Source organism: Nocardia sp. CDC159 (genome assembly GCF_023740735.1).
GTDB lineage: Bacteria > Actinomycetota > Actinomycetes > Mycobacteriales > Mycobacteriaceae > Nocardia > Nocardia pulmonis.
Genome location: NZ_JAMRXH010000004.1, coordinates 55,445 through 111,308 on the forward strand (window position 1 = coordinate 55,445; position 55,864 = coordinate 111,308).

Genomic DNA, 55,864 nt, shown 5'->3' on the forward strand with positions numbered 1-55,864 from the left:
TGGCGAGCACCCGCAGCAGCAGCGCGCAGGCCAGGAAGCCGAGAATGACACTCAGCGTGACCGCGAAGTCGGGCACGTCTTCTCCTCTGCAATCGGCGAACACCACACTGTGCGACGCGACCTGCGCTCGAACGGCGATATTGACGGTTTCTTGACGGCATCCGGGGCGACCTTGGCGGCCTGGCAACGGCAGCCCGGCGAGGCCCGTAAGCGGGCCGTCAATCCGGACGGGCGAGCCGATAAGAAGGCGTAAAGAGCCCGCTTTTCGACAAATTTTGACGCTGTACTCACTGCGGCGCATCAGGGTGCGCCGCCATCGAGGAGAGGTTTCGGCACACATGTCTGTCGTGGTGTTCACGCTGCTGACCGTGGGGATCTTCGCCCTGCTCGGCCTGATCCAGCGGGGAGTGGAACGGCTGTGACACAAAATTTCATCGGTCTCGTCCTGGCCATCGGCGTCGCCCTCTATCTGGTGGCCGCGCTGCTGTTCCCGGAAAGGTTCTAGGTGAACACGACAGTGTCGATTTGGCCATCGATCGTCTTCGTGGCGTCCCTGGTCATTGCGCTCGCCCTCGTCCACATCCCGCTCGGCGACTACATGTACCGGGTGTACTCGAGTACGAAGCACACCCGTGTCGAACGCCTCGTCTACCGCGCCATCGGCGTGCAGCCGGGCGTCGAGCAGAACTGGGCGGTGTACGCCCGCAGCGTGCTGGCCTTCTCGGCGATCAGCGTGCTGTTCCTGTTCTTCCTGCAGTTGGCGCAGGGCGCGCTGCCGCTGCACCCGACCGATCCGGGCACCGAGATGACCGCCGGTCTGGCCTGGAATACGGCGATCAGTTTCGTCACCAACACCAACTGGCAGAACTACGCCGGTGAGTCCACGCTCGGACATGTCGTGCAGATGTGCGGGCTGGCGGTGCAGAACTTCGTCTCGGCCGCCGTCGGCATGGGGGTGGCGATCGCGCTGGTCCGCGGCTTCGCCCGCAATCACACGAGCGATCTCGGCAATTTCTGGGTGGATCTGGTGAGGGGAACCATCCGAATCCTGCTGCCGATCTCGTTCGTCTTCGCGATCGTGTTCGTGGCCGCGGGCATGGTGCAGAACTTCCATGTCTTCGACCAGGTCGCCCAGACCGTCGGCAACACCGGTACGCAGACCCTGCCGGGCGGGCCGGTCGCCAGCCAGGAGGTCATCAAGGAACTCGGCACCAACGGCGGCGGCTTCTTCAACGTGAACGCGGCGCATCCGTTCGAGAACCCGACCACGTGGACGAACTGGCTCGAGATCTTCCTGATCCTGGTGATCCCGTTCGCGCTGCCGCGCACCTTCGGCCGCATGGTCGGCAGCCCGAAGCAGGGTGTGGCGATCGTGAGCGTCATGGCCACGTTGGCGATCATCAGCACGGCGTTGACGAACTTCTTCCAGCTGTGGCACCACGGCACCGTGCCGACCGCGGTCGGTGCGGCGATGGCCGATGTCGAAACCCGTTTCGGCGTATCGAATTCGGCGACCTATGCCGCGGCCACCACGCTCACCTCGACCGGTGCGGTCGACTCGGCGCACGACTCCTACACCAGCCTCGGCGGGCTGTGGCCGCTGTTCAATATGCAACTGGGTGAGGTCGCGCCCGGCGGTGTGGGCGCGGGCCTCTACGGCATGCTAATCCTGGCCGTGATCACCGTCTTCGTGGCCGGGCTGATGGTCGGCCGTACCCCGGAATATCTGGGTAAGAAGATCACGCCGCGCGAAATCAAGCTGGCCGCTTCCTATTTCCTCGTCAGCCCCCTGATCGTGCTGGTGGGCACGGCGGTCGCGATGGCGATGCCGGGTCAGCGTGCGAGCATGGCCAATACCGGCCCGCACGGGCTGACCGAGGTGCTGTACGCCTTCGCCTCCGCGGCCAACAACAACGGTTCGGCCTTCGCCGGTCTGTCCGGCAATACCGACTGGTACAACACCGCGCTCGGGCTGGCCATGGTCTTCGGCCGATTCGTTCCCATCATTCTCGTTCTCGCACTGGCCGGTTCGCTGGCCCGGCAGGGGCACACCCCGGAGTCGATCGGCACGCTGCCGACCCATCGGCCGCAGTTCGTCGGCATGGTCGTCGGCGTGACGCTCATCCTGGTCGCCCTGACCTTCCTGCCCGCGCTGGCGCTCGGGCCGCTCGCCGAAGGAATCCACTCATGAGCACCCCCACCCTCGAATCCGCAGCTGCGACATACGAATCCGCGCCCGCGCCGAAGGGACGGGTGTCGGGCGGCCTGTTCGATCCGAAGATGCTGCTCAGGTCGCTGCCGGAGGCCTTCCGGAAGCTGGACCCGCGCACGCTGTGGCGCAATCCGGTGATGCTGATCGTGGAGCTGGGCGCGGTCTGGTCCACGATTCTGGCGGTCGCGAAGCCGACCTTCTTCGCCTGGACCATCGTGGTCTGGCTGTGGCTGACGGTACTTTTCGCGAATCTGGCCGAGGCCGTCGCGGAGGGCCGCGGCAAGGCGCAGGCCGATACGTTGCGTAAGGCCAAGTCCGACACCGTCGCTCGTCGGCTCGTCGAATGGCATCCGGGCCAGGAGCGGGTCACCGAGGAGCAGGTCGCGGCGCCGCAACTGCAGCGCGGTGACTACGTCGTGGTCGAGGCCGGGCAGGTGATTCCCGGTGACGGCGATGTGGTGGAAGGCATTGCGTCGGTGGACGAGTCGGCCATCACCGGGGAATCCGCGCCGGTGATCCGCGAGTCGGGCGGCGACCGTTCGGCGGTGACCGGCGGCACCACGGTGCTGTCCGATCGGATCGTCGTCAAGATCACCCAGGAGCCCGGTGGCTCGTTCATCGACAAGATGATCGCGCTGGTGGAGGGCGCCTCGCGGCAGAAGACGCCGAACGAGATCGCGCTGAACATCCTGCTGGCGGCACTGACGATCATCTTCGTCTTCGCGGTGGCGACGCTGCAGCCGCTGGCCATCTTCGCCAAGTCCAACAATCCCGGCGTGCCCGACAGTCAGGCGCTGGACGGTAACGGCGTCACCGGCATCGTCATGGTGTCGCTGCTGGTCTGCCTGATCCCGACCACGATCGGCGCGCTGCTGTCGGCGATCGGCATCGCGGGCATGGATCGGCTGGTGCAGCGCAATGTGCTGGCGATGTCCGGGCGCGCGGTCGAGGCCGCGGGCGATGTGAACACCCTGCTGCTGGACAAGACCGGCACCATCACCCTGGGCAATCGCCAGGCCGCGGAATTCGTCCCTATGCCCGGCGTCACCGCGGACGAGATGGCCGATGCCGCACAGCTTTCCAGCCTTGCCGACGAGACGCCCGAGGGCCGCTCGATCGTGGTGTACGCCAAGCGGGCCCACAACAAGCGCGAGCGCACCCCGGGCGAGTTGACCGGTGCGACATGGGTGGAATTCACCGCCCAGACCCGCATGTCGGGTGTGGACCTGCACGACGGGCATCAGCTGCGCAAGGGTGCGGCCAGTGCGGTGACCGAGTGGATCCGCTCGCACGGCGGCGCGGTGCCCGACGAGGTCGGCGTGATCGTCGACGGCGTCTCGGCCTCCGGCGGCACTCCGCTGGTGGTCGGCGAGATCGCGGCGGGAAAGGCCCGGCTGCTCGGCGTGATCCATCTCAAGGACGTCGTGAAGCAGGGCATGCGTGAGCGATTCGACGAGATGCGGCGCATGGGTATTCGCACGGTCATGATCACCGGCGACAATCCGTTGACGGCCAAGGCGATTGCCGATGAGGCCGGGGTGGACGACTTCCTCGCCGAGGCCACGCCCGAGGACAAGCTGGCGCTGATCCGGAAGGAGCAGGACGGTGGCCGCCTGGTCGCCATGACCGGTGACGGCACCAACGACGCGCCCGCGCTGGCCCAGGCCGATGTCGGCGTCGCCATGAACACCGGTACCTCGGCGGCCAAGGAGGCCGGGAACATGGTCGATCTGGATTCGGATCCGACCAAGCTGATCGAGATCGTGGAGATCGGCAAGCAGTTGCTGATCACCCGCGGCGCGCTGACCACCTTCTCCATCGCCAACGACATCGCCAAGTACTTCGCGATCATTCCCGCGCTGTTCGTGGTGCTGTTCCCCGGCCTGGACGTGCTCAACATCATGCGGCTGCACAGCCCGCAGTCGGCGATCCTGTCGGCGGTGATCTTCAACGCCCTGGTCATCGTGGCGCTGATCCCGCTGGCGCTGCGCGGGGTGAACTATCGCCCGTCCAGTGCGTCGAAACTGCTGTCGCGCAATCTGGCCATCTACGGTGTCGGCGGCATCATCGCGCCGTTCATCGGCATCAAGATCGTCGACCTTGTCGTCCAATTCCTCCCTGGGATGTAGTGATCATGCGTATGTCAACCTGGATCCGGCAACACATCGCGGCGCTGCGCGCGCTGCTGGTGCTGACCGTGATCACCGGAATCGCCTATCCCGTGGCGGTTTTCGCGGTCGCCCAGCTGCCCGGTCTGCACGACAAGGCCGAGGGCTCGCTGCTCGGGCAGGACGGCAGAATCGTCGGCTCGAGCTTGATCGGGCAGGCCTTCACCGATGGCAACGGCAAGGCGCTGGTGCAGTACTTCCAGAGCCGCCCGTCGTCCTCCGGCAAAGGCGACGGCTACGACCCGACCTCGACCAGCTTCACCAACCTGGGCCCGGAGAGCATCGTCGACACCCTCGACGCCGACCCCGCCGACGTGAAGCGCAGCCTGCTGTCCCAGGTGTGTGCGCGCAGCAAGGACATCGGTGAGCGGGAAGGTGTTTCGGGCGCCCGCCCGTTCTGCACCCCCGGTGGCGTCGGAGCCGTCCTGTCGGTCCTCGGCCCCCGCGACGCGCGCGGCCGGGTGACCAAGCCCACCAAGGTGGTCAGCATCAACGAGGCCTGCCCCGCCAAGCCCTTCCTGGACGCCTACGCGGGCGTGAAGGTCGACTGCGCGACCCCCGGCGAGGACTACTCGACCGGCCAGATCGTCCCCCTCATCGGCGACGCCCCGTCCACCACCCCCGTCCCCCCCGACGCCGTGGTCACCTCGGCCTCCGGCCTGGACCCCCACATCTCCCCGGCCTACGCGGCCCTGCAAGTACCCCGAATAGCCAAGGCCCGCAACATCTCCGAGGCCCAGGTCCAATCCCTGGTTACCACCCACACCGACGGCCGCGACCTCGGTTTCCTCGGCGAGCCCCGCGTCAATGTACTGGAGCTGAATCTGGATCTGGACCGGCAGTATCCGTATCGGGGCTGAGGTTCGCGTCCGATCCGGCGTAGTTCGTCGTTCGCGTGATTTCCGCGGCTATCCTCATGACACAGACCGACAGTCGGAGGGCCGGGTGGACAGCGTCGCGTCGCTGTGGGACGAGTTGGACGAGCAACTTCTGCCACTGCTACGCGGCTACCGGCGGAATCTATCCGGATTGCGAGTCGATACGAAATCGGACCGCACTCTCCTGTCGGAGGCCGACGTCGCCGCCCAGACCGTGATCGTCGAGGCGGTGCGGCGGCGCTTTCCGGACGCGGGATTCGTCGCGGAGGAGGATCATTCGGGCCTGGTGACGTCGGGGGATCCCCTATGGATCATCGACCCGATCGACGGTACGAGCGAGTTCGTGAGAGCCGACGGCCGCGAGTTCTGCTCCGTGGTTTGCCGAGTGGACGCGGGAATTCCCACGGCCACATACATTCTCGCGCCGGAACTGGGTATCGGCCGGTCGGCTCTGTCGATCCGCTGGGCCGACGAGGTCACGGTGAACGGGCGGGCCGCGGTACCACTGCCGCGGGTGCCGGTACCGCGACGAGCCTCGGTCACGCGCAGCAAAGGGTCGACGCCCCGGCGGTTCGAGTTCGCGCTCACCGCCGCCGGCGCCGAGGTGAAACTCCGCACCACATCCCAGACCCTGGATATGGTTCGGACCTGCATCGACCTGTCGGACTGCACCGACATCGTTGGAAGCTTCGATCTGTTCTATCGCCCGAATCAGAAGGTGTGGGACGGTGCGGCCGGTATCGGATTGAGCCTGGCGACCGGACGGTCCGCCGTGGATGGATTCGGAACCGACGCGGTGCCCTTCGACGAAGCCCTGTGGAAACAGCGGGAGCCGCTCTTTTCCGAAACCATTATCGGCAGCCCCGAGTGCGTCCGCTGGTTCGTGGATGTGCTTGCCCGCTCTCGGAGTGGTTGATGTCGCATCGAGTCATGGTGGATGTGACAACCTTCACCAGCGCGGAAGAATTCATGTTGTCACAGAATCACGCGACGCCGACGCGGCCCCGGGACCCGTTCGCGCAGCAGTGCTATGCCGAACTGGTGCAGTCCCTGATCTACTTCGACGAAGTACTGGTTCCGCACCCGACGAATCCGATGCCGACCCCGGCCGATTTCGGCGATTACCCGCGAATCCTCTGCCATCTGTTCGATCTCGGAATTGCCGCACCCCTTCGGATTCCGCCGGATACTGCTCCCGCGCTCTTGGCGGCGGAGCGCGATGCGGTGGAGACGTTGAAGCTGACCGGAGTCGACACCGTTTCTCGATACATCGAGAAGACCGTGCAGGCGGATCGTGAGATGGGTCGGCGAGTCGGCGGGCAACGACTGCTGCCCAAGATCGCCGCGTGGACCGACTACCAGATGGAGAACATCCGCACCGAACGTCATCACGGTGCACGCATTGCCCTGGGGAGTGGGGCGGACGGGGTCGAGGGTGACGAATTCGGGCGTTGGGCGCGGGCGTCTTCCTATGTAATGGAGGGGCAACTGCGCAGACTCCTCCCGGACAGCGATCGGCAGCTGTGGTTGGTTGCCAATCTCGTACGCTCGCTTCGTTATTCGGCGCGGGCGAAGGTCGGCAAGGTCGGATACACCCCACATCCGGTCCGGCGTGACTTCGCCGTCATGTTCGATCTCTTCGACGACGGTGCCCACGACAGCACCATCGATGCGGTCATTTCGGCGATTCGGGGGATTCCGGGCGAGATCGGCAAGGTTGCCCGATCGTCGCGGGGTCGTCGTCTGGAACTGCTGGAATACGAACTTCCCCTGCTGGGCGGTCGGTTGTGGTCACCTCGCGATCGGGGAAGGTTCGACGATGAGCGCTGGTTGGAGCTCGCCTGCGGACGAATGGACGAATATCGCAGCCGCGCCGCGGATTTCCGTCGGGTACTGGCCCGATGTGAGACCGAGGAGGATGTGCGGCGGCTCGAGTTCGATATCCAGGGCGTGCGCGATCAGCTACTCAGGCGGCTGGGTCTGGACTCCGCACCCGCCAACGAGACGGAAAACTCCCTCGTGAACACCGCAGCCTCGGTGACCCAGTGGGCGGCGGGCGGCGTTCCTGTCACCACTTTGATGCGCCTCGTCTTCGGTACCTTGCGGCGGCATTCGGACACCCTGGAGTACTCGCACCAGAAGTTTCTGTACCGCGAGTTCGCCCGCGGGATCTGACCGGCTCAGGCGGCCGGGCGACGAGTCGCGGCGTGGTGGTGGTCGATCAGGCTCAGTAGGCCGTCGACCGCGGCGAGGGAGGACCACTCGTTTCGGTGGATCAGCTCCGGGTACCGGTCGGAGCGGGCGACGAAGGCGGACTCGGCCGCCGACCAGCGGACGTGGACCGATCCCAGGATCGTCTCGGTGGTCATCGCTGGATTCACCAACCTCTCGCAGTAGTTCGGAGCTTTCATTGAACATCCCGAAAGAGGGTAGGAGCGGGGCGTTTACGGTTTTCTTCTGATGTCGGTGGGGGGAAATTACCGATTTCCTACGCTCTGTCGTAGGGGACGCGGGCGGGGGGTGCTGTACGATCGTACTGTACGAATGTATGGAGGTCGTATGGGTACGAAGTGGTCGGTGGCGGCTGGTGTGCTGATGGTGTTGGTGGGGGTGGTGTTGTTCGTCGTGTTTCGGGGGGTCGAGACGCCGGTTGCGGGGTTGCGGCAGGTGGGGGTCGTGCTCTTCGTGATCGGAGTGGTGGAGTTGGTGGCGCTGGGGTATGCGAGGGTGCGGGGGTTCGGGCGGTGCTGATGGCGGGGGAGCATGTGCTGGAGGCGGTGCTCACGGTGCTGGCCGAGCGGGGGGTCGAGGCGTTGAGTGTGCGGAGCGTGGCGGCGGCGGCGCGGGTGTCCCCGGCGCAGGTGCAGTATTACTACCGGACCAAGACCGATCTGATCCGGTCCGGATTCGCTTATGCCGGTGCGCGGTTTCTCGCCGATGTTCGAGAAGCGGCGCCGAATACTCTGCGCGACATCGTTTTTCAGTGGCTGCCGCTCGACGAGCGTCGGGATCGGCGGGCGCGGGTGTGGCTGGCCTATGCGGGGCTGGCGGCCGTGGATCCGGTACTGGCCCGCGAATCCGCGTCCTTGGACGCGGATCTGCGGGCCTGGTACGTCGACGCCGGGCTGACCGAGAGCGAGGCCGTGCAACTGCTCGCCCTCGTGGACGGTCTGACACTGCACTGCCTGGTGCTACCGATGGCGGAGCGAAAGGCGTTGGTGGACGAGGGCATCGAGCCGTACGCGGGGCTGCTCGGCCGGTCGGCCGGGGTGGGGCCGCGGTGAGCTCGCGGTTCAGGCGTTCTCGTCGAGTACCTCGCGCAGCTTCTTCGCGAAGGCCTCGGGCTGACCGGGGTAGCCGAACTCACCGTCGAGGAAGCCGCCGTGATGACTCGGGAAGACCGCCGCCCGCTGATTCAGCAGTGCGGCCGTGGCGATGGCGGTGCGGGCGGTGACGGTGTCGCCGGTCTCCTCGCCCACGGCGAGCACGATCCGGGTGGGCGCCGCGGTCAGCGCGGCCACGTCCGGGCGGTAGGCGGTCACGGCCGCGGACCGGTCGGACAGCAGCGGATCGTCGCGGGAGCCATCGTCCTCGGTCGGCAGGCCGAACTGCGCGGGGTCGGGCGCGGGCTGGTCGAGGTAGGCGTCGGTGAACTCGCCCTGCCATGCGGTCATCGCCAGGAATCCGGCCATGCCCGCGCCGAAACCCTTGGCCTGGTAGGCGTCTCGGTAACCGGCGCGGGCCCGCTCGGCGGCGTCGGCGTCGGGGAGCACGGTCAGCAGCGGCGGCTCGTGGGCAACGAGGGTGGCGACATCGCCGGGATGGGCCGCCACCAGCGCCAGCGCGGTGACCGCGCCGCCGCTGCTGGCGAACATGTCCACCGGACCCGCGTCGAGCGCGGTGATCACGGCGTGCACATCCTCGGCCTGCACCTCGGGAACGCTGTCCACGCGCCCGTCCTTGCGAATGCTGCGCCCGAGCCCGCGCGGGTCGTAGGTGATCACGGTGCGATCGGGGAAGTGCGCGGCCAGCGCGCGGAAGCCGCTGGCGTCCATGGGCTGGCCGATCATGAACAGCGGCGGACGGCCATCGGCGGTGGGCAGCGGGCCGTGCACGTCGTAAACCAGGTCGACATCGGGCGTTTCCAGGGTGTGCGTGGTCTTCATGTTCATGTCGACGGCGCCCGCGCCGGAAATTCATCGGCCCGCGCGCCCGAGATCCGTCCGGCATCCCCGCCGGGATGCCGGACGGTGACGACTCAGGACGTGGCCGTCTGCCGCTTGGGCAGCTTCCATCCCGGTCGCGGGAAATGGCAGGTGTAGCCGTCCGGATACCGCATCAGGTAGTCCTGATGCTCGGGCTCGGCCTCCCAGAACTCGCTGGCCGGGGTCACCTCGGTGACCACCTTGCCGGGCCACAGGCCCGAGGCGTCGACATCGGCGATGGTGTCCAGCGCGACGCGCTTCTGCTCGTCGTCGAGGTAGAAGATCGCCGACCGGTAGCTGGTACCGATGTCATTGCCCTGTCGGTCCCTGGTGGTCGGATCGTGGATCTGGAAGAAGAATTCCAGCAGCGCCCGATAGTCCGTCCGCTCGGGGTCGTAGACGATTTCCACCGCCTCCGCGTGACCGGGATGGTTGCGATAGGTGGGATGATCGTTGCGGCCGCCGGTGTAGCCCACCCGCGTGGACAGCACGCCCGGCTGCCTGCGGATGAGATCCTGCATGCCCCAGAAGCATCCGCCCGCCAGAATCGCCGTACGCGTAGTGCTCACGACGTCACCTCGCTGGCGCTCGGTGCCGTCGTGCGCGCGGCGCGCTGTGCTGATGGTTCGGTCGCAAACTCCCTCACGCGTCCTCCTTCGTGAACAAAGTGCGGTACTGCCCATATCCCTCCGCCTCGAGGTCGTCGAGGTGGATGAAGCGCAGCGCCGCCGAATTGATGCAGTATCGCAGGCCGCCCGCCTCGCGGGGGCCGTCGGTGAACACATGGCCGAGATGGCTGTCGCCGTGGCTCGAGCGCACCTCGGTGCGGATCATCAGATGGCTGAGGTCCCGCTTCTCGACCACGTTGCCGGGGTCAAGGGGCCGGGTGAAGCTCGGCCAGCCGCTGCCGCTGTCGAACTTGTCGACCGAGGCGAACAATGGCTCACCGGACACCACATCCACGTAGATACCCGGCTCGTGGTTGTCCCAGTACTCGCCGGTGAACGGCCGCTCGGTCCCGTTCTTCTGGGTGACGTGATACTGCTCCGGCGACAGCGCGGCGACGGCCGCGGGATTGCGGTTGTATTCGCGTGCCATATGACCTCCTCATATCGACACCCGGTACAACCCGCGTCGCGCTCTGGAAAGTTCCGCCGCGCGCGGGCGTCATACTTCGGTCATATCTCGGCCAATACGCCGCGTGAACGAGGGCGCGTCGTGCCCGCGGTTGACCGTGGATGGGCCGCACGGGCGATGTGGCGGGCGGGCCGGGCCGCTAGCGTGGGGTAATGGCCTGGCCCGCAACGTCTCCCGTTTCTTCCGGCGGCCGGATCGCCGAGGTCGACATACTGCGCGGATTCGCGCTGTTCGGGATTCTGATCACCAACGCGGTGGTGCTGACCGGAATTCTCACCTCGGACGCGCCCATGGGGACGGAGCGGTTCTGGGTACACCACGACCCGGCCGACCGGATGACCGACGCGGTGATCGAGGCGCTGTTTCTCGGGCGGTTCTATCTGCTGTTCGCATTTCTGTTCGGGTACTCGTTCACCCTGCAGTTGGAGGCCGCGCGACGGGCGGGGGCGTCGGGGCCGTGGCGGCTGCTGCGGCGCTGCGGGGCGCTGTTCCTCGTCGGAGTCGTCCATGTGCTGTTCCTGTGGGTCGGCGACATCCTCACGCTCTACGCGTTCCTGGGCCTGATCCTGTTGCTGCTGCGCAAGATTCGGCCGCGGACCGCGATCGTGGCCGGGACCTTCCTCTACGTGGTGTATTGGCTGCCGAGCTTCCTGCCCGGCGACGATGATCTGCCGCTGGGAGAGTGGCTGCACGTGGCGCAATTGACCTCCGGATTCGCGGGAAGTGCCGCCGACACATTCCGCGCCCAGCTGGAGGTGGGGCCGCGGTTCGCCCTGCTGATCTGGTTCGGTCAGGGCGTCACCAGCCTCGGCATGTTCCTGCTCGGCCTGGCGGCGGGCAAGGCGCAGCTGTTCCGCGATCGCGAGCGACTGCGGCGCTGGACGCCCCGGGCCATGTGGATCGGCTTCGGAATCGGCCTGCCGGTCTCCGCGATCACCTTCGCCGACGTGGCCGCTCTCGTCCACCTGCCGAGCTGGTGGTCCGGCGTGCAGGAGCTGATCAACCCGCTGATGACCTTCGCCTACGTGGCCGTCGTACTCCACCTGAGCACCACCCGCTGGGCCTCGGCGACCGGCCTGCTCGCCCCCGCCGGTCGGATGGCGGCGAGCAACTACATCGGACAGTCCGTGGTCCTGCTGCTGCTCTACAGCGGCTACGGTCTGTCCGCCCGCATCCCGGCCCTGGCCGTCGTCGCGCTGGGCGTGCTGACCTTCGCCCTGCAGGTGGTGATCAGCCGCTGGTGGCTCACCGGCCACGCCTACGGCCCGGTCGAATGGGTACTGCGCGCGGCGACCTACGGGGTGATACCGCGCTGGCGGCGCAAGCCGGTCTCGTCGGCGCCGTGAACCGCGTCCCGCAGCGGCGCTTTCGCGAGGGTGTGCACCACGGATGCGCCCGACAGTGTGATCCGCAGGACGCCGGGGATCGCGGTGGCGACATCCCAGCTGCCCGCGGTGTTGGTCCGGATCAGGCCCGCCACGGCGAGCATCCGGAGCGTGCGGCCGAGCTCGCTGCCCGGCATCGCGGCGGCGAGTTCGCGAGCGGTGCGCGGTCGTGCGGCAAGGGCTTCGAGTACCTCGACCGCGTACCGATGGTCGACCAGCTCACGTAACCAGGCGTTGGCCTTCATGTCTCCATTGCAGCCCCCGGCCGAGGGGAAGTGTGGCTCGTTAACGGTTCCCTGACCTGGATGACCTCGAATTTTTCGGGATGTTGGCGGGGGCGAGAAATGTTGCGGCAACGGGATTATCGAAAATGATCTTTAAGGCCGGGCTTCAAAGTTCTTTAGACTCACGGTGTTACGGCCCCTCGAGTGCTTGCTCTTGTTAGCGTTATGCGAACGTTATGCGACCTCTTCTAGGGGAATTGATGAGTTCGAGTTCGGCTAGATTTCGTTCTATTTCCGCTACCGTCGGAGTTTCCGCATTCGCGGCGCTGGCCATTGCCGGTGCACCGGCCGCCACGGCGGCTCCCGAGGGCAAGTCTCCGGTCGACGAGGTGATCAGCCTCACCAACAAGGAACGGCAGAAGGCGGGTTTGAAGCCGCTGAAGGCCGACAAGCATCTCGCCGAGGCGGCCCAGGCGCACGCCAAGGACATGGCGGCCAAGGGCTTCTTCGGGCACAAATCGTCCAAGGGGGACGTGGAGGATCGGCTCAGCGAGGCCGGGTACAAGGCGAAGACCTCGGAAGAAAATATCGCGAAGGGCCAGAAAAGCCCCGCCGAGGTCGTCCAGGCCTGGATGAAGGATCCGCAGCGTCGCGCGAACATCCTCAACGCGGGGCTCAAGGAAATCGGTGTCGGCTACGCCAAGAGTAAGGACGGAAAGACCTACTGGACACAGGATTTCGGCACGTCGAGCGGTAAGAGCGAGGATAAGGACGACAAGGGCAAGGACGATAAGAAGGACGACAAGAAGAAGGAAGACAAGGAAAAGAAGGACGACAAAAAGGACAAGGGTAAGGACGACAAGGGGGAGAAGGACAAGGGCAAGGACAAGCCCTCGGGTGGCGACAAGCCCGGCGGCGATGAGGACAAGGCCGGTGGGGGCGGGGACGACAAGCCCGGCGGCGGTGACGAATCCAGCGGCGGCGACGAGGACAAGCCCGGCGGCGGTGACGAGGCTGGTGGCGGTGACGAAGCCGGTGGGGGTGACGAGGCTGGTGGCGGTGACGAAGCCGGTGGGGGTGACGAGGCTGGTGGCGGTGACGAAGCCGGTGGGGGTGACGAGGCTGGTGGCGGTGACGAAGCCGGTGGGGGTGACGAAGCCGGGGGCGGCGAGGATGCCGGGGACGGCGGCGGGGATTCGGAAAATCCGTGGGGTGACCTGTTCGGCGGTGACGAGGACGCCGGGGACGGCGGCGGTGGGGATTCGGAAAGCCCGCTGGGTGACCTGTTCGGCGGCGACGAGGACGCCGGGGACGGCGGCGGTGGGGATTCGGGAAACCCGCTGGGTGACCTGTTCGGCGGCGACGAGGGTGCCGACGCCGGCGACCTTTTCGGTGACGGTGGCGACGGTGGCGATCTGTTCGGCGGGGGCGGCGGCGACGGTCTCGGCGACCTGTTCGGTGGCGACGGTGGCGACCTCTTCGGCGGCGGTGACGGCCTGGGTGACCTGTTCGGCGGTGACGGCGGCGGCGACCTGTTCGGTGGCGGCGGCGACCTGTTCGGCGGTGGCGGCGACCTGTTCGGCGGTGGCGGCGACCTGTTCGGTGGCGGCGGCGACCTGTTCGGCGGTGGCGGATTCGGCGACCTCGCCGGTATCGGCGGCGGTTTCGGCGGCTGGTGACCCACCAGACGCCGCGATTCTCGAAGTGACATAAGGCAATTCGCCTCTCAACTCGCAACAAAGGAAGACATCTCATGGGTAAGCACAGCGCGAAAAGCACCTCGGTCGGCTCGGTCCGACTGGCCATGCTCTCGATGACCGCATTGGTGACCACCGCGGCGTTCACCGAGCTCTCCGCCGCCCCGGCCGGTGCGACCACGACCCAGGCCAAGCTGGAAAGCGCCCCGGTGCAGACGCAGCTCCCGGTCCAGGCGTCGGCCCCGGCCCGCCATCAGGCGGCCCCGGTCGCCGCGGCCAAGGCGAAGCCGGTCAAGCACGTCAAGGCGGCGAAGAAGGCCAAGGGCAAGAAGGGTAAGAAGAGCGAGGGCGGCGGCGATCTCGGTCAGCTGGTGCAGGGTCTGGCCGGGCTGGCCAAGACCGGCAGCTCCGCCGCCGGAGGACTGGGGAAGGTCCTCGGCAGCGGGAGCGGCGGCGCGGGCGGCCTCGGCAAGGCCCTGACCGGCAGCGCGGGCCTGGGTAGCAGCGAGGGTCTGGGTAGCGCGGGCGCGGGTCTGGGCAGTGCGGCCCCGCTGTTGATGTTGGGCCTGGGCTCCATCTGACAGTGACGCATCCGACCGATACCGAACTCCTCGTCGCGCATCCGGGCCCGGCGGCCACCCTGACCCTGGACTGGGATCTGGTGGCCTGCAACGAAGAATGGGCCGCGGTGTTCACCGGTCTGCGGACCGGCGACAATCTGCTCGAATGGCTGTTCACCAGCCCGGATGCGCGACGCCTGCCGGAATGGCGGACCACGGCCCGGCACATGCTGCTCTGGTATGTGGACGGTCAGCTGCGCAACGGCGGCGAGGGGCACGCCCTGGCCGCGCTGCGCCCGCTGGCGACCACGAGCCGGGCCATCCGCTCACTGCTGGCCGATACCGACGAAGCCGAGGTGGAGGTCGTCTTCGCCGAGGGCGCGCCGGTCGAGGTCCCCGACCCCGAGACCGGCGACGTCCGCACCTATCGATTCGGCCCGGAGTCGCTGACCCGGTTCGATCCCGCGACGGCCCGGGAGGCGACCATCGGCTACACCATGCGAGGCACGATGTGCGGGCAGTGAGCTCAACGCAGCGCGCTGCCCGCTTGCCACTCGTCCCACGGAATCGTCCAGTCGCCGTTGTTCCACGATTGCTGCGGCGGGCCCGTGGTGTTGCGGATCTCCACCACATCCCCGGGCAGAGACCAGTTGTAGAACCATTTGGCGTTCTCGCCGTTGAGGTTGAGGCAGCCGTGCGAGAGGTTCTGGCTGCCCTGCGCCCAGACGGTCGAATCCAGCTGGTGCAGGTAGATGCCGTCGCCGCTGATGCGGGTCGCCCAGTTGATGGTCTCCTTGTAGCCCAGGCGGGAGTTGACCGGCAGACCGTAGGTGGAGGAGTCCATGATGACCGGATTGCCCTTGTCCATCACGGTGTAGATGCCCGCGGGCGTGTTGAAGTAGATGGTCTTGTTGCCGACCTGCTCGCTGCCGCCGCGACCCATCGAGGTGGGCATGGTGCGGATGAGTTTGCCGTTCTCGAACACCTGCACGTGCTTGGTGTTGTCGTCGGCGATGGACACGTGCGAGGGGCCGATGACGAAGGAGGTCTTGGCATCCTCCTGCCCGTACAGGCCCTGACCGAATTGCACGCCGTAGAGTTTGGCCTGCACCGAGACCTTCGTGCCTGGGGCCCAATACTTTTCGGGCCGCCAGTGGGCGTTGCGCTTGTCCATCCAGTACCAGGAGCCCGTCACCGGCGGGTCGGTGGTGACGGTCAGCTGCTTCTCGGCCGCGGCCTTGTCCGGGATGTCCTCGTCGAAGTGCGCGACGATCACCGTGCCCACCCCGTAGGTGCCGCCCTCGGCCAGCGGTTGACCGAGTGTGGTGTTCAGATACACCTTGGTCTGGTTGCTGGGCGTGATGGTGGCGAACGAGGACTTCAACGGACCGGTCGGCCCGCTGATCGAAATCCCTTGGGCCGTCACGGTATAGGTGTGGTTGTAGCCCAGCGGGCCCGTCGGCTTCCACGCCGTGCGATCCGGCGTCAGGATGCCTTCCACGGGTTTGCCCTGCTCATTGGCCATGGTGACATCGGTCAGGATGCCGTCGGAGGCGCTCACCTCGATCTTGCCCAGCGGGTCGACATTCTTGCTGCCGTCCCCCGGCGTCACCGTGATGATCGGCGCGGCCGGGCCTGCGGTTCCCGGCGCCGGTTTCGGCGTGGTTCCCGACGAAGATGAGCACGCGGCCAACAGCATCGTCACCAGGGCGAATCCCGTGGCGATACCGAATCGGCAGCGGCGACCTGACATGGTGTCTCCTGCACTCGCCGTGCGCGCGGACGGGCAGACCCCCGCGGCGCACCAATCGCCTGACTGTCTTGACGGGTAGTTTACGGGGCGGGCGCGGCACGCGGCACCCCGAGGTGTTGCCCCAGGTTTACGCGACGGTCGCTGGGGTACTCCAGCTACCGGTGTGTGTCTGTAGCGAGGTGGTATCGGTATGACCGCGAACCTGATGATCGTGGAGGACGACGACCGGGTCAGAAGCGCCCTGCGGCTGGCCATGGAGGATGAAGGATACGACGTCGCGGAGGCCGAGGAGGCCGAATACGCGCTCGAGCATCTGCGTGACAACGGCGCGCCGGATGTGATGATCGTGGATCTGATGTTGGGCGATATGGACGGCTTCTCCTGTATTCGGGAGATCCGCCGGGATCACGACGTCCCGATCATCGTGGTGAGCGCGCGCGACGACACCCACGACGTGGTGGCCGCGCTCGAGGCCGGTGCCGACGACTTCGTGACCAAACCCTTCGAGATCAAGGAGATCACCGCGCGCATGCGCGCGCTGCGGCGGCGCGCCCAGCAGTTCACCGAGCCGCCCGCACCCCAGGAGGTGGTGCTCGACGCCGATCCCGAAGCGCCGCTGCTGCTTTCGCCGGATGCCGGGATCGTGCGCCGGGGCGAGGAGGAACTGCATCTGACCCTGACCGAATTCCGGCTGCTGTGCGAACTGGCCGAAACCCCCGGCCGGGTGCTCTCGCGCAGCGTGCTGCTCGAACGGGTCTGGGACCGTGGTTTTTTCGGTGACGAGCGGATCGTCGACGTGCACGTGCGGCGGTTGCGCACCAAGATCGAGCGGGATCCGTCGGATCCGGTGATCGTGGTGACGGTGCGCGGCCTGGGCTATCGACTGGATGTACAGCGTTAGCGCGGGACGCCGATCGCTGCCGCGGCGCCAGAGTCTGCGCGCCCGAACGGTTTTCGCCTTCGCCGCCACGGCCGGGCTGGTCTCGGCGTTGCTCGCGGCGACCGTGGCGCTGTTCGACCGCGGGTTCTGGGAGACCCTGATCGCCTGCGCGATCGCGGGCACCGGAATCGGCGCGGTCTTCGGGCTGTGGCTGTCGCGGCGGCTGCTGGAACCGCTGCGCCAGGTGACCGGCACCGCGGCCCGCATCGCCTCCGGACAGCTGAGCACCCGGCTGCCCGATACCGACGATCCGGATCTGGCGCCGACGGTGGACGCCTTCAACGCCATGGTCGATTCGCTGCAACGGCGCATCGATCGGGAACGACGGCTGGTGGGCGATGTGAGCCATGAATTGCGCACGCCGCTCACCACATTGACCACCAGCGTCGGCGTGATGACCCGGCACAAGGACGAGCTGCCGGAGCGTTCGCGCCGCGCGCTGGATCTGGTGCGCGCCGAACTGGACCATCTGCGGCGGCTGCTCGACGACCTGCTGGCTCTCGCGCGCGCGGAGGCGCGCATGCACGGCGCCGACGCCGAACCGCTGTCGGTGCGCGATCTGCTCACCCACACGCTCGCGGAACTGCGCTGCCCGCCCGATCTGTTGCGATCCGATGTCGACGCGATCGTGCTGGGGCGCAAGCTGGAATTGGAACGGGCCGTGGTGAATCTGCTCGACAACGGCGACCGGCACGGCGGCGGTGTGATCGCCGTGGGCGTGCGGCGGGTCGGCGGCGAGGTGGTGATCACCGTCGACGACGCGGGTCCCGGTGTGGCGCCGCAGGATCGCGAGCGCATCTTCGACCGGTTCGTCACCGTGCGGCGCGGACGCGGTTCCGCGACGGGTACGGGCATCGGTCTGGCGCTCGTCGCGGAAACCGTTGCCGCGCACGGCGGTCGCGTCGAATGTGAGGACCGTCACGGCGGCGGCGCGCGATTCAGCGTGTGGTTGCCGATAAGTGAGGAAACTCACTGAAAATGCCGGTGTAACACGACTGTAATGAAGCCGACAGGTTGGCCTCAAACTTTCTTGGCAAATCTGAATACATGCTGACCCGAACACGGAGTATGCCGATCGAGTCATCGGTTCCCGCCGTGATTCGCGCACCACGCCTCGGCGACGGGGCATCCATGTGGCGAATCGCGGTCGACTCGCAGGTGCTCGATGTGAATTCGAGCTATGCGTATCTGCTGTGGTGTCGCGATTTTCGCGCCACCTCGGTTGTCGTCGAAATCGGTGGAGAGGTCGCGGGTTTCACAACCGGATACCTGCGCCCGCAGGCCCCGGACGTGCTGTTCGTCTGGCAGGTCGCGGTGGACCACGCCTACCGTGGCCGCGGTCTCGGCGTTGCGATGCTGGATCACTTGGTTGACAATGTTGCGGCGCAAGGGATTTCGACACTGGAGACCACGGTGTCGCCGGACAACGAGGCATCGCTGGCGATGTTCGCGGCCCTGGCCCGGCGCTGGGGCGCGCGGATGACGCGCGAGCCGTTGTTCGAACCACAGGATTTCCCGGACGGGCATGAATCAGAGGACCTGTACCGGATCGGGCCATTGCAACCGGCGGCCCAAACCTCAGGAAAGGATCATCGATGACGACCGCTGAGATGACCGTTTTCGAAAACTTGGAATCGAATGTGCGCGGCTATTGCCGATCCTGGCCGACGCTGTTCGACACCGCGCAGGGCGCCTGGCTGCGCGACGGCGGCGGCCGTGATTATCTGGACTTTTTCGCGGGTGCGGGTGCACTGAACTACGGCCACAACAATCCGGTGCTGAAGCAGGCGTTGCTGGATTACATTGCCCGCGACGGCATCACCCACGGGCTGGATATGTCGACCGTGGCCAAGCAGCAGTTGCTGGAGACCATCAACTCGGTGCTGCTGGATCCGCGCGGCCTCGATTACAAGGTGCAGTTCCCCGGGCCGACCGGTGCGAACGCCGTCGAGGCGGCGCTGAAGCTGGCCCGCAAGGTGACCGGCCGCACCACGATCCTGAACTTCACCAACGCCTTCCACGGCATGACGCTGGGCGCGCTGTCGGTCACCGGCAACGCCGCCAAGCGCGCCGGGGCGGGTGTGCCGCTGGTGCATGTGAATCCGATGCCCTACGACGGCTACCTCGACGGCGCCGACGAACTGGCCTGGATGGAGAAGGCGCTCGATGACAACTCCTCCGGTGTGGACAAGCCCGCCGCGGTGATCGTGGAGACCGTGCAGGGCGAGGGCGGGGTCAACGTCTCGCGTCCGGAGTGGCTGCGGCGGCTGTCCGAACTGTGCTCGGCCCGGGGCATTCTGCTCATCGTCGACGATGTGCAGATGGGCTGCGGGCGCACCGGCCCGTTCTTCTCCTTCGAGGTAGCCGGGATCACCCCCGACATCGTCACGCTGTCGAAGTCGATCGGTGGGTACGGCCTGCCGCTGGCGCTGGTGCTCATGCGCCGCGATCTGGACCAGTGGTCGCCCGGTGAGCACAACGGCACCTTCCGCGGTAACAACCCGGCCTTCGTCACCGCGCGGGTTGCGCTCGAGCACTACTGGAGCGACGATCGGCTGGAGGCGTCGACGGTGGCCAAGGGCGAGCGGATCCGAAAGTCGTTCAGCGCGCTGGCCGATACCTACGAGGGCGTGTCGACCCGCGGCCGCGGTCTGGTGCACGGCCTGGTGTTCGACGAGGCGTCGCAGGCGGGCAAGGTCAGCCGCATCGCCTTCGAACACGGCCTGCTGGTCGAGACCTCCGGGGCCGAGGACGAGGTCGTGAAGCTGCTGCCGCCGCTGACCATCACCGACGACGAGCTCGATCACGGCCTGAGCATTCTCAGCCGTGCGGTCGACATGGTACGAGGAGGTAACTGACCCATGATCGTGCGAACCACCGCGGAGATCACCGGCACCGACCGCGATGTCGCGGCCGAGGGCTGGCGCAGCAAGCGCATCGTCCTGGGCGGTGACGGGGTCGGATTCTCCTTCCACGAGACCACCATCGAGGCCGGTACCACCCACGAGTTCCACTACGCCAACCACATCGAGGCGGTGTGGCTGATCGAGGGCGAGGGCACGCTGCACGACCTCGACAACGGTGTGAGCTACGAGCTCGGACCCGGGTCGATGTACCTGCTCGACGGTCACGAGAAGCATCGCCTCGAGACCCGCACGCGGATGCGCATGATGTGCGTGTTCAATCCGCCGGTGACCGGACAAGAGGTGCACGACGAGAACGGCGTCTATCCGCTGGTCGCCGTTACCCAGTAGGTGAGGAGGAGAACACCCCGATGACGTTGGCCGAGAGTCGAATCGATCGATACCCGACTCGAACCGCCGCACCGGCGCCGCTCGCCGAGCGGACCGATCCCACGGTGTGGGGCCGGATCGAATCGCCCGCGCTGGCGAACTTCGACGCCGACGGGTACGCGATCATCGACGAGTTGCTGAGCCCGACGGAGGTGGCCGACTTCTCCGCCGAGATCGACCGGCTGGCAAGCGATCCCGAGCTGCGGCTGGACGAGCGGGTGATCATCGAGAAGAAGTCGAACCGGGTGCGGTCGATCTTCGAGGTGCACACGATCTCGGCCGCGATCGCCGCGCTGGTGCGCGACGAGCGGGTGATCGGGCTGGCCCGGCAGGTGCTCGGGTCGGATGTGTACATCCACCAGAGCCGGGTGAACTACATGCCCGGTTTCGAGGGCACCGGATTCTATTGGCATTCGGACTTCGAGACCTGGCATGCCGAGGACGGTATGCCCGCGCCGCGGGCGGTGAGCCTGTCGATCGCGCTGACCGACAACTACCCGTTCAACGGCAGCCTGATGGTGATGCCCGGTTCGCACCGCACCTTCGTGCCGTGCCAGGGTGAGACCCCGGCCGACCATTATCGGGAGTCGTTGCGGGAGCAGCAGATCGGCGTGCCCTCGCACGCGCACATCACCGAACTGGCCGATCGCCACGGTATCGCCCAGTTCACCGGCGCGCGCGGCTCGGCGCTGCTGTTCGACTCGAACATCATGCACGGCTCGGCCAACAACATCACCCCGTTCCCGCGCTCGAACATCTTCCTGGTGTTCAACAGCGTGGAGAACACCCTGGTGGAGCCCTACGCGGCCCCCGCGCCGCGCCCCACCCACATCGCCGCCCGGGATTTCACCCCGGTGCGCTGAACCCGCGCCGCCGGGACCACCCCGCGGCGCACCCGCAGGACCGGTCATCGTCGGGAAACGACCGGCCCCCCGAAATCGAGGCGCCGCCCACTGTGCCGGAAGTGGGCGGCGCCTCGTGCATTCGCACCCCTTCTCGCCCTTCGCACCCGCTGTGGGCGCCCGCAACGAGTGCGAAGCGCGGGAAAGAGTGCGGCTGTGGGGGTTCGGGTGCGCTCAACGCAGCGACTGGAGGGTAAGGGCGCGGAAGAGTTGGAAGTGTCGGGCCTTCGTGGCCCGGTCCTCGGTGTGGGCGAGGAAGACCGCGGCGAGGTCCTCACGGGGGTCGGCCCACCAGTAGGTGCCGGATACGCCGGGCCACATCAGCTCGCCGGGGCTGCCCGCGGCGGGGGCTCCGGCCGGTCGGCGCACGGCCAGGCCGAGGCCGAAACCGTGGCCGCGCGACCAGTCGGCCATCGTCTCCAGTCCCCGCGTATCCGTTTCGGGTCCGAGCTGTTCGGAGGTCATCAGTTCCGCCGTTTTGCGGGCCAGTACGCGGGTGGTGCCGAATTGCCCCGCGCCGAGCAGCATCTGCGCGAAGCGCAGGTAATCGGTGGCGGTGCCGAACAGGCCCGCGCCGCCGGAGTCGAAGCGTGCGCGTGCCGGGTCATGCGGCAGCGGCGGAGCCAGCCGATCGGAACGACCCTCGGGCACAACGAATGTCGTGTCGTGCATGCCCAGCGGGTCGAGGATCCGTTCCCGCAGGAACGTTTCCAGGGTGGCGCCGGTGATGCGTTCGATGATCAGGCCGGTGAGGTCCAGGCCCCAGCCGTAATGCCATTCGGCCCCGGGCTGGTGGAGCAGGGGCACCCGGGCCAGCCGGTCGATGAATTCCTGACCGGTGCGGTCGGCGGGGCCGTCGCCGACGGCGTCGGCGTAGAGCCGGTGCACCGGCGTCGCGCCCAGCGTGCCCTCCACGATTCCGCTGGTGTGCCGGAGCAGATCGTGGAGTTGTGGCGGACGTGCCGGGTCCACGAGTGTCACCGTGTCGGTGGCGGGATCGACGACGGCGACCCGCTGGTCGGCGAATTCGGGCAGATGTGCCGCCAGCGGATCGGTGAGCAGCAGGCTGCCCTGTTCGTACAGGGTCAGCGCGCCCGCGGTCGTGATCGGTTTGGTCATCGACGCGAGCCAGAACAGCGTGTCGGTCGTCATGGGAACGCCCGCCGCGGGATCCCGGTATCCGACAGCCCGCAGGTGGGCGAGCCTGCCGCCGCGGGCGATCGCCACCACCGCGCCGGACAGACGGCCCGCGGCGACCTCCGCGGTCAGCGTCTCGTCCAGGATGCGCAGCCGATCCGAGGACAGTCCCACATCCTCGGGTTCGGCCGCCGAGAGAACATCGTGGCTCGATTCCGTACGCACCCGTCGAGCCTATGCGCGGCCCTATTGCGACGTCGTCAGGACCACCGGGTCGGCGGGCACGCCCGCGGGTCGGGTGAGTGCGGCATAGCGGGCGATGTGGTGATCGACCGGGCCCCATTCGTTCTGGATCGCGGTGAGGCGCTTGAAGTAGTGGCCGATGGGCAGCTCCTCGGTCATGCCCATCGCGCCGTGCAACTGGACCGCGTGCTGGCCGATGAAGCGGGCGGCGCGGCCGATGGTGGCCTTGGCGGCGGCCGCGGCGCGGGATCGGGTGGCCGGATCGGCGTCGAGTTTCAGGGTGACCAAATAGGTTGCGGCGATGGACTGTTCGAGCTCCAGGTGCATGTCGACCATGCGGTGCTGCAGCACCTGGAAGCTGGCGATGGGGACGCCGAACTGCTGGCGCTGCTTGGCGTAGTCGACGGTGTCGGCCAGCACGCGGCGCATGGCGCCCACGGCCTCGGCGGCGATGGCGGCGATCGCCTCGTCGACGGCGGCGCGCACGGAATCCTCGGCCGCGCCTTCGGTTCCCAGCAGCGCGTCGGCGGGGACCCGGACACCGTCGAGGACGACATCCGCGGCGCGGCGCTCATCGATGGTGCGGTAGGGGTGCAGGGTGAGGCCCGCGGCCCCGGCGTCCACGACGAACAGCGACAGGCCCGCGGCGGTGCGGCCGGTGACCAGCAGATGCGTGGCCAGCGGCGCGCTCGTCACGACGATCTTCGTGCCATCGAGCACCCACGAATCCCCTTCCCGCCGTGCGGTTGTCGCGACGCGCGCCGGATCGTAGCCCGAATCCTGTTCCAGCGCGGCGAAGGCCGTGACGACCTCGCCGGAGGTGATGCCCCGCAACAGCTTCCCGGCCCGCTCACCCCCGGCCCGGCGTAGCAGGCCCGCGCCCACGACAACGGTGTCGACATACGGCTCGACGACCAACGCTCCGCCCAGCGCCTCGGCGATGATCATCGTCTCCACCGCGCCGCCGTCGAAACCGCCCACGCTCTCGGGCAGGCTCGCGCCCAGGATGCCGACCTCCTCGGCGAAGGCGCGCCAGATCTGCGGCTGCCAACCCGCGCCTGTCCGGGCCGCGGCGCGGCTCTTCTCCAGGTCGTAGCGGGCCGCCAGGAATTGGGTGACGGTGTCGCGCAGCAGTTGTTGTTCGGCGGTCGGTTCGAAGTCCATGTCACAGTCCCAGGGTTGCCTTGGCGATGATGTTGCGCTGAATCTCGTTGCTACCGGCGTAGATCGAGCCCGCGCGGTCGTTGAAGTAGCGCAGCGGGGCGACCGCCTGCCACTGTTCGCCCGCGAGGTAGCAGTCGGCGGGCGGGAGGTAGTCGGCGACCGGGCCGCCGGGCATGGCCGCATGCGGCTGATAGGCGCGCCCGCGTGGACCGGCCGCCTCGAGGGCGAGTTCGGTGAGCCGCTGGCTCAGTTCGGTGCCGAGGATCTTCAGCGTCGAGGCCGCGGGGCCGGGGTCACGGCCGTGCGAGATCGCCGACATGGTGCGGTATTCCAGGATCTCGAGCACATCGGCGCGGATGCGGGCGTCGGCGAGTTTGGCCGCGAAGGCCGGATCGTCCAGCAGCGCGGCGGCCTGATTCGCCAGCGCCTCGGCCATCACCTGCAGCGTGGGACCGTATGCGGCGCCGCCGCGTTCGAAGTTCAGCAGATATTTGGCGACCGTCCAGCCGTCGTCGACGCGGCCCAGGACGTTCGCCTTGGGCACGCGGACCTGATCGAAGAAGACCTGATTCTGCACCTGCTCGCCCGAGGTCATCACCAGCGGGCGGACCTGGATGCCGGGGGAGTCCATGGGGATGAGCAGGAAGGTGATGCCCTGCTGCTTGCGCTCCAGGCGGGAGGTGCGGACCAGGCAGAAGATCCAATTCGCCTCCGTCGCATGGGTGGTCCAGATCTTGCTGCCGGTGCAGACCAGATCGTCGCCGTCGGCGACCGCGGCCATGGTCAGCGAGGCCAGATCCGAACCCGCCTCGGGCTCGGAGTAGCCCTGGCAGAAGAAGACCTCGCCGGTGAGGATGCGGGGCAGGAAGTACGCCTTCTGCTCCGCGGTGCCGAAGGCGATGATGGCATGCGCGACCATCCGGATTCCCATCGGCGACAGCGCCGGAGCGCCCGCGAGCGTCGACTCCCGATCGAAGATGTAGTGCTGCGTCAGGCTCCAGTCACAGCCGCCGTATTCCACCGGCCACGCCGGGGCGGCCCAGCCGCGCTCGTGCAGAATCCGCTGCCACGTCATGCTGGCCTCGTGATCCGGATACACGCTCGTGGCGAGCCGTCCGGCACGGCGCAGTTCGGGGGTCAGGTTCTCGTCCAGAAAACGCCGCACCTCGTCGCGAAACGCCAGATCGGTGGGCGACCAGTCCAGATCCACGGACAACTCCTTGTGCGATTAATGGTGCCCTACCTTCTCATTTTCTCGCAACGGAATGCAAATGGTCGTTAACTTAGCGACACTTCTCCGCCCTCCGCCCTCCGCCCTCCGTCCCCCGTCCCCCGTCCCCCGTCCTCCGTCCTCCGTCCCCCGTCCTCCGTCCCCCGTCCCCCGTCCTCCGTCCCCCGCCCTCCGTCCCCCGCCCTGGCCCTTGGCCCGCTCTCTCGATTCCCTGGCCGAAGGCCAGGGTTGACATTCCACAATGGAGGTATAACACTGTTATAACCTTCCACATCGGAACATCGACAGGACATAGCCATGGACATCTCGACCGGCATCCGAGTCTCCGACGCCGAGCGGCAGCAGGTGGCGGAGCTGTTGGTCCGGAGCGTGGGCGAGGGCCGCATCGATCTGCGGGAGTACGACGAGCGGCTGGCCCGGGTGTATGCCGCCGCGACGCGGGAAGATCTGCGCGCGGTGACCGCCGACTTGCCGAAACCGTCTGCGTCCGGCGGTAATTCGACCCCGCGCGGCGCTCGCGTCCCGCTCTGGCAGCGCATCGAGGGCGGGGCGTGGTTGGGCGTCGGGCTGCTGAACATATTGATCTGGGCGGCCGTCTCGCTGGGCGTCGGCGAACTCGTCTACTTCTGGCCGATCTGGGTGATCGGCCCGTGGGGTGCGGTGCTGGCCTTCCGCGTCCTCACCGGCTGGGAGGCCAGCGGGCGCAAAGCAGACCGCAGGTCCGCATCCCGCGGTGCGACACACCCAATTCGGGCGATCTGACAATCAATTTCTCGGACTCGCTTGCGATCTCGGGCCGAGTGTGCGGAAAAATAGTGCCCCATGACCGCATCCCGAGTCTTCCGTTCGTTGCTGCGCGCCGTGCCGGCGGTGCTGCTGGCCGTGATCGCCGCGGCCACCTTCGCCGTCGCCGGCGGGGTCGCGAGCGCAGCGCCGTTCCCCGGCATCCCGTCGGTGCCCAACTTCTCCCACCGCCTCGAGATCGGGCCCGGCGAGAGCCAGTACACCGGCAGCGTGATCGAGGGCAAGTCCGACGGATACGCCATCGCCGCGGGCGGCGGGCTGAAGCTGCACCTCGAAGTCACCTCGCCCAACAACAACGCCCGCGTCTCGGTGGCGCCGCTGATCGGCCCCATGATCGCGACCGAGGCCCCCACGGCCGACTTCGTCACCGACGGCACCGATTACCAGGTGCGGGTCACCTCGGCCGACGGTAACGCCGCCGACTACACCCTGACCATCAAGGCCGACCCGGCCGTCTGATCGCCGAACGCGCCGGGCGAACACGTTCGCCCGGCATACTCGGGGCAACGCCCACCGACGAGGTAGCCTGGCCGACTGTGCACCTGAAGAGTCTGACGCTGAAGGGCTTCAAATCCTTCGCGTCCGCGACGACGCTGCGCCTGGAGCCGGGCATCACCTGCGTGGTGGGGCCCAATGGTTCGGGCAAGTCGAACGTCGTCGACGCGCTCACCTGGGTGATGGGTGAGCAGGGCGCGAAGGCCCTGCGCGGCGGGAAGATGCAGGACGTCATCTTCGCCGGTACCGCGGGGCGCGCGCCCCTCGGCCGCGCCGAGGTCACCCTGACCATCGACAATTCCGACGGTGCGCTGCCCATCGAGTACTCCGAGGTCTCGATCACCCGCCGCATGTTCCGCGACGGCGCGGGTGAGTACGAGATCAACGGCAACTCCTGCCGCCTGATGGATGTGCAGGAGTTGCTGTCCGATTCCGGCATCGGCCGGGAGATGCACGTCATCGTCGGACAGGGGCAGCTGTCGGCGATTCTGGAATCACGCCCCGAGGACCGCCGCGCCTTCATCGAAGAGGCCGCGGGCGTGCTCAAGCACCGCAAGCGCAAGGAGAAGGCGGTCCGCAAGCTGGAGGCCATGCAGGCCAATCTGGCTCGGCTCACCGACCTCACCACCGAGCTGCGCCGCCAGCTCAAACCGCTGGGCCGCCAGGCCGAGGTGGCACGCCGGGCCGCGACCGTCCAGGCCGAGCTGCGCGATGCCCGGCTGCGCCTGGCCGCCGACGATCTGGTGGGTCGCCGCCGCGAGCTGGAGAGCCAGCAGAGCAAAGAGGCCTTCGCCCGCGAACAGCAGATCAACGTCCAGGCCGAACTCGACGCCGCCAATGCCGCGCTGGCCCAACAGGAATTCCAGCTCTCTCGCCTGACGCCGAGCGCCGAGGCCGCCGCGCAGACCTGGTTCCAGCTGTCGGCCCTGGTGGAGCGGGTCAATGCCACCATTCGCATCGCGCGCGACCGGGCCCGCAACCTGACCATCGAGCAGCCCGTCGGCACCGGCCGCGATCCCGAACAGCTCGAGGCCGAGGCCGCGCGGGTCGAGGCCGAGGAGGCCGAGCTGCTCGAGGCGGTCGAGATCGCCGGCGCCACCCTCGAGGCCGCGCGCGAGCAACTGTACGAGCGCGAGCAGGCGGCCAAGGCCGCCGAACAGGCGCATCTGGCCGCGGTGCGGGCCATCGCCGACCGCCGCGAGGGCCTGGCCCGGCTCGCGGGCCAGGTCGACAACCTGCGCCACCGCGCCCAGTCGGCCGATGCCGAGATCGCCCGGTTGTCCACCGCGCTGACCGAGGCCCGCCAGCGCGGCGCCACCGCCGAGGCCGAATTCGAGTCCGTCCAAGCGGAATTGAGCGAACTGGACGCGGGCGAGGAAAGCCTGGACGAGGCCTACGAACACGCCGCCCAGGCGCTGCGGCGGGCCGAGGAGCGCGTCACCGAACTGCGCGAGAAGGACCGCGAGGCCAGTAAGAAGGTGGCCTCGCTCACCGCCCGCATCGAGGCCCTCACCATGGGCCTGTCCCGCAAGGACGGCGGTGCGTGGCTGCTGGAGCACCACGGGCAGGGCCTGCTCGGCCCGCTGTCGGGCATGCTGCGCGTCCATCCGGGATATGAGGCCGCCGTGGCCGCGGCTCTCGGCCCGCTCGCCGATGCCATTGCCGCCGAGGACGGTTCGACCGCCCGGTCCGCGCTGCGCGCGATCAAGGAGGCCGATGGCGGTCGCGCGGCCCTGGTCTACGGCGGCGCGGGGTCGACACGATCGGCGGTGCCCGGACGTACCGATTCCGAACCGGCGTCCGACGGCGGCCGAACCGACGACGCGGCGAGCGTGGCCGCTGGTCTCGCCGACGCGAAGACGTCAGCGGGTCACAGCGTCGCGCCGACCGGATCCTCCGCCGCGCCCCGGGAAGACCAGCGCCCGGGCGGCGTCGGACACCGTCCCGCGCTGCCGGTCGGGGCGCGGTGGCTGGCGGACGTGGTCGATTGCCCGGCCAACCTGCGCGCCGCCCTCGAAGCGCTGGGCAGGGACACCGTTGTCGTCGACGAGGTGTCCGCGGCCGCCGACGTGCTTGCGGCGCAACCGGATCTGCGCATAGTCACCCGCGACGGCGACCTCACCGGCACCGGCTGGCTGCTCGGTGGCTCCGATCGCGCCCCGAGTCAGCTGGAGATCCAGGCCGATATCGACGCCGCGAAGGACGAACTGGAATCGTGGCAGCGGCAGGCCGAGGAGCTCGAGGCGGCCCTGTCCGGCGCGCTGGCCGAGCAGACCGCGCGCAAGGAGGCCGCCGATCACGCGCTGCTGGCCCTGCACGAATCCGATCAGGCGCTGGTGGCGATCTACGACCGGCTCGGCCGCCTCGGTGATACCGCGCGCACCGCGCACCGGGAATGCGAGCGGCTGCTGGCCCAGCGGTCCGACGCCGAGACCGCGCGCGATGAGAATCTGGCGAAGCTGGCCGAGCTCGAGGACCGGCTGCGCCATGCCGAATCCGAACAGTCGCAACTGGATTCGGACTCCGATGCCGGAACCGAGACGGCCGGTCAGGAGCGTGAGGAGGCCGCGGCGGCGCTCGCGGAGGCCCGCTCCATGGAGGTCGAGGCCCGGTTGGCGGTGCGCACCGCGGAGGAGCGCGCGGAATCGGTACGCGGCAAGGCGGATTCGCTGCGCCGTGCCGCCCGCGCCGAACGCGAGTCACGCGCCCGCGCCGAACGCGCCCAGGCCGCGCGCCGCCGGGCCGCGGAAGTGGCGGCGGTGGTGGCCGATTCGGCCGAGCGCATCGCCGCCGAACTGCAGACCGTGGTCGGCCAGGCCGCGGCCCGCCGCGACGAGCTGGTGCGCCGCCGTACCGAATGCGCGGCCCAGGTCGATCAGACCAAGGAGCGGGTGCGCGCGCTGACCGCCCAGCTGACCCAGCTCACCGACGCGGTACACCGCGACGAGGTGGCCCGCGCCGAGGCCGCGCTGCGCATCGAACAGCTCGAGCACAACATCAGCGAGCAGTTCGGCATCGCCCTCGACGACCTCATCGCCGAATACGGTCCGGATGTGCCGATGCCGCCCTCGGCGCTGGAGATGCAGGAGTACGAGCAGGCCCGCGACCGCGGCGAGCAGGTCAGCGAGCCGCAGCCCATGCCCTTCGACCGCGCCGCCCAGGAGCGCCGGGCCAAGCGCGCCGAGAAGGACCTCACCACCCTCGGCAAGGTGAATCCCCTTGCGCTGGAGGAGTTCGCGGCCCTCGAGGAACGCTACAACTTCCTGTCCACCCAGCTCGAGGACGTCAAGAAGGCTCGTCAGGACCTGCTCGACGTTGTCGCCGAGGTGGACGCGCGCATCCTGCAGGTCTTCACCGAGGCCTACGAGGATGTGGCGCGCGAATTCGTCGAGGTGTTCGCCAAGTTGTTCCCCGGCGGCGAGGGCCGACTGCTGCTGACCGACCCGTCGGACATGCTCACCACCGGCGTCGAGGTGGAGGCGCGCCCGCCGGGCAAGAAGGTCAAGCGGCTGTCGCTGCTGTCCGGCGGCGAGAAGTCGCTGACCGCGGTAGCCCTGCTGGTCGCCATCTTCCGCGCCCGCCCCTCACCGTTCTATGTCATGGACGAGGTCGAGGCGGCGCTGGACGACACCAACCTGCGTCGGCTCATCGGCCTGTTCGAGCAGCTGCGGGAGAAGTCGCAGCTCATTGTGATCACCCACCAGAAGCCGACCATGGAGATCGCCGACGCGCTCTACGGCGTGAGCATGCGCGGCGACGGCATCACCCAGGTGATCTCGCAGCGGCTGCGGGGCGAGAATCTGGTGGGCGCGCCGAGCTAGAGCACGGCGACGGTCGGCTTGAAGTCGGCCGGGGCCTTCGCGCCGTCGAGGAGCTGGATCCGCTGCGGGTTCAGGCGCAGCACGGTGAATCCTGGATCCTCGGGTCCGGTCACGCCGAACTCACGCAGGTCGTAGCCCAGCGGCGGCGGTGTGGTCATGATCAGGTCCCACACGTGGCGCTGCACCTCCGGATCGTCGGCCCACTCGGCCACCGCCTCGCCCTGGATCGAATGCTGCGCCGGATTCCAGTAGGAGAACGCCACCACCGGATTGGCGGCCAGATGCCGCACCTTGATCGGCGTCTTGCCCGTGAAGATCCACCCGACCGGGCGGTCGCCCTCGCGTTCCCAGATCGGGTGCAGGATGCGCGAGCGGGGTCGGCCGTCGGGGCCGACGGTGGTGACCGTGCACCAGACGATCTCGGCGGTGAGTCGGAAGAAGTCGTCGGCGATGCTGTCGAAGGTCCGTGCCATACCGGTGATCATGGCACGGACCACCGACAGGTATGCGCGCGAAAGGGCAATGCCTACAGCTGTTCTGGAAGGACCGTGCAGTGCCGGACGATGCCGGACAGGCCGGGCAGTTCCTGGGTCGGCGTCCACTCGCCGGACGGATCGTCGGTGACGCTGTCGCTGTAGTGATAGGCCCCGAGCTCGGGATTGTCCAGGTTATAGGCGTCCATGTAGATCCGCCACCGGCCGTCGGGCAGCGGGATCACGCACTGCCCCTCGCGGGGCGCGCCCCAGCCCGTCCAGTCGCCGGTTCGGATGAGCTGATAGGGGCCCGCCGGGAGATCGGCGACGGCCAATTCGATGTACTTGGTGGATTCGTTCTTGACGAAGGCGTAGTAGCGGCCGCGCCACATCTTGATCGTGGTGTCGATATAGCCGAGCGTGTCCGCCGAGGGGTGCAGCCCGACCAGCGGCGCGGGCCGCCACGGCTGCAATGTCGAGTCCAGCGCGGAGAGGATGTGCGGCTGGAAGCCCGCGCCGCTGTTGATCGTCACCAGCACATTCACCCCGCCCCGGTCGTCGACGAACCACTCCGGCGCCCATGTGTGCCGAATCCCGGGCAGCGGAATCCGGAACTCGTACAGGAAATCCCAGTCGACCCGGTTGACGCTGCGCGCGAATCCGATGGTGTCGCCGTCCCAGCCCGTGGTGTAGGTCAGGTAGTAGGCCCCATCGATGAAGCGGAAGATGCTGGGGTCCCGGCACAATCCCTTCTTGTCGGTCGGCGCGGTCGGTGGCGTTCCCGCGGGATCGGCGTACGGCGGCCGGTAGGCCACCGCCTTGACCAGCGAGAAGTTCGTCGCGTCGGTCGATTCGTAGACGTACATGTCGGTCTGGCTGTGATTGGTGAACGCGGTCATCGTGTACCGCATCGGGCCGCCGAGGGCCGCCGCGCGTCCTGCTGCCATAACACTCAACGGTAGACCCGCCGTCAGCGCGAGCATCGTCCTGCGGGACAGCCGTCTCGACGTCATCCGCCGATTATGCGGCAGTCGACGCTGAAAAGTAGCTGACACACCCTCGGTCACTTCGATTGTGATCGAGGCGATTCCGACGCTTTATCTGTGCGGTTTCACGCCGACCGCGCCGACCGTGTCGAAGTAGGTCGTGGCGGTGTCCTCCTCCGGATCCGGCCGCCACAGCGGGACCCGGACCAGCCCCGGTTCGACGAGTTCGAAACCGTCGAACAGCGCGGCGATTTCGTCGAGGGTGCGCATGATCAGCGGGGTAGGCGTCTGCTTGCTCATCTCGACCGTCTCGGCGAGCTCCTCCGGAGGCCAATCCGCGCTGGTCATATGGGAGATCACCAGCATGCTGCCCGGGGCGAGCCGATCTCTCAGGGCGGCGAGCATGCGCTGGAAGCCCGCGGTGTCGGGGATGTAGTGCAGCAGCGCGACGAGCAGGACGACCACCGGTTCGTCGAAGTTCAGCCGGGCGCGCACCTCCGGATTGGACACGATCGCGTCCAGATCGCGGGCGTCGGCGTGAAAGGCGGTCGCCCACGGGATGTCGCGCAGGATGCGGCGGCTCATGACGACCGCCACCGGGTCGATGTCGGTGTAGACCACGCGGGCGTCGACGCCGAGGTCGGCCAGGATCTCGTGCACATTACCGGCGGTGGGAATGCCCGAGCCGATGTCGAGGAACTGGGTGACCCCCTGCCGGGCGCAGTAGGTGACCGCGCGGCGCAGGAAGGCGCGGTTGGTCCAGGCCGAGCGCAGGCTGTGCGGCCACCGCTTGCGGCCCAGCTCGGCCAGTTCGCGATCGATCTGAAAATTGTGCGAGCCGCCCAGGGCATAGTCGTAGATGCGCGCGATGCTGGGCACGGTGGGGTCGATATCGTCGCTGGCCCAATCCGGAAGCAGCGGTGGGATTTCGGAGAACTCGGACATCGGCCAACCACTCCACGGTATTTCGGTCGAACATGAGCCGTCCATGCGGCAGACTCACCCTACCCGGAGATGGTCAAATGTCCATTCCGTCCGGAATCGCCGCACCGGCCGAACCGGCGCGGTGCCGAATCGACACTGGATATTCGGCATCGCCGGGAGGGTGGACGGGTGTGGAGTCCGAATCGTGTCAATCGGCGAGCAGCGCCGTCAGGCGCGCGGCGCGGGGGTGCGGCGCGACGGTGGGGTCCGGCTCGATCCGCAGCCGCCCGATGTTCTCTCGATATTTGCCAAATATGTTGCCATGCAATGCCTTTCGGGATATACGGAACAAACTGGTGTCCGGCCGCGATGATGCCGGCGGGTCCTGATGCTGCCCGATCTGCGCTGCGCCGCTTCGTCATTCGCGCTCCGGCCGCCCCGCCCGCTGTTGCTCGGCGGCGTGCCGCCAGAAGGCGCGTCGGCGGCGGCATCGGGGCGCGGCGGACTAGTCTCGGATCGTGCGAACATTCGTCTGGGAGGGCGTCGACGAGCCGCGGATGGAGATCGTGCACGCGGACGGCATGGATCGCGCCCACGGCACGCAGCTCGGGCTGGTCTACGAATTACGTTGGTGGCTGGACGGTTCGGCGTTGACCGTGGACGCCGGTGCGGGTCCGGTGCGTCACGAACTGGACGGTGCGGACTTCTTCGATCTGCAGCACAGCGCGTTCTTCAACTCACTGCCGGTGCTGCGGGACGGGCTGCTGAGTACGACGCAGACCCGCGACTACACAATGCGCTTCGTCACCGTGCCCGGCACGACCGCCTATCTCGCGCCGCAGCGGTACGAGGCCGGCGGGGACGGGACCGTCCGCTTCATCTCGGGGGACTATCGCGCGCGGATCGAATTCGATCGGGATGGTTTCGTCGTGCTGTACGAGGACTATCTGCGTCGGTTGCATCCCTGAGCGCGGGCGGCCGGGCCGTCAGAGCAGATCGCTGACGTCGTCGGGTACGTCCACGGCGTATTTGCGCAGGGTCTCCATCGGTATCACCTCGAGCGCGTTCTCATGGGTCGCCGCCAGCACCACCGGCGCCGCGACGCCGTCCTCGTGCGCGTGTAGCCACCGCACCGCCACTACACACCATCGGTCACCGGGTTGCAGGCCGGGGAAGTTGTTCTCCGGTCGCGGGGTGATCAGATCGTTGCCGATCGACTTCTGGTGCTCCAGGAACTCCTGGGTCACCACCGTGCACACCGTGTGGCTGCCCAGGTCCTCGGGGCCGGTGCTGCAGCATCCGTCCCGATAGAAGCCGGTGAGAGGATCGGTGCCACACTCCTCCAGCGGTCCCCCGAGCACATTTCGATCGGTCACGTCGCCGATCCTATTGTCTCTGTGTTGGATTCGCCGCGCCTTCCGGCAGCGTGGTGTGCAGACGGCGGGAAAACTACTCTCGTGGTCATGCGGATTGCCTTCGGGACCGACGAATCGACCGATCTGACCCGGCACGTGCGGCAGTGGCTGAGCGAACAGGGACACGAGGTGGTGGTCATCGGCGAGGACATCGCCTGGCCGGAGGTCGGGCGCGGGGTGGGCGAGGCGGTCGCCGACGGCCGGGCCGACCGCGGCGTGGTGTGCTGCTGGACCGGCACCGGCGTGTCGATAGCCGCCAACAAGGTCCCCGGCGTGCGGGCCGCCCTGTGCACCGACCGCGCCACCGCCGAGGGCGCCCGCAAATGGAACGACGCCAACGTCCTGGCCTTCGGCCTGCGCCTGACCTCCCCGACCGTGGCCGACGAAATGCTCGCGGCCTTCCTGACCACCGCTCCTGACGAGTCGGAGGCCGAGAACTACCGCAACCTGGGCTGAATGCCGGGCGCGTGCCGCAGACCACTTCGGGGGGTTCTGACAGGATGGGCGCGTGACTGCGCAAGCTTGGATTCTGATCGCCGCGATCGCCGCCGTGCTGCTGGTGGCGTTCGTGTCCGGATTCGTCCTGTACAAACGCCGCCGGGTCACGCTCACACCGGCCGCTCCCGAGCAGGAGCTGACCGATCGGTCGGGCGGGTATACGGCGGCCGGGGGATTCAACTTCAGTCAGGGCGGGACCGGGGCGGGCACGCTGACGCCGCCCAGGGAACCGGTCACCATCGAGCGCACCGACGACGAGGGCCAGCCGCACGTCGGTGACGACGCGGCGATTCCGCGCGATTCGGCGCGCCGATCCATCACCGATGTGCGGCTGCCCGAGGCGGATGTCGAGGAATCGCCCGCGGCCCCGGCCGCGCCCGCCGAGGAGACGGCAGCGCCCGCCGAGGAGAAGGCCACGCCAGCCGAGGAGTCCGCCGCCACGGAGGCAGCACCGGCCACCGAGACGGCAGCGCCCGCCGAGGCAGCAGCGCCCGCCGAAGACCTGGCCCCCACCACGGTGACCACCCTGCGGGAAACCACGGCCGAACCGGCCCCCGCCGAAACCGCGGCTCCCGCACCGCAGATCGAGGAGATCGAGCCCACCAGCGGACGCCTCACCCGCCTGCGCGGGCGGCTGGCCCGCTCGCAGAACGCCGTCGGCAAGAGCCTGCTCGGTCTGCTCGGCGGCGGCGATCTGGACGAGGACTCCTGGGAGGAGATCGAGGACACCCTCGTCATGGCCGACCTCGGCACCGCCAGCACCCTCGCGGTCGTCGAACGACTACGCGAGGAACTGGCCGCGCGCACCGTCCGCACCCCCGAGCAGGCCCGGCAGGTGCTGCGCGACGTGCTCATCGAGGCGCTGCGGCCGGAGATGGACCGGTCCATCCGGGCGCTGCCGCATGCCGACCACCCGTCGATTCTGCTGGTCGTCGGCGTGAACGGCACCGGAAAGACCACCACCACGGGCAAATTGGCGCGGGTGCTGGTGGCCGACGGCCGCCGGGTGCTGCTGGGCGCGGCCGACACCTTCCGCGCCGCGGCCGCCGATCAGCTGCAGACCTGGGGTGAGCGGGTCGGCGCGGAGACCGTGCGCGGCCGCGAGGGCGCGGATCCGGCCTCGGTCGCCTTCGACGCGGTGAGCACCGGCATCACGGGCGGCGTCGACGCCGTGCTCATCGATACCGCGGGCCGCCTGCACACCAAGACCGGCCTGATGGACGAGCTGGGCAAGGTCAAGCGCGTGGTGGAGAAGAAGGCCGCCGTGGACGAGGTGCTGCTGGTGTTGGACGCGACCGTCGGCCAGAACGGCCTCACCCAGGCCCGGGTCTTCGCCGAGGTCGTGGACATCACCGGCGTGGTGCTGACCAAACTCGACGGCACGGCCAAGGGCGGCATCGTCTTCCAGGTCCAGCACGAACTCGGCGTCCCGGTCAAACTGGTCGGTCTGGGCGAGGGCGCCGACGATCTGGCCCCCTTCGAACCCGCCGCCTTCGTCGACGCGCTCCTGGGCTGATCGGACATTCTCCACATCTCGGAAGTACTCTCACGAGGAACTACAAACCATTCGTGAGAGTGGTGAAACACAGACGCAACACCAGCGGTCGATCCGTTCACGCAGGCGAAACACCGCAGCGGCACGGATGAAACACCGAATCGCGAACCTTCTGTGCAGGCTCGTTGCCGCGTTTTGGCCGGGCCCGAGATGAGGAGGAACAAGGTGGCGTTTCCCGTAATCGGCGCACCAGACGCCGGCGACACCGCATGGATGCTGGCCAGTTCAGCGCTCGTGCTGTTGATGACCCCGGGGCTCGCGTTCTTCTACGGCGGTATGGTCCGCGGTAAGAACGTCCTGAACATGATCATGATGAGCATCAGTGCCATGGGCCTGATCACCATCCTGTGGGCGCTGTACGGCTTCTCGGTCGCGTTCGGCAACGACGTGGGCAATGTGCTCGGCGACCCGACGCAGTACTTCGGCCTGAAGTCGATCTTCGGCGGTCAGTACCTGGCGACCACCGATCCGGCCGCCCCGGCCGCGGTGCCGATCGCCGGAACCATTCCGGTCTCGGTCTTCGTCGCCTTCCAGCTCATGTTCGCGATCATCACGGTCGCACTCATCTCGGGCGCCGTCGCCGACCGGCTGAAGTTCGGCTCGTGGCTGCTGTTCGCGGGCGTCTGGGCCACGATCGTGTACTTCCCGGTCGCGCACTGGGTGTTCGCCTTCGACAACATCACCGGCGAGCACGGCGGCTGGATCGCCAACAAGCTCAAGGCCATCGACTTCGCCGGTGGTACGGCGGTGCACATCAACGCCGGTATCGCCGGTCTGGTGCTGGCGCTGGTGCTCGGCAAGCGCCGGGGCTGGCCGGGTACGCCGATGCGGCCGCACAACCTGCCGTTCGTCATGCTCGGCGCGGGCCTGCTGTGGTTCGGCTGGTACGGCTTCAACGCCGGATCGGCGGTGGCCGCCAACGGCGTCGCCGGGGCCACCTTCGTGACCACCACCATCGCCACCGCGGCGGCCATGCTGGCCTGGCTGGCGGTGGAGAAGATCCGCGACGGCAAGGCCACCTCGCTGGGTGCGGCCTCGGGCATCGTCGCCGGTCTGGTCGCGATCACCCCGGCGTGTTCGTCGGTCAACGTGGTCGGCGCGCTGGCCATCGGTGTCGTCGCCGGTGCGCTGTGTGCCCTGGCGGTAAGCCTCAAGTTCAAGTTCGGTTTCGACGACTCGCTCGACGTCGTGGGCGTGCACCTGGTCGGCGGTCTGGTGGGCACCCTGATGGTGGGTCTGGTCGCCACGGCCGAGGCTCCGGCCGCGGTCAAGGGCCTGTTCTACGGCGGCGGGTTCGACCAGCTCGTCAAGCAGGCCATCGGAGCCTTCGCCGTGCTGATCTTCTCCGGCGTGGCGACGGCGATCATCGCCCTCGCCATCAAGTTCACCATCGGGCTGCGTGCCTCCGAGGAGGAAGAGTTCCAGGGTATGGACGAATCGGAGCATGCTGAAACGGCATACGATTTCGCTGCTGTGGGTGGCACGGCACGTACCGCCGTCAAGGAGGCATGACCAAAATGAAACTCATCACCGCAATCGTGAAGCCGTTCACGCTCGAGGATGTCAAGACCGGACTCGAGCAGGCTGGCGTGCTGGGCATGACGGTCAGCGAGGTTCAGGGCTACGGACGGCAGAAGGGCCACACCGAGGTCTACCGCGGCGCCGAGTACTCCGTCGACTTCGTCCCGAAGGTCCGGGTCGAGGTCGTGGTCGACGACGCCTCGGTGGAGAAGGTCGTCGAGGTCATCGTGGAGGCCGCCCGCACGGGCAAGATCGGCGACGGAAAGGTCTGGGTCACCCCGGTCGACTCGGTCATCCGGGTACGCACCGGCGAACGCGGCGCCGACGCTCTGTAAGCGGTAGACGGCGGAAAAGTCGAGCGGCGGCCCCGCACCGATCGGACTCCGGTCGGGCGGGGCCGCCCGCATTCCTGGGTGGTGGGTTGTGGGCAAGCAGCAGAAGGACGAATCGTTGGGCGGCGCGAAGGAGTTGGTGCGGGCGCGGGATCAACTGCTCCAGGGCGGGGACACCCGTCATCCGCGGTTGGATGCCGAGGCGCTGCGGCAGGCGCTGGTCGATCTGTACGAGCTGTGGCTCACCACCAAGGGCGCCGAACTGGGTATCACCGCCGACAGCGGGCTGGCGGTCGTCGCGGTCGGCGGGCTGGGCCGTCGGGAGATGCTGCCCTATTCCGATCTGGATCTGATGCTGCTGCACGACGACGTCGATCCCGAGCGGGTCGCCGAGGTGGCCGACCGGCTGTGGTATCCGCTGTGGGACGCCCACATCAAGCTCGACCACAGCGTGCGCACTGTTCCGCAGGCGCTGCGGGTCGCCTCCGGCGATCTGACCGCCGGGCTGGCCATGCTCGAGGCCCGGCACATCGTGGGCGACGGCGAGCTGAGCAATCTGCTGATCGGCGGCGTGCGCCGGGAGTGGCGCACCGGAATCCGTTCCCGCTTCGGCGAGTTGGTGGGGCAGGCCGAGGCGCGCTGGAAGCGCAGCGGCGAGATCGCGCATCGGGCCGAACCCGATCTGAAGAACGGCCGCGGTGGACTGCGCGATATTCAGCTGCTCGACGCCCTGGCCATCGCGCAGCTGACCGATGCCATGCCGGGCCTGGGCCCGGACGTGCCGGGCGGGGGGCTCGAGCAGGCGAAGCGGCGGCTGCTCGATGTGCGCACCGAACTGCATCGGGTAGCCGGACGCGCCCGCGATCAACTGCGCGCCCAGGACGCCGACGAGATCGGCGCGGCCCTGCGCATCGGTGACCGGTTCGATCTGGCCCGCACCCTCAGCGATGCCGCGCGCACGGTCGGCTATTCGGTGGACGTCGGATTGCGCACGGCCGCGAACGCGCTGCCGCGCCGCGGTCTGGCCCGGCTGCGCCGCATGCCGGTGCGCCGCCCACTCGACGAGGGCGTGGTCGAACACGCCGGTGAGGTGGTGCTGGCCCGCGACGCGCGCCCGCAGAAGGATCCCGGCCTGATCCTGCGGGTCGCCGCCGCCTCGGCGCAGACCGGGCTGCCGATGGCGGCGACCACCCTGAACCGTTTGTCCGAGGACGCGCCCGAACTGCGCGAGCCCTGGCCGCGCGAGGCGCTCAACGATCTGCTCGTGCTGCTGGGCACCGGCCGCGGCGCGATCGCGGCGGTCGAGGCGCTGGATCGAACCGGCCTGTGGGGCAGGCTCTTTCCGGAATGGGGCGCGGTCCGCGACCTGCCGCCGCGCGATCCGATGCACACCTGGACCGTGGACCGGCACCTGATCGAGACCGTCGCCTACGCCGGTGCCCTGAGCACCCGGGTGGCGCGGCCGGATCTGCTGCTGCTGGGCGCGCTGCTACACGATATCGGCAAGGGCCGCCCGGAGGATCACAGCGTGGTGGGGGCGGAACTGGCCAATCAGATCGGCCGCCGACTGGGCCTGTGGCCCTCGGATGTGCACACCCTGAGCGCCATCGTCCGCCATCATCTGCTGCTGCCCGACACCGCGACCCGGCGCGACCTGGCCGATCCGGACACCGTGAAAATGGTCGTCGACGCGCTCGACGGCGATCCAGAGCTGCTCGAGCTGCTGCACACCCTGGCCGAGGCCGACTCGCTGGCCACCGGCCCGGGAGTGTGGGGCGACTGGAAGGCGTCGCTGATCGGAGACCTGGTGCGCCGTTGCCGACTGGCGATGGCGGGCGAGCAACTGCCGCAACCGGATCCGATCGATCCGGAGCTGCTGGCCAAGGCCGCGGTCGGTGGGGTGCACGTGGAGCTGCGGCCGGGGACGGGGCGCTATACCCACATCGTCACGGTGATCGCGCCGGATGCCCCGGGCCTGCTCTCCGATGCGGCGGGCGTGCTGGCGCTGCATTCGCTGCGGGTGCTGTCGGCGTCGCTGGGCGGGGCGGGGGAGTCGGCGATCGATACCTTCGTCGTCACACCGAAATTCGGCGATCCACCGGATGCGGGCCTGCTGCGTCAGGAGCTGATCCGGGCCGTCAACGGCGATCTGGACGTGGCGGCCGTCCTCACCAAGCGCGAGCGCGAGGCCGCGCGCCGGGCCAGCCCGTATGCCCAGGCCACGCCGCGAATCAAGTGGAGCGACACCGCGGTCGCGGGTCAGGTGCTGCTGCAACTGCGGGCCGAGGATCGCGTCGGACTGCTGAGCCGGTTGGCGGCGACCCTGGCCCGGGCGGGCGTCGACGTCCGCTGGGCGAAGGTGGTGACCATGGGCGCGGCCGTGGTCGACTCGTTCTGCCTGGATCTCGGCGCGACCGATACCCCCGAGCGCCGGGCGGAGATCGAGGCCGCGCTGCTGGCGGTGGTTCCGCATCCCGGGCCGAAGAACTCCGCGGAAACGGACATTCAGGCCGGGCGAGAATCCAGTTACTGAGCGGTAGCCCCAGACCGATAGTTGCTGGCAAACCTGCTGTTTGCTGGTTAACCAGATCGTTGCGTGTGATCTGGCGCAAGTTATGTCGCAGCTGCTGGAGTCCACTCTAATATCAGGTTCGTCCGAGCTTCGCGGGTGCTGGTCGAGCGTGAGGGGAGCGGGATCGGTGGCTATCGAAGTCGTGTCCTCGTCGATCATGACCAGCGATATGACCCAGCACATCGCGCGCTGCGTCGGCGGCGATCGCTGGGTGGTGTCCTGGCTGCCCGGCCGCACCCTCACCGGGCGGCAGGCGGTCACGGCGATGACCATCGCCTCGACGGTCGCCGATCAGGCCGAACTCAGTGAGGCGGTGTGGTGCGCCCTGGACGGGATGGCTCTCGAGCTGGGGCTGACCGCGCGCGAGGCGGTGGGCATGGTCGCGTCGGAGAATCACGATATCCGCCAGACGCCACGGCCTCGGCGGCGCGTGCTGGAGTAGGCCCCGTACCCTGGTATATCGAGTGACGTCCCCTCGAGAAACCAGGAGCGCGATCGGTGTTCGAATCCCTGTCCGACCGGTTGACCGGTGCCCTGCAGGATCTGCGCGGGAAAGGGCGACTGTCACCGGCCGATATCGACGCGACCGCACGGGAAATTCGACTCGCCCTGCTCGAGGCCGACGTCGCGCTGCCGGTGGTGCGCCAGTTCATCGCGCGAATCAAGGAGCGCGCCAAGGGCGCCGAGGTCTCCGCGGCGCTCAACCCGGCGCAACAGGTCGTCAAGATCGTCAACGAGGAGCTCGTCGGCATCCTCGGCGGGGAGACGCGGCGGCTGCAGTTCGCCAAGAACCCGCCCACGGTCGTCATGCTGGCCGGTCTGCAGGGTGCGGGTAAGACCACGCTGGCCGGAAAGCTCGCGAAATGGCTGAAGGATCAAGGGCATACGCCGCTGCTGGTGGCCTGTGATCTGCAGCGCCCCGGCGCGGTCACCCAGCTGCAGGTGGTCGGCGAGCGGGCCGGGGTGCCGGTGTTCGCGCCGCATCCGGGCACCACTGTGTCCAATGGCGGCGCAAGCGGGGCCTCCGTGGTTACGCAAGCTGCCGCCTCCGGCCCTGACGCTGTCGCCGCGGCAGGCGGCGGGGAGAATCCGCTGGGCGTCACGGCCGCGGATCCGATCGATGTCGCGCGGGCGGGCGTCGAGGAGGCCCGGCAGAAACAGTACGACGTGGTCATCGTCGACACCGCCGGTCGCCTCGGCATCGACGAGGAGCTGATGCGCCAGGCCGCGGGCATCCGCGACGCGGTGCAGCCGGACGAGACGCTGTTCGTCCTCGACGCGATGATCGGCCAGGACGCGGTCACCACCGCCGAGGCCTTCCGCGACGGCGTCGGCTTCACCGGCGTGGTGCTCACCAAGCTCGACGGCGACGCCCGCGGTGGTGCGGCGCTGAGCGTGCGCCAGGTCACCGGTGTGCCGATCCTGTTCGCGTCCACCGGTGAGAAGCTCGAGGACTTCGACGTCTTCCACCCCGACCGCATGTCCAGCCGCATTCTCGGCATGGGTGATCTGCTCACCCTGATCGAGCAGGCCGAACAGGTCTACGACCAGCAGCAGGCCGAGGAGGCCGCGCGCAAGATCGGCTCGGGCGAGATGACCCTCGAGGACTTCCTCGAGCAGATGCTCGCCATCCGCAAGATGGGCCCGATCGCCAACCTGCTCGGCATGCTGCCCGGCGCGAACCAGATGAAGGACGCCCTGGCCGCGGTCGACGACAAGCAGCTGGACCGGGTGCAGGCCATCATTCGCGGCATGACCCCCGCCGAGCGCGAGAATCCGAAGATCATCAACGCCTCTCGCCGCCTGCGCATCGCCAACGGCTCGGGCGTCACGGTGTCGGAGGTCAACCAGCTGGTCGACCGGTTCTTCGAGGCGAAGAAGATGATGGCCATGATGGGCAGGCAGATGGGCCTGCCCGGCGGTCGGCGCGGCGGCAAGAACACCAAGAAGGGGAAGAAGGGCAAGAAGGGCGGTCGCGGCCCGACCCAGCCGAAGATGCGCGGCGGCTTCCCGGGCATGCCCGCGATGCCGGGCGGCATGCCCGCCGGATTCCCGGATCTGTCGAATATGCCCGCGGGCCTCAACGAGCTCCCGCCGGGGCTCGAGGGGATCGATATCTCGAAGCTGAAGTTCCCGAAGAACTAAGGTCGCCGAGCAAGATCGTGACGCGCCGGGCGGTCGCGCAGTAGGTTGTGGGCGAGGCACAACGGCGCGACCAGGAGGCGGTATGCGGCTGCATCTGCGGGGCGTGGTGCTACCGGATGACGAGGTCCGCGACCTGTGGGTGCACGACGGGACGATCTCGTTCGAGCCGGTACGCGATGCCGAAACCCTCTGTCGCACAGGCTGGATCGTGCCCGGCCTGGTCGACGCCCACTGCCACGTCGGGATTCGGTACGGCGGCGGGCATACCGATCGCGACGGCGCGGTGGCCCAGGCCGAGATCGAGCGGGACGCGGGCGCGCTGTTGCTGCGCGACGCGGGATCGCCGATCGACACCCGGTTCATCGACGAGCGCGCGGATCTGCCGAGGATCATCCGGGCCGGTCGGCACATCGCCCGGCCCAAGCGCTATATCCGCGAACTCGGTATCGAACTCGACGACGAACGCGACCTGCCCCGGATCGTGGCCGACCAGGCGCGGCTGGGCGACGGCTGGGTGAAGATCGTCGGTGATTGGATCGATCGGTCAGTCGGCGACCTGCGGCCGCTGTGGAGCGACGCGGTGCTGAAGGAGGCCATCGATGCCGCCCATCGCGAGGGCGCCCGCGTCACCGCGCACGTCTTCGGCGAGGACGCGCTGCCGGGGCTGATCGAGGCCGGAATCGACTGCCTCGAACACGGGACCGGGCTGACCGACGACACCATCGATATGATGGTGCGGCACGGGACCGCGCTGGTGCCGACGCTGATCAATATCGACACCTTCCCCGAGATCGCCGATAGCGCAACGAAATTCCCCGTCTACGCCGCGCACATGCGCGACCTGCACCGACGCGTGCGAGAGACGGTCGGTGACGCGCACGCGGCCGGGGTGCCGATCTACGCGGGAACCGATGCGGGCGGCTCCATCCGGCACGGCCGCATCGCCGATGAGATCGACGCGCTGGCCGGGGCCGGGTTGTCGCGGCACGAGGCGCTGGCCGCGGCCTCGTGGCGGGCGCGCGACTGGCTGGGCCGCCCCGACATCGAAGCGGGTGCGCCCGCGGATTTCGTTGTGTACGAGGCGGATCCGCGCACCGGCCGGGACGTGCTCGACGCGCCCGCATTCGTGGTCCTGCGCGGCCGGGTGTATCCGCGGCGCGACCCCGTGACCGGGCACCGCTGAGCGGCCGCCGTTCTCGCCGCCGTGCGGATGATCGTTCCGGCCGATAGGATTCCGCCACCGGCGCGATACTGGACGGTCGTGTGGGATGGGACAGATGGTTGAGGGGTGTCCCGGCCGCAAATTCCCGCCCCGGTGGGCGCCGCGGCACGGGCGATTTCGGGCGTACGAGTCGAGCCGGTGCCGCGCGCCCCGAGGCCGGGGGCGGCCATGTCGGAATGGGGGTGGAAAGCCGGCCAGATTCTGGGGCTATCAGTTCGGCGAAACCCGATACCGGCAGCTGGTCTACGCGGAGGCCGGTGAGGTGGTCCCGCCTCCCGCGCCGATCCCGGTCGAGGTGGCGACCGCGACCCTGCGGTGACCGAGGCCCGATTTCTTCGGACCGGCCCCCATCTGGCAGAATGGTCGATCGTCCTCGTCGAGGACGGTGTCAGCCCGTCTCCGGTTCCGTACCGCGCGGCGGTCACCGCACCTGACGCAAAACCGGGCCCGCACGCCGTGCGGGTCGCTGAATTGCGACCGTGACCACAATCACCGAAAGGTATCAGCAGCACATGGCTGTCAAGATCAAGCTCACCCGGCTCGGCAAGATTCGCAACCCGCAGTACCGCATCGTCGTCGCCGACGCGCGGACCCGCCGCGACGGCCGGGCCATCGAGAACATCGGCAAGTACCACCCGAAGGAAGAGCCCTCGCTGATCGAGGTCGATTCCGAGCGCGTGCAGTACTGGCTGGGCGTCGGCGCGCAGCCGACCGAGCCGGTCAAGCGCCTGCTGGAGATCACCGGCGACTGGCAGAAGTTCAAGGGTCTGCCGGGCGCCGAGGGCACCCTGAAGGTCAAGGCGGCCAAGCCCTCCAAGCTGGACCTGTTCAACGCCGCGCTGGCCGCCGCCGACAACGAGCCGGTGGCCGAGGCGGTCACCCCGAAGAAGAAGGCCGCCAAGAAGGCCGATGAGGCCGCCGAGGCTCCGGCCGAGACCCAGGCTGCGGAGTAATGAGCGCCGTCGTCGCCGATGCCGTCGAGCACCTGGTTCGCGGCATCGTCGCCAATCCCGATGACGTCCGCGTCGAGCTGATCACCAGCCGGCGCGGGCGTACCGTCGAGGTGCACGTGCACCCGGACGATCTGGGCAAGGTGATCGGTCGCGGCGGCCGCACCGCGACCGCGCTGCGCACCCTCGTCGCCGGTATCGGTGGCCGGGGCATCCGGGTCGACGTGGTCGACACCGACCAGTAAATGGAACTGGTCGTCGGGCGGGTCGCCAAATCCCATGGTGTGCGCGGCGAACTCGTCGTCGAGGTGCGCACCGACGAGCCCGAGTTGAGATTCGCGCCCGGTGCCGTGCTGCGCGGGCGCGCGGCCCGCTCGACGGCGACACAGCAGTACACGGTGGAGTCGGCCCGGGAGCACTCGGGTCGGCTTCTCGTACGGCTGCAAGGCATTTCGGACCGCACCGCGGCCGATGCCCTGCGCGGCACCGTCTTTCTGGTCGACACCGCCGAACTGCCGCCATCGGCCGATCCCGACGAGTTCTACGACCACGAACTCGAGGGCCTGACCGTGAAACTCGGCGACGGCACCGTGGTCGGCGAGGTCACCGAGGTGCTGCACTCGGCCGCGGGAGAACTGCTTTCGGTGCGCGCCGCCGAGGACGGCCGGGAGATTCTCATCCCGTTCGTGACCGCGATCGTGCCGACCGTATCGATCGCCGAGGGCCTGATCGTCATCGATCCGCCCGAGGGCCTGCTCGACGAGGAGTGAGGCGATGACCACCGATTCCTCGTTGCGGATCGATGTGATCACGATCTTCCCCGAATACCTCGAACCGCTGCGAACGGCGTTGCTGGGCAAGGCGATCGATAGGGGCATCGTCGAGCTGGGCGTGCACAATCTGCGCCGCTGGACCCACGATGTGCATCAGGCCGTGGACGACGCACCCTACGGCGGCGGCCCCGGCATGGTCATGAAGCCGACCGTCTGGGGCGATGCGCTCGACGAGGTGTGCCCCGACGACGCACTACTGGTCGTGCCCACCCCCGCGGGCGTGCCGTTCACCCAGGCCACCGCCCGGCGCTGGGCCAGCGAGAAGCACCTGGTCTTCGCCTGCGGCCGTTACGAGGGCATCGATCAGCGCGTCTTCGACGACGCTGGCCGGCGCGTGCGCGTGGAAGAGGTCAGCATCGGCGACTACGTCCTCATCGGCGGCGAGGCCGCGGTGCTGGTGATCGCCGAGGCCGTCGTCCGCCTCATCCCGGGCGTCCTGGGCAATCAGCAGTCGCACCAACAGGATTCGTTCTCCGACGGCCTGCTGGAAGGCCCCAGCTACACCCGCCCGGTGAGCTGGCGCGGCCTGGACGTCCCCGAAATCCTGCTGTCCGGCAACCACGCCAAGATCGAGGCCTGGCGTCGCGAACAGTCCCTGGCCCGCACCCGCGAGCGCCGCCCGGACCTGTTGCCGCCGGAGTAATTCGCACCGAAAGCGCCTGTCACGCAACGCGTCGCCGGGCGCCGCGGCCGCGTTCGACGACCCACCACTCGGCTACCAGCAGCGCGATCGTCCATCCGAGCCAGGTACCGATCCCCGCGGTGACCTCGGTGAGGCGTTCCTGGGGCAGGGCCGGATCCGCGGTGCTCAGCACGATCAGCACGATCGCACCCCACAGGCGATTGCCGATGATCGAGAGGGTGAGCGCGAAACTACGGATCATCCAGCGCCGATGATCGGCGTAGCGGCGTCGGCGGGCCATCCGGAATCCGATCACCGTGCAGGTCAGCCACAGCAGTGCGAGCATCACATTGCTGACCCGCGCGACCGGGCCGAACGGCGAGAAGGCCCCGATGCCCAGGGCGCTCACCCCGGCAGGCAGGACCCCGCCGAATACATAGATCCGTCCGGAGATGCGATGCGCGCGGGGACGGCGCTGCCGGAACCACGGCCAGACCTGCAGGCAGCAGGTGACCATCGCGACCGATCCGAACAACACGTGCGCGACCAGCAGGGGATAGTGCGGCGCGAAGTCGGGCGGTGCGGGGACGCGGGCGCGATCGGGATCGAAGGTCAAATAGGGCGGCACGGAGAAGGCGAGGAAGGCGAAGACGACGAACCCCAGCGGCACCACCCACGGTCGCCGCCACCATCTCTCGCGGCGCGGATCGGGTGTCGGGGGACGAGTCGGTGAGGACGCGGGCGAAGTCGCGGTATCGGTCATGAGGAGCCTTTCGTCTACGTCGTATTTCCGGCTACGACGTATCCCAATCATGGGACTTATCGAGCTCAGTGCCCATTAATTGGTGCACTAGCGCCCTAGTGCACCCTGAGGCACAATGCGGATATGGAGATTCCCGGCCATCCGCTCGAACCGCCGTATCAGCGAATCGCCGCCGAGATCCGCCACCGCATCGAGACCGGCAGTCTGCAACCCGGCGACCCGGTCCCGTCCACCCGGCAGCTCACCCGTCGCTACGGCGTGGCGATGGCGACCGCCACCAAGGCCCTGTCGCTGCTGCGGCGCGACGGCCTGGTCGAGCCGGTGGCCGGAGTCGGAACCGTGGTCCGGCCGCGCCCACCCGCCCGGCCCGGTCCGCGCCCGGTGCGCCCCGCCTGGTCCGCGGCGTCGGATCCGCGGCCGCATCGAGATGCCATCGTGCGCACCGGAATCGCCATCGCCGACGCCGAGGGACTGCGGGCGGTCTCGATGCGCCGGATCGGCGCCGAACTCGGCGTCGGCGCCATGGCCCTGTACCGCTACGTGGGGAACAAGGAGGAGCTGTCGGCCCTGATGGCCGATGCCGTCTTCGGCGAGGAGCCGTTGCCCGAACCCGGCCCAACGGACTGGCTCGACCGGCTGGAGTTGCTCGCGCGGCAACGCTGGCGCATGTACCGCCGCCATCCGTGGGTTGCCGGACTGGTTGCGTCGCTGGCCGATCCGCCGCTGCTGCCGCATGCCATCGCCCAGGTGGAGTGGTCGCTGGTCGGCACGCGCGCGCTCGGCCTCGAGCCGATCGTGGTGGCCCGAGCGATGATCACGCTCGCGGGCTATGTCACCGGCATCGCCGTCAGCTGGGCCACCGAGAGCCGATCGCTCGGCGAGCCCGACGGATTCCGGCGCTCCTCCGATGCGTCGGCCGTCGACGCGATTTTCGGCTCGGGCCGGTTCCCGCTGGTCACCGAATTGGAGGTCGAGCTCGACGAACTGCGCGACATGGACGCGATGTTCGAATTCGGCCTGCGCCGCCAGCTCGACGGTCTCGCCGCCTACCTGGGCCGTCGCTGATCCGGCGGCCGTCGAAGCGGCTGCGGCCGTTCCGCTTCGACGCGACACCTTGCCGGATTGTCGGGGGAACTCTGTAGTGTCTGCGGGCGTGACGACAGCCTCCGAACCCGTCAGCACCGCAGCCGCTGGTTCCGCGCCGAACGCCGGAACCGTCCGCCCAGCCAGCGTGAGCCGTCGCATCGCCGACGAGCTGAGCGTGCGCGACGAGCAGGTCCGCGCCGCCGTCGAACTGCTCGACGGCGGGTCGACGGTGCCGTTCATCGCGCGCTACCGCAAGGAGGTCACCGGCGGACTCGACGACGCGCAGTTGCGGCAGCTGGAGGAGCGGCTGCACTATCTGCGCGAACTGGACGAGCGTCGGGCGTCGATCCTCGAATCCATCCGCGGCCAGGGCAAATTGGACGCCGCGCTGGAACAGCAGATCATGCTCGCCGAGACCAAGGCCCGGCTCGAGGACATCTACCTGCCCTATAAGCCCAAGCGCCGCACCAAGGCCCAGATCGCGCGCGAGGCCGGGCACGAGCCGGTGGCCGATGCGCTGATCAACGATCCGACCACCGATCCGGCCCAGTACAGCGCCGAACAGCTCGATGGCGCCCGCGCGATCCTGGTGGAGCGCTTCGCCGAGGATGCCGACCTGGTCGGCGAGCTGCGCGAGCTGATGTGGAACCGGGGGCAGATCACCTCCCGGGTGCGCGCGGGCAAGGAGGAGGCGGGTGCGAAATTCGCCGACTACTTCGAATTCAGCGAGCCCTTCACCAAACTGCCCTCGCATCGCATCCTGGCCCTGCTGCGCGGTGAGAAGGAGGAGGTCCTCACCCTGCACCTCGAGCCGGATGCCGAGGAGCCCGAGCCGGGGGAGCGGACCATCTACGAGGGCCGCATCGCGCTGAAGTTCGGCATCGCCGATCAGGGCCGCCCGGCCGATTCCTGGCTGCTGGACACCGTGCGCTGGGCCTGGCGGACCAAGCTACAGGTGAGCCTTGGCATCGATGTCCGGATGCGGCTGCGGCAGTCCGCCGAGAAGGACGCGGTCGACGTCTTCGCCGCCAACCTGCGCGATCTGCTGCTGGCCGCGCCCGCCGGGACGCGCACGACCATGGGCCTGGACCCGGGCTACCGCACCGGCGTCAAGGTCGCCGTCGTCGACGGCACCGGCAAGGTGGTCGCCACCGAGACCATCTACCCGCACAAGCCGCAGGGCCAGACCGAGAAGTCGCTGGCGGTGCTGGCCGCCCTGGTCGCCAGGTTCAACGTCGAGCTCATCGCCATCGGCAACGGCACCGCCTCGCGCGAGACCGACGCCCTTGCCGCCGAGCTGATCTCGCGGATTCCGGAGAACAAGCCCACCAAGATCGTTGTTTCGGAGGCGGGCGCGTCGGTGTACTCGGCCTCGGCCTATGCCTCGGCCGAACTGCCGGAGCTGGACGTATCGCTGCGTGGCGCGGTGTCGATCGCCCGCCGCCTGCAGGACCCGCTGGCCGAGCTGGTGAAGATCGATCCGAAGTCCATCGGCGTCGGCCAGTATCAGCACGACGTATCCGAGACGCTGCTGGCCCGCTCGCTCGGCGCGGTGGTCGAGGACGCGGTGAACGCGGTCGGCGTGGATGTGAACACCGCCTCGGTGCCGCTGCTGTCGCGGGTGTCGGGCATCTCCGCCTCGGTCGCGGAATCCATTGTGGCGCATCGCGATCAGAACGGGCCGTTCCGCAGCCGCACCGCGCTGCTGAGCGTGCCGCGACTGGGGCCCAAGGCATTCGAGCAGTGCGCGGGCTTCCTGCGCATCCGCGGCGGCGACGATCCGCTCGACAGCTCGGCGGTGCATCCCGAGGCGTATCCGGTGGTCCGGCGCATCCTCGACGACACCGGGCGCGGGGTGCTCGAACTCATCGGCAACACCTCGGTGCTGCGCTCGCTGCGCCCGGACAAGTTCACCGACGAGAAGTTCGGTGTCCCGACCGTCACCGACATCATCGCCGAGCTGGAGAAGCCCGGCCGCGACCCGCGCCCGGAGTTCAAGACCGCCGAATTCGCCGCGGGCATCGAGAAGGTCGCCGACCTGAAGCCCGGCATGGTCCTCGAGGGTGTGGTCACCAACGTCGCCGCCTTCGGCGCATTCGTCGACATCGGCGTCCACCAGGACGGCCTGGTCCATGTCTCGGCCATGTCGCACAACTTCGTCCGCGACCCCCGCGAGGTCGTCAAGTCCGGCGACGTGGTGAAGGTCAAGGTCCTCGAGGTCGACGTGGCCCGCCAGCGCATCGGCCTGTCCCTGCGCCTGGACGACGAGCCCGGCGCTGGCGGCAAGCCCGACCGCACCGACAACCGCGGCCAGCGCGGCGGCGGCAATCAGCGCCAGCGCCCCCAGAGGCAGCAGCGTCACAACCAGAATCGCGGTGGCAATCAGCGCCGCAACGCCCCCGAACCCACCGGCTCGATGGCGGACGCCCTGCGTCGCGCGGGCTTCGGCCGCTAGCCACCCACTCGCCCGATCGGCCGCCCGGATCCTCCGGGCGGCCGAGGTCGTACCGGTGGACGAAACATCAACGGAGCGAGCCGGTTCGGGGCCGCGGCGGTGTTCGGGCGTGACCGTGCTCGGGCCCGACGGAGTCGTGGCGAGCCGGGCACCACGGGAGTCTTCGGTAGCGTCGGGTTGCAGCACCCATTCGACGGCTGAGGTTCGGGCGATGGTCGGGTGGGTGCTGCACAATGTGGCAGGCGGACCGATCGTGACACCCGACAGGCGGAGACGACTGGAGTATGGCGGATCTACGGCGGTGGTTCGATGATTCCGTGCTGGCCGCGGGGCGGCTGCCGCTGATGTGCTTTCTGCTCGGATTCATCGTGGGATTTCTGCTGATTCGGCTCAGCGTGCGGTTGATTCGCAAGCAGGTGCGGTGGTGGCCGGGCAATCTGCGGGCGGGGGATGTGCACATCCACCACATGGTGTTCGGGGTCGTGCTGGTCCTGGTGTCGGGGATCGGGCTGGTCACGATGTATCAGAGCAGTGTGGGGACGGTCAGTGCGCTGGCCGCGGCGTTCGGGGTCGGGGCGGCGCTGGTGCTCGACGAATTCGCGCTGATCTACTATCTGCGCGACGTCTACTGGGAGGAGCAGGGCCGGACCTCGGTCGACGCGGTGTTCGTCGCGCTCGCGGTGACCGGGCTGCTGCTGCTCGGATTCCATCCGCTGTGGCTGCTCGACATCAACGACATCCGCCACGACGACAGCGCGCCGGCGCGCGTGCTCGTCAGCCTGTTCGCCGTCGTGAACCTGGGTCTGGCCGCGATCGTCATCGCCAAGGGCAAGATTTGGACAGGCCTGTTCGGAATGTTCTTCCTGCCGTTGCTGATTGTTGGCGCGTTGCGGCTGAGTCGCCCGGGAGCGCCCTGGGCGCGCTGGCGGTACGCGGGCCGCTCGCGGCTCATGCAGCGCGCGATCCGCCGGGAACGCCGCTATCGCAGACCTGTGATTCGCGCCAAGATATTCGTCCAAGACCTGATAGCGGGCAAACCGGACGTTGCGCACGTCCGTCGCGCCGCCGAGGAGGAATTGGCCAGGACAGTGGTTCCTGCCCCCGCGCCGCCGCACCCAAACCGTGGTAGCAGACACGTTGCTGGCACTCCCTAGACGTGCCACTGTGGAAGCATGGCCTATGTAGTCGGGGACTATCTGCTCGATCGGTTGCACGAACTGGGCGTCACCGAAATCTTCGGTGTCCCGGGCGATTTCAACCTCCGCTTCCTCGATCACATCGTCGCCCACGAGGGTGTGCGGTGGGTCGGCGGCGCGAACGAACTCAATGCCGGATACTCGGCCGACGGGTACGCGCGACTGCGCGGCATCGGCGCGGTCGTGACCACCTACGGCGTCGGTGAGCTGAGCGCGGCCAACGCGATCGCGGGCAGTTATGCCGAACGCGTGCCCGTGGTGCACATCGTCGGCGTCCCCGCCAAGGACATCCAGGCCAACCACCGCGTCATCCACCACACCCTCGGCGACGGCGATTTCCACCACTTCCGCCGGATCGCCGCCGAGATCACCTGTGCCCAGGCCGATCTGGGCGCGGCCGACGCCTGCGCCGAGATCGATCGCGTGCTGCGCGCGGTGCGAGTGCACCGGCGGCCCGGCTACCTCATGCTCGCCACCGATGTGGCGCAGGTCGAGGTGGAACCGCCGAGCACCCCGCTGGCCCCGCCTGCCGACTTCTCCAGCCCCGGCGCGCGGGCGGCCTTCGAGCAGGCGGCGCGCGAATTCCTGGGCGGCAAGCGGGTGACCGTGCTGGCCGACGTATTCGTCGACCGCGTCGGCGCCACCGAGCAGCTGCGCAAGCTGGTGAGCGGCGCGAATCTGCCGCATGCCACGCTGGCCTGGGGCAAGACCCTCGTCGACGAGTCCGCGCCCAACTTCCTGGGCGTCTATTCCGGCGCCGCCTCCGATCCGGTCGTCCGCGACGCCGTCGAGGAGGCCGAGCGTCTGGTGACCGTCGGCGTGCAGTTCACCGACACCATCACCGCCGGATTCAGCCAGCGTGTGGATCCGCGGCGCACCATCGATATCGGGGCCGATCGCACCGTCATCGGCGGGGTCGACGCGTACGCGCCCCTGTCGCTGGCCACGGCCCTGCGGATCCTCACCGACATCGCCGCGGAATTCGCGCCCGCCGAGGCCACCGCGGGCGGCGACGCCGCCGCACCGCAACCACCGGCCGACGGCCCGCTGACCCAGGCCGCCCTGTGGCCGCTGGTCGCGGACGCCCTGGGTGACAACAACATCGTGGTCGCCGATCAGGGCACGGCCTTCTTCGGCCTGGCCACCCTGCGGATGCCCGCGGGCATCACCTTCCTCGGCCAGCCGCTGTGGGGTTCGATCGGCTACACCCTGCCCGCGGCCCTCGGCGCGGGGCTGGCCTGTCCCGACCGCCGTCCCGTGCTGGTGATCGGCGACGGCGCGGCGCAGCTGACCATTCAGGAGCTCGGTGTCTGGATTCGCGAGCGGGTGCCCGGCGTCATCGTGCTGGTCAACAACAACGGTTACGCCGTCGAGCGGGCGATCCACGGGGAGCGCGCCCCCTACAACGACATCGCACCCTGGCGCTGGGACACCCTGCCGTACGCCTTCGGCGCCGATCCGGAGGCGGTATCGGTGCTACGCGCGCGTACGGTGGGCGAGCTGCGTGATTGCCTGAGTGCCGCCGCGGCGGCCCGGGATCGGCTCGTGCTGCTCGAGGTGTGCACCGATACCGTGGACTATCCGCCCTTCATGACCGAGGTGTCGGCGGCGATCACCGCGGCGAATTCGCGGTCCTGAGCGCGCGGCGGACCCGATTAACGGTGCGGTCGCGCGATCTGGCACAATAACCGGGTTGCCCTGGGCCGTCGAGGTCCGGCGCACCGACCGTATCCGGAGCACGAACCGGTAGAGCTGGACGCCGCCAGGTTCCTCTGTTCACGCGAACTTCCAAAGGACGGAAATGAACACCCTCGACTTCGTCGACGAAAAGTCGCTGCGCAGCGATGTCCCGGACTTCCGACCCGGCGACACGATCAACGTGCACGTGAAGGTCATCGAAGGTAACAAGGAGCGCATCCAGGTCTTCAAGGGCGTCGTCATCCGGCGTCAGGGTGGCGGCATCCGCGAGACCTTTACGGTCCGCAAGGTCTCCTTCGGTGTCGGCGTCGAGCGCACCTTCCCGGTGCACAGCCCCAACATCGACCACATCGATGTCGTGACCCGCGGCGATGTCCGTCGGGCCAAGCTGTACTACCTGCGCGATCTGCGCGGCAAGGCCGCCAAGATCAAGGAAAAGCGCTGAGCGGCAGCCTCGACCGCAAGACCCCCGGCCCGGCCGGGGGTCTTTTGTTTCATCCGGATGCGACCGTGCGGTTTTCATGGCATACGCTCAGCCCGAGGCACGCCCACCCGGGGTGCGCTGGGCTAGTCTGTTCGGCGTGGCAGAGGAGAGTGAGTCGGTGACGGTGCCGGAACCAGGCGACGAACGCGCGGGCGACCCCTCGCCGAAGCGGCGGCGCGGACGAGAGAAGAAGAATCGTCCGTTCTGGCAGGAACTCCCGATCCTGATCGTCATCGCGGCGGTGATCGCGGCGCTGGTGGTCAACTTCATCGGCCGCCCGTATGTGATCCCGTCGGAGTCGATGGAAACGACCCTGCACGGCTGCGCCGGTTGTACCGGCGATCGCATCTACGTCGAGAAGCTCAGCTACGACTTCGGCGATCCCAAGCCCGGTGACGTGGTGGTCTTCGTCGGCCCCACCGACTCCTGGAACCGGCTCTACCACTCCAACCGCTCGACCAATACCGTCAAGCGGGGCATCCAGAACTTCTTCTCCTTCTTCGGCCTCGTGCCCCCGGACGAGAACGACCTGGTCAAGCGGGTCATCGCGACCGGCGGTCAGACCGTGCAGTGTTGTGACGCGCAGGGCCGGGTGATGGTGGACGGCAAGCCGCTGGACGAGCCGTACGCCCGCTATGTGCTGCCCTACGAGCCCGGCTTGCCCTATGCCAACTCCGGCGGCCGGGGCCGGGAGTTCGGTCCGGTCAAGGTTCCCGAGGGCAACCTCTGGGTGATGGGCGACAACCGCAACCGTTCGGCCGACTCGCGTGCCCACATGGAGGACCAATACCAGGGCACCGTGCCGGTGAGCGATGTGCGCGGCAAGGCGGTGTTCAAGATCTGGCCGCCCAACCGCATCGGTCCGATCCGCTCGCAGAACCCGCAGTAGGCCGCGGGCCCGCGCGAGGCGAACACATCGGCACGGCATAATCGAACGGTGGGTGCAGTGGGGCGCAATCAGCAGCGCGTCGCTCGGAACGGTAAGGGCGGCAGAGTAATTCGGTCCATCACTGTCCGCGGCGGGGATTGGCCGCCGCGCGTGGTGATGCGCAAGGCGGGCGGGCTGCGCACGCTCGAGGCGGCGCTGATCCGCAGCGGTCTGGGGCCGGTCGCCGGGGTGGACGAGGCCGGGCGCGGTTGCTGCGCCGGTCCGCTCGTGGTGGCCTCGTGTCTGCTCGCCCCCAAGGCCTACGATTCGCTGGCCGATCTCGACGACTCCAAGAAGCTGACCGAGGCGACCCGGGAGCGGCTGTTCCCGATCATCCAGCGCCGGGCGCTGGCCTGGAAGGTCGTGGTCATTCCCGCCTGGGAGATCGACCGGATCGGCATCCACGTCGCCAATATCGAGGGCATGCGTCGCGCGGTGATGGGCCTGGACCTCGTGCCCGGATATGTGCTCACCGACGGCTTCCGGGTGCCCGGCATTCCGGTGCCGTCGCTGCCGGTGATCGGCGGCGACGCGGCGGCGGCCTGCATCGCCGCGGCCAGCATCCTGGCGAAGGTGACCCGCGACCGCCTGATGGTCGAGCTGGACCAACGCCTGCCCGGGTATGGATTCGCCGCCCACAAGGGTTACAACACACCCGAACACATGGCCGCGCTGAAGGAGCTCGGCCCCAGTAGTGAACATCGCCGCTCGTGGCGCAATGTCCGGCTGACCGATGCGCTGGATCCGGTGGAGATCGAGCCGGACATGCCGGATGGGACGCGAGTGGCTGCCGATGCCGCGCATGCGAGATGATGTCAATATCCGCATAAGTGGCGAGAAGGAGGACGTCCCACCCGATGAGTGCCGAGGACCTCGAGAAGTACGAAACCGAGATGGAGCTCTCGCTGTATCGCGAGTACAAGGACATCGTCGGTCAGTTCTCGTACGTGGTGGAGA

Annotated in this window: 58 protein-coding genes (2 of these 58 cut by a window edge); 43 read left to right on the forward strand and 15 right to left on the reverse strand. The window is 68.4% G+C overall.

What is annotated here, in order from left to right:
- A protein-coding gene (locus tag NDR87_RS10130) for a hypothetical protein (RefSeq protein WP_251910915.1) crosses the window boundary here: on the reverse strand, positions 1-76 show its 5' portion. It extends 74 nt beyond the left edge of the window; the window shows 76 of its 150 coding nt (coding positions 1-76); the start codon lies at positions 74-76; the stop codon falls past the left edge of the window.
- Positions 77-275: 199 nt separating this feature from the next.
- Between NDR87_RS10130 and NDR87_RS10135 the strand changes: the two genes are divergently transcribed.
- From NDR87_RS10135 to NDR87_RS10165, 7 genes are all read left to right on the forward strand, one after another.
- Entirely contained in the window at positions 276-422 is a 147-nt protein-coding gene (locus NDR87_RS10135) for a hypothetical protein (RefSeq protein WP_251910916.1), read from the forward strand.
- Positions 419-505, forward strand: a complete 87-nt coding sequence (gene kdpF, locus NDR87_RS10140; protein WP_251911820.1) for a K(+)-transporting ATPase subunit F — start codon at positions 419-421, stop codon at positions 503-505. The genes NDR87_RS10135 and kdpF overlap by 4 nt, the downstream gene beginning before the upstream one ends.
- Positions 506-517: 12 nt before the next feature.
- On the forward strand, positions 518-2,191 hold the full coding sequence (kdpA, locus tag NDR87_RS10145) for a potassium-transporting ATPase subunit KdpA (protein WP_372494144.1): 1,674 nt from the start codon (positions 518-520) through the stop codon (positions 2,189-2,191).
- Positions 2,188-4,341 (forward strand): potassium-transporting ATPase subunit KdpB, encoded by a 2,154-nt coding sequence (gene kdpB, locus NDR87_RS10150; protein WP_286013356.1) that lies wholly within the window; start codon positions 2,188-2,190, stop codon positions 4,339-4,341. Before kdpA ends, kdpB begins: the two co-directional genes overlap by 4 nt.
- A gap of 5 nt (positions 4,342-4,346) precedes the next feature.
- Positions 4,347-5,240, forward strand: coding sequence for a potassium-transporting ATPase subunit C (locus NDR87_RS10155; protein ID WP_251910918.1), 894 nt, complete (start codon positions 4,347-4,349; stop codon positions 5,238-5,240).
- Positions 5,241-5,325: 85 nt separating this feature from the next.
- Complete coding sequence (locus tag NDR87_RS10160) at positions 5,326-6,174, forward strand: inositol monophosphatase family protein (protein WP_251910919.1); 849 nt, start codon at positions 5,326-5,328, stop codon at positions 6,172-6,174.
- Positions 6,175-6,188: 14 nt separating this feature from the next.
- A complete protein-coding gene (locus tag NDR87_RS10165; protein WP_251910920.1) occupies positions 6,189-7,433 on the forward strand; it encodes a hypothetical protein in 1,245 nt (414 codons plus the stop codon).
- Between the two features lie 5 nt (positions 7,434-7,438).
- On the opposite strand, the gene NDR87_RS10170 is transcribed toward NDR87_RS10165, so the two are convergent.
- Complete coding sequence (locus tag NDR87_RS10170; protein WP_251910921.1) at positions 7,439-7,627, reverse strand: hypothetical protein; 189 nt, start codon at positions 7,625-7,627, stop codon at positions 7,439-7,441.
- A gap of 190 nt (positions 7,628-7,817) precedes the next feature.
- Here NDR87_RS10170 and NDR87_RS10175 point away from each other — a divergent pair, with 190 nt between their 5' ends.
- The gene (locus NDR87_RS10175) at positions 7,818-8,009 is read left to right on the forward strand and encodes a hypothetical protein (RefSeq protein WP_251910922.1); all 192 of its coding nucleotides are present in this window, start codon (positions 7,818-7,820) and stop codon (positions 8,007-8,009) included.
- Positions 8,009-8,542, forward strand: a complete 534-nt coding sequence (locus NDR87_RS10180; RefSeq protein WP_251911822.1) for a TetR/AcrR family transcriptional regulator — start codon at positions 8,009-8,011, stop codon at positions 8,540-8,542. Before NDR87_RS10175 ends, NDR87_RS10180 begins: the two co-directional genes overlap by 1 nt.
- A gap of 9 nt (positions 8,543-8,551) precedes the next feature.
- On the opposite strand, the gene NDR87_RS10185 is transcribed toward NDR87_RS10180, so the two are convergent.
- From NDR87_RS10185 to msrB, 3 genes are all read right to left on the reverse strand, one after another.
- On the reverse strand, positions 8,552-9,430 hold the full coding sequence (locus tag NDR87_RS10185) for an alpha/beta fold hydrolase (RefSeq protein ID WP_251910923.1): 879 nt from the start codon (positions 9,428-9,430) through the stop codon (positions 8,552-8,554).
- A gap of 86 nt (positions 9,431-9,516) precedes the next feature.
- Complete coding sequence (msrA, locus tag NDR87_RS10190) at positions 9,517-10,032, reverse strand: peptide-methionine (S)-S-oxide reductase MsrA (protein ID WP_251910924.1); 516 nt, start codon at positions 10,030-10,032, stop codon at positions 9,517-9,519.
- Positions 10,033-10,105: 73 nt separating this feature from the next.
- Positions 10,106-10,561, reverse strand: a complete 456-nt coding sequence (gene msrB, locus NDR87_RS10195; protein WP_251910925.1) for a peptide-methionine (R)-S-oxide reductase MsrB — start codon at positions 10,559-10,561, stop codon at positions 10,106-10,108.
- A 191-nt stretch (positions 10,562-10,752) separates the two neighbouring features.
- On the opposite strand from msrB, the gene NDR87_RS10200 reads away from it, so the two are divergent.
- The gene (locus NDR87_RS10200; protein ID WP_251910926.1) at positions 10,753-11,946 is read left to right on the forward strand and encodes a DUF418 domain-containing protein; all 1,194 of its coding nucleotides are present in this window, start codon (positions 10,753-10,755) and stop codon (positions 11,944-11,946) included.
- Here the strand turns inward: NDR87_RS10200 and NDR87_RS10205 are convergent.
- Positions 11,895-12,230, reverse strand: a complete 336-nt coding sequence (locus tag NDR87_RS10205; RefSeq protein WP_251910927.1) for a hypothetical protein — start codon at positions 12,228-12,230, stop codon at positions 11,895-11,897. The two genes, NDR87_RS10200 and NDR87_RS10205, sit on opposite strands and share 52 nt — an antisense overlap.
- 239 nt (positions 12,231-12,469) lie before the next feature.
- On the opposite strand from NDR87_RS10205, the gene NDR87_RS10210 reads away from it, so the two are divergent.
- The 3 genes from NDR87_RS10210 (at position 12,470) to NDR87_RS10220 (ending at position 14,990) form a co-directional block, all read left to right on the forward strand.
- Entirely contained in the window at positions 12,470-13,888 is a 1,419-nt protein-coding gene (locus tag NDR87_RS10210) for a CAP domain-containing protein (protein WP_251910928.1), read from the forward strand.
- Between the two features lie 74 nt (positions 13,889-13,962).
- Positions 13,963-14,487, forward strand: coding sequence for a hypothetical protein (locus NDR87_RS10215; protein WP_251910929.1), 525 nt, complete (start codon positions 13,963-13,965; stop codon positions 14,485-14,487).
- 2 nt (positions 14,488-14,489) lie between these two features.
- Entirely contained in the window at positions 14,490-14,990 is a 501-nt protein-coding gene (locus NDR87_RS10220) for a hypothetical protein (RefSeq protein WP_251910930.1), read from the forward strand.
- Between the two features lie 2 nt (positions 14,991-14,992).
- Here NDR87_RS10220 and NDR87_RS10225 read toward each other — a convergent pair whose 3' ends face one another.
- On the reverse strand, positions 14,993-16,219 hold the full coding sequence (locus tag NDR87_RS10225; protein WP_251910931.1) for an Ig-like domain-containing protein: 1,227 nt from the start codon (positions 16,217-16,219) through the stop codon (positions 14,993-14,995).
- 190 nt (positions 16,220-16,409) lie between these two features.
- Between NDR87_RS10225 and NDR87_RS10230 the strand changes: the two genes are divergently transcribed.
- The 6 genes from NDR87_RS10230 to thpD all read left to right on the forward strand — a co-directional run bounded on the left by NDR87_RS10230 (position 16,410) and on the right by thpD (position 21,315).
- Positions 16,410-17,120, forward strand: coding sequence for a response regulator transcription factor (locus NDR87_RS10230; protein ID WP_251910932.1), 711 nt, complete (start codon positions 16,410-16,412; stop codon positions 17,118-17,120).
- The gene (locus tag NDR87_RS10235) at positions 17,107-18,135 is read left to right on the forward strand and encodes a HAMP domain-containing sensor histidine kinase (RefSeq protein ID WP_251910933.1); all 1,029 of its coding nucleotides are present in this window, start codon (positions 17,107-17,109) and stop codon (positions 18,133-18,135) included. The genes NDR87_RS10230 and NDR87_RS10235 overlap by 14 nt, the downstream gene beginning before the upstream one ends.
- 71 nt (positions 18,136-18,206) lie before the next feature.
- Entirely contained in the window at positions 18,207-18,758 is a 552-nt protein-coding gene (gene ectA, locus NDR87_RS10240) for a diaminobutyrate acetyltransferase (protein WP_251911823.1), read from the forward strand.
- Positions 18,755-20,017, forward strand: a complete 1,263-nt coding sequence (gene ectB, locus NDR87_RS10245) for a diaminobutyrate--2-oxoglutarate transaminase (protein WP_251910934.1) — start codon at positions 18,755-18,757, stop codon at positions 20,015-20,017. Before ectA ends, ectB begins: the two co-directional genes overlap by 4 nt.
- A gap of 3 nt (positions 20,018-20,020) precedes the next feature.
- Entirely contained in the window at positions 20,021-20,413 is a 393-nt protein-coding gene (locus tag NDR87_RS10250; RefSeq protein WP_251910935.1) for an ectoine synthase, read from the forward strand.
- A 20-nt stretch (positions 20,414-20,433) separates the two neighbouring features.
- A complete protein-coding gene (gene thpD / locus NDR87_RS10255; RefSeq protein WP_251910936.1) occupies positions 20,434-21,315 on the forward strand; it encodes an ectoine hydroxylase in 882 nt (293 codons plus the stop codon).
- 213 nt (positions 21,316-21,528) lie between these two features.
- On the opposite strand, the gene NDR87_RS10260 is transcribed toward thpD, so the two are convergent.
- Genes NDR87_RS10260 through NDR87_RS10270 form a run of 3 tightly spaced genes read right to left on the reverse strand, consistent with a single transcriptional unit; the run spans position 21,529 to position 25,108 of the window.
- Entirely contained in the window at positions 21,529-22,716 is a 1,188-nt protein-coding gene (locus NDR87_RS10260) for a serine hydrolase domain-containing protein (protein ID WP_251910937.1), read from the reverse strand.
- Positions 22,717-22,737: 21 nt separating this feature from the next.
- Positions 22,738-23,898: an acyl-CoA dehydrogenase family protein gene (locus tag NDR87_RS10265; protein ID WP_251910938.1), complete on the reverse strand. Its 1,161-nt coding sequence runs from the start codon at positions 23,896-23,898 to the stop codon at positions 22,738-22,740.
- A 1-nt stretch (position 23,899) separates the two neighbouring features.
- On the reverse strand, positions 23,900-25,108 hold the full coding sequence (locus NDR87_RS10270) for an acyl-CoA dehydrogenase family protein (protein WP_251910939.1): 1,209 nt from the start codon (positions 25,106-25,108) through the stop codon (positions 23,900-23,902).
- A gap of 318 nt (positions 25,109-25,426) precedes the next feature.
- Here NDR87_RS10270 and NDR87_RS10275 point away from each other — a divergent pair, with 318 nt between their 5' ends.
- From NDR87_RS10275 to NDR87_RS10285, 3 genes are all read left to right on the forward strand, one after another.
- Complete coding sequence (locus NDR87_RS10275; RefSeq protein ID WP_251910940.1) at positions 25,427-25,891, forward strand: DUF1707 domain-containing protein; 465 nt, start codon at positions 25,427-25,429, stop codon at positions 25,889-25,891.
- 60 nt (positions 25,892-25,951) lie between these two features.
- Positions 25,952-26,392: a hypothetical protein gene (locus tag NDR87_RS10280; RefSeq protein ID WP_251910941.1), complete on the forward strand. Its 441-nt coding sequence runs from the start codon at positions 25,952-25,954 to the stop codon at positions 26,390-26,392.
- Positions 26,393-26,469: 77 nt separating this feature from the next.
- Positions 26,470-30,249, forward strand: coding sequence for an AAA family ATPase (locus tag NDR87_RS10285; RefSeq protein ID WP_251910942.1), 3,780 nt, complete (start codon positions 26,470-26,472; stop codon positions 30,247-30,249).
- Here the strand turns inward: NDR87_RS10285 and NDR87_RS10290 are convergent.
- From NDR87_RS10290 to NDR87_RS10300, 3 genes are all read right to left on the reverse strand, one after another.
- A complete protein-coding gene (locus NDR87_RS10290; RefSeq protein ID WP_251910943.1) occupies positions 30,246-30,722 on the reverse strand; it encodes a pyridoxamine 5'-phosphate oxidase family protein in 477 nt (158 codons plus the stop codon). The two genes, NDR87_RS10285 and NDR87_RS10290, sit on opposite strands and share 4 nt — an antisense overlap.
- A 53-nt stretch (positions 30,723-30,775) precedes the next feature.
- Positions 30,776-31,669 (reverse strand): glycoside hydrolase, encoded by an 894-nt coding sequence (locus NDR87_RS10295; protein WP_251910944.1) that lies wholly within the window; start codon positions 31,667-31,669, stop codon positions 30,776-30,778.
- A gap of 150 nt (positions 31,670-31,819) precedes the next feature.
- Entirely contained in the window at positions 31,820-32,653 is an 834-nt protein-coding gene (locus NDR87_RS10300) for an SAM-dependent methyltransferase (protein ID WP_251910945.1), read from the reverse strand.
- A 497-nt stretch (positions 32,654-33,150) separates the two neighbouring features.
- Here NDR87_RS10300 and NDR87_RS10305 point away from each other — a divergent pair, with 497 nt between their 5' ends.
- Positions 33,151-33,600 (forward strand): putative glycolipid-binding domain-containing protein, encoded by a 450-nt coding sequence (locus NDR87_RS10305; protein ID WP_251910946.1) that lies wholly within the window; start codon positions 33,151-33,153, stop codon positions 33,598-33,600.
- Positions 33,601-33,618: 18 nt separating this feature from the next.
- On the opposite strand, the gene NDR87_RS10310 is transcribed toward NDR87_RS10305, so the two are convergent.
- On the reverse strand, positions 33,619-34,008 hold the full coding sequence (locus NDR87_RS10310) for a DUF2237 family protein (RefSeq protein ID WP_067998201.1): 390 nt from the start codon (positions 34,006-34,008) through the stop codon (positions 33,619-33,621).
- A gap of 87 nt (positions 34,009-34,095) precedes the next feature.
- On the opposite strand from NDR87_RS10310, the gene NDR87_RS10315 reads away from it, so the two are divergent.
- From NDR87_RS10315 to trmD, 12 genes are all read left to right on the forward strand, one after another.
- Positions 34,096-34,503: an RpiB/LacA/LacB family sugar-phosphate isomerase gene (locus NDR87_RS10315; protein ID WP_251910947.1), complete on the forward strand. Its 408-nt coding sequence runs from the start codon at positions 34,096-34,098 to the stop codon at positions 34,501-34,503.
- Positions 34,504-34,555: 52 nt separating this feature from the next.
- A complete protein-coding gene (gene ftsY, locus NDR87_RS10320; RefSeq protein WP_251910948.1) occupies positions 34,556-36,061 on the forward strand; it encodes a signal recognition particle-docking protein FtsY in 1,506 nt (501 codons plus the stop codon).
- Between the two features lie 189 nt (positions 36,062-36,250).
- Positions 36,251-37,612, forward strand: coding sequence for an ammonium transporter (locus NDR87_RS10325; protein WP_251910949.1), 1,362 nt, complete (start codon positions 36,251-36,253; stop codon positions 37,610-37,612).
- Positions 37,613-37,617: 5 nt separating this feature from the next.
- Positions 37,618-37,956, forward strand: coding sequence for a P-II family nitrogen regulator (locus NDR87_RS10330; protein ID WP_195109600.1), 339 nt, complete (start codon positions 37,618-37,620; stop codon positions 37,954-37,956).
- A gap of 88 nt (positions 37,957-38,044) precedes the next feature.
- Entirely contained in the window at positions 38,045-40,486 is a 2,442-nt protein-coding gene (locus NDR87_RS10335; protein ID WP_251910950.1) for a [protein-PII] uridylyltransferase, read from the forward strand.
- Positions 40,487-40,652: 166 nt separating this feature from the next.
- Positions 40,653-40,967 (forward strand): hypothetical protein, encoded by a 315-nt coding sequence (locus tag NDR87_RS10340; protein ID WP_251910951.1) that lies wholly within the window; start codon positions 40,653-40,655, stop codon positions 40,965-40,967.
- 56 nt (positions 40,968-41,023) lie between these two features.
- Positions 41,024-42,670 carry a signal recognition particle protein gene (locus NDR87_RS10345; protein ID WP_251910952.1) on the forward strand — a complete coding sequence of 549 codons (1,647 nt, stop codon included), beginning with the start codon at positions 41,024-41,026 and terminating at the stop codon, positions 42,668-42,670.
- An 82-nt stretch (positions 42,671-42,752) separates the two neighbouring features.
- Positions 42,753-43,853 (forward strand): amidohydrolase family protein, encoded by a 1,101-nt coding sequence (locus NDR87_RS10350; protein ID WP_251910953.1) that lies wholly within the window; start codon positions 42,753-42,755, stop codon positions 43,851-43,853.
- A 551-nt stretch (positions 43,854-44,404) separates the two neighbouring features.
- The gene (gene rpsP / locus NDR87_RS10355; RefSeq protein ID WP_251910954.1) at positions 44,405-44,845 is read left to right on the forward strand and encodes a 30S ribosomal protein S16; all 441 of its coding nucleotides are present in this window, start codon (positions 44,405-44,407) and stop codon (positions 44,843-44,845) included.
- Positions 44,845-45,087: an RNA-binding protein gene (locus NDR87_RS10360; RefSeq protein ID WP_062511633.1), complete on the forward strand. Its 243-nt coding sequence runs from the start codon at positions 44,845-44,847 to the stop codon at positions 45,085-45,087. Before rpsP ends, NDR87_RS10360 begins: the two co-directional genes overlap by 1 nt.
- On the forward strand, positions 45,088-45,612 hold the full coding sequence (gene rimM, locus NDR87_RS10365; protein ID WP_251910955.1) for a ribosome maturation factor RimM: 525 nt from the start codon (positions 45,088-45,090) through the stop codon (positions 45,610-45,612).
- Positions 45,613-45,634: 22 nt separating this feature from the next.
- Positions 45,635-46,318 carry a tRNA (guanosine(37)-N1)-methyltransferase TrmD gene (gene trmD, locus NDR87_RS10370; RefSeq protein WP_251911824.1) on the forward strand — a complete coding sequence of 228 codons (684 nt, stop codon included), beginning with the start codon at positions 45,635-45,637 and terminating at the stop codon, positions 46,316-46,318.
- A gap of 19 nt (positions 46,319-46,337) precedes the next feature.
- Here the strand turns inward: trmD and NDR87_RS10375 are convergent, their stop codons facing one another.
- A complete protein-coding gene (locus NDR87_RS10375; RefSeq protein ID WP_251910956.1) occupies positions 46,338-47,060 on the reverse strand; it encodes a DUF2306 domain-containing protein in 723 nt (240 codons plus the stop codon).
- 123 nt (positions 47,061-47,183) lie between these two features.
- Between NDR87_RS10375 and NDR87_RS10380 the strand changes: the two genes are divergently transcribed.
- From NDR87_RS10380 to NDR87_RS10415, 8 genes are all read left to right on the forward strand, one after another.
- The gene (locus NDR87_RS10380) at positions 47,184-48,125 is read left to right on the forward strand and encodes a TetR/AcrR family transcriptional regulator C-terminal domain-containing protein (RefSeq protein WP_251910957.1); all 942 of its coding nucleotides are present in this window, start codon (positions 47,184-47,186) and stop codon (positions 48,123-48,125) included.
- Between the two features lie 166 nt (positions 48,126-48,291).
- Positions 48,292-50,601, forward strand: a complete 2,310-nt coding sequence (locus tag NDR87_RS10385) for a Tex family protein (protein ID WP_251911825.1) — start codon at positions 48,292-48,294, stop codon at positions 50,599-50,601.
- Positions 50,602-50,885: 284 nt separating this feature from the next.
- Entirely contained in the window at positions 50,886-51,755 is an 870-nt protein-coding gene (locus tag NDR87_RS10390) for a hypothetical protein (protein ID WP_251910958.1), read from the forward strand.
- A gap of 18 nt (positions 51,756-51,773) precedes the next feature.
- Entirely contained in the window at positions 51,774-53,435 is a 1,662-nt protein-coding gene (locus NDR87_RS10395) for an alpha-keto acid decarboxylase family protein (RefSeq protein ID WP_251910959.1), read from the forward strand.
- 163 nt (positions 53,436-53,598) lie between these two features.
- Positions 53,599-53,940, forward strand: coding sequence for a 50S ribosomal protein L19 (gene rplS / locus NDR87_RS10400; protein ID WP_251910960.1), 342 nt, complete (start codon positions 53,599-53,601; stop codon positions 53,938-53,940).
- 136 nt (positions 53,941-54,076) lie between these two features.
- Positions 54,077-54,868, forward strand: a complete 792-nt coding sequence (gene lepB, locus NDR87_RS10405; protein WP_372494129.1) for a signal peptidase I — start codon at positions 54,077-54,079, stop codon at positions 54,866-54,868.
- A gap of 117 nt (positions 54,869-54,985) precedes the next feature.
- The gene (locus NDR87_RS10410) at positions 54,986-55,720 is read left to right on the forward strand and encodes a ribonuclease HII (protein WP_308212081.1); all 735 of its coding nucleotides are present in this window, start codon (positions 54,986-54,988) and stop codon (positions 55,718-55,720) included.
- Between the two features lie 44 nt (positions 55,721-55,764).
- A protein-coding gene (locus tag NDR87_RS10415) for a DUF2469 domain-containing protein (protein WP_011210678.1) crosses the window boundary here: on the forward strand, positions 55,765-55,864 show its beginning. The gene runs 206 nt beyond the window's last position; the window shows 100 of its 306 coding nt (coding positions 1-100); its start codon is at positions 55,765-55,767; the stop codon falls past the right edge of the window.

What these genes read in the sequence shown, in the direction of transcription:
- NDR87_RS10180 (WP_251911822.1), top strand. Translation starts at nt 8,009, where the DNA reads ATGGCGGGGGAGCATGTGCTGGAGGCGGTGCTCACGGTGCTGGCCGAG.
- NDR87_RS10265 (WP_251910938.1), bottom strand. Translation starts at nt 23,898, where the DNA reads ATGGACTTCGAACCGACCGCCGAACAACAACTGCTGCGCGACACCGTC.
- NDR87_RS10280 (WP_251910941.1), top strand. Translation starts at nt 25,952, where the DNA reads ATGACCGCATCCCGAGTCTTCCGTTCGTTGCTGCGCGCCGTGCCGGCG.
- NDR87_RS10325 (WP_251910949.1), top strand. Translation starts at nt 36,251, where the DNA reads ATGAGGAGGAACAAGGTGGCGTTTCCCGTAATCGGCGCACCAGACGCC.
- NDR87_RS10170 (WP_251910921.1), bottom strand. Translation starts at nt 7,627, where the DNA reads ATGACCACCGAGACGATCCTGGGATCGGTCCACGTCCGCTGGTCGGCG.
- NDR87_RS10300 (WP_251910945.1), bottom strand. Translation starts at nt 32,653, where the DNA reads ATGTCCGAGTTCTCCGAAATCCCACCGCTGCTTCCGGATTGGGCCAGC.
- NDR87_RS10275 (WP_251910940.1), top strand. Translation starts at nt 25,427, where the DNA reads ATGGACATCTCGACCGGCATCCGAGTCTCCGACGCCGAGCGGCAGCAG.
- NDR87_RS10235 (WP_251910933.1), top strand. Translation starts at nt 17,107, where the DNA reads ATGTACAGCGTTAGCGCGGGACGCCGATCGCTGCCGCGGCGCCAGAGT.
- rpsP (WP_251910954.1), top strand. Translation starts at nt 44,405, where the DNA reads ATGGCTGTCAAGATCAAGCTCACCCGGCTCGGCAAGATTCGCAACCCG.
- NDR87_RS10395 (WP_251910959.1), top strand. Translation starts at nt 51,774, where the DNA reads ATGGCCTATGTAGTCGGGGACTATCTGCTCGATCGGTTGCACGAACTG.
- thpD (WP_251910936.1), top strand. Translation starts at nt 20,434, where the DNA reads ATGACGTTGGCCGAGAGTCGAATCGATCGATACCCGACTCGAACCGCC.
- NDR87_RS10390 (WP_251910958.1), top strand. Translation starts at nt 50,886, where the DNA reads ATGGCGGATCTACGGCGGTGGTTCGATGATTCCGTGCTGGCCGCGGGG.
- NDR87_RS10225 (WP_251910931.1), bottom strand. Translation starts at nt 16,219, where the DNA reads ATGTCAGGTCGCCGCTGCCGATTCGGTATCGCCACGGGATTCGCCCTG.
- NDR87_RS10200 (WP_251910926.1), top strand. Translation starts at nt 10,753, where the DNA reads ATGGCCTGGCCCGCAACGTCTCCCGTTTCTTCCGGCGGCCGGATCGCC.
- NDR87_RS10175 (WP_251910922.1), top strand. Translation starts at nt 7,818, where the DNA reads ATGGGTACGAAGTGGTCGGTGGCGGCTGGTGTGCTGATGGTGTTGGTG.
- rplS (WP_251910960.1), top strand. Translation starts at nt 53,599, where the DNA reads ATGAACACCCTCGACTTCGTCGACGAAAAGTCGCTGCGCAGCGATGTC.
- ectA (WP_251911823.1), top strand. Translation starts at nt 18,207, where the DNA reads ATGCTGACCCGAACACGGAGTATGCCGATCGAGTCATCGGTTCCCGCC.
- msrB (WP_251910925.1), bottom strand. Translation starts at nt 10,561, where the DNA reads ATGGCACGCGAATACAACCGCAATCCCGCGGCCGTCGCCGCGCTGTCG.
- NDR87_RS10330 (WP_195109600.1), top strand. Translation starts at nt 37,618, where the DNA reads ATGAAACTCATCACCGCAATCGTGAAGCCGTTCACGCTCGAGGATGTC.
- rimM (WP_251910955.1), top strand. Translation starts at nt 45,088, where the DNA reads ATGGAACTGGTCGTCGGGCGGGTCGCCAAATCCCATGGTGTGCGCGGC.
- NDR87_RS10210 (WP_251910928.1), top strand. Translation starts at nt 12,470, where the DNA reads ATGAGTTCGAGTTCGGCTAGATTTCGTTCTATTTCCGCTACCGTCGGA.
- NDR87_RS10290 (WP_251910943.1), bottom strand. Translation starts at nt 30,722, where the DNA reads ATGGCACGGACCTTCGACAGCATCGCCGACGACTTCTTCCGACTCACC.
- NDR87_RS10165 (WP_251910920.1), top strand. Translation starts at nt 6,189, where the DNA reads ATGGTGGATGTGACAACCTTCACCAGCGCGGAAGAATTCATGTTGTCA.
- NDR87_RS10250 (WP_251910935.1), top strand. Translation starts at nt 20,021, where the DNA reads ATGATCGTGCGAACCACCGCGGAGATCACCGGCACCGACCGCGATGTC.
- NDR87_RS10155 (WP_251910918.1), top strand. Translation starts at nt 4,347, where the DNA reads ATGCGTATGTCAACCTGGATCCGGCAACACATCGCGGCGCTGCGCGCG.
- NDR87_RS10375 (WP_251910956.1), bottom strand. Translation starts at nt 47,060, where the DNA reads ATGACCGATACCGCGACTTCGCCCGCGTCCTCACCGACTCGTCCCCCG.
- NDR87_RS10205 (WP_251910927.1), bottom strand. Translation starts at nt 12,230, where the DNA reads ATGAAGGCCAACGCCTGGTTACGTGAGCTGGTCGACCATCGGTACGCG.
- NDR87_RS10230 (WP_251910932.1), top strand. Translation starts at nt 16,410, where the DNA reads ATGACCGCGAACCTGATGATCGTGGAGGACGACGACCGGGTCAGAAGC.
- NDR87_RS10185 (WP_251910923.1), bottom strand. Translation starts at nt 9,430, where the DNA reads ATGAACATGAAGACCACGCACACCCTGGAAACGCCCGATGTCGACCTG.
- NDR87_RS10380 (WP_251910957.1), top strand. Translation starts at nt 47,184, where the DNA reads ATGGAGATTCCCGGCCATCCGCTCGAACCGCCGTATCAGCGAATCGCC.
- NDR87_RS10350 (WP_251910953.1), top strand. Translation starts at nt 42,753, where the DNA reads ATGCGGCTGCATCTGCGGGGCGTGGTGCTACCGGATGACGAGGTCCGC.
- NDR87_RS10215 (WP_251910929.1), top strand. Translation starts at nt 13,963, where the DNA reads ATGGGTAAGCACAGCGCGAAAAGCACCTCGGTCGGCTCGGTCCGACTG.
- NDR87_RS10360 (WP_062511633.1), top strand. Translation starts at nt 44,845, where the DNA reads ATGAGCGCCGTCGTCGCCGATGCCGTCGAGCACCTGGTTCGCGGCATC.
- NDR87_RS10315 (WP_251910947.1), top strand. Translation starts at nt 34,096, where the DNA reads ATGCGGATTGCCTTCGGGACCGACGAATCGACCGATCTGACCCGGCAC.
- kdpB (WP_286013356.1), top strand. Translation starts at nt 2,188, where the DNA reads ATGAGCACCCCCACCCTCGAATCCGCAGCTGCGACATACGAATCCGCG.
- NDR87_RS10295 (WP_251910944.1), bottom strand. Translation starts at nt 31,669, where the DNA reads ATGGCAGCAGGACGCGCGGCGGCCCTCGGCGGCCCGATGCGGTACACG.
- ectB (WP_251910934.1), top strand. Translation starts at nt 18,755, where the DNA reads ATGACGACCGCTGAGATGACCGTTTTCGAAAACTTGGAATCGAATGTG.